Source organism: Fangia hongkongensis FSC776 = DSM 21703 (genome assembly GCF_000379445.1).
In the GTDB taxonomy this organism is placed as follows: domain Bacteria; phylum Pseudomonadota; class Gammaproteobacteria; order Francisellales; family Francisellaceae; genus Fangia; species Fangia hongkongensis.
The window spans coordinates 1-55,404 of record NZ_KB902243.1; the positions used below are offsets into that span (position 1 = coordinate 1).

Annotated in this window: 64 protein-coding genes and 1 tRNA gene; 53 read left to right on the plus strand and 12 right to left on the minus strand. The window is 39.6% G+C overall.

Translation table 11 applies throughout. The features are described 5' to 3' along the window. Positions 1 to 23 precede the first annotated feature (23 nt). On the minus strand, positions 24 to 305 hold the full coding sequence (locus tag A37Q_RS0103615) for a transposase (protein ID WP_018298910.1): 282 nt from the start codon (positions 303 to 305) through the stop codon (positions 24 to 26). Between the two features lie 135 nt (positions 306 to 440). Here A37Q_RS0103615 and A37Q_RS0103620 point away from each other — a divergent pair, with 135 nt between their 5' ends. Beyond that, complete coding sequence (locus tag A37Q_RS0103620) at positions 441 to 1,091, plus strand: hypothetical protein (RefSeq protein ID WP_018298911.1); 651 nt, start codon at positions 441 to 443, stop codon at positions 1,089 to 1,091. On the opposite strand, the gene A37Q_RS0103625 is transcribed toward A37Q_RS0103620, so the two are convergent. The 5 genes from A37Q_RS0103625 to A37Q_RS0103645 form a co-directional block, all read right to left on the minus strand. Beyond that, complete coding sequence (locus A37Q_RS0103625; RefSeq protein ID WP_018298912.1) at positions 1,088 to 1,885, minus strand: amidohydrolase; 798 nt, start codon at positions 1,883 to 1,885, stop codon at positions 1,088 to 1,090. The genes A37Q_RS0103620 and A37Q_RS0103625 overlap by 4 nt on opposite strands. 50 nt (positions 1,886 to 1,935) lie before the next feature. Next, on the minus strand, positions 1,936 to 3,099 hold the full coding sequence (locus tag A37Q_RS0103630) for an aminotransferase class I/II-fold pyridoxal phosphate-dependent enzyme (protein WP_018298913.1): 1,164 nt from the start codon (positions 3,097 to 3,099) through the stop codon (positions 1,936 to 1,938). Positions 3,100 to 3,215: 116 nt separating this feature from the next. Further along, positions 3,216 to 5,906, minus strand: coding sequence for an Rne/Rng family ribonuclease (locus tag A37Q_RS14550; RefSeq protein WP_018298914.1), 2,691 nt, complete (start codon positions 5,904 to 5,906; stop codon positions 3,216 to 3,218). Between the two features lie 491 nt (positions 5,907 to 6,397). Continuing rightward, a complete protein-coding gene (gene nhaA / locus A37Q_RS0103640; RefSeq protein WP_018298915.1) occupies positions 6,398 to 7,546 on the minus strand; it encodes a Na+/H+ antiporter NhaA in 1,149 nt (382 codons plus the stop codon). Between the two features lie 138 nt (positions 7,547 to 7,684). Then, entirely contained in the window at positions 7,685 to 8,293 is a 609-nt protein-coding gene (locus tag A37Q_RS0103645) for a TetR/AcrR family transcriptional regulator (protein ID WP_018298916.1), read from the minus strand. Between the two features lie 144 nt (positions 8,294 to 8,437). Between A37Q_RS0103645 and A37Q_RS0103650 the strand changes: the two genes are divergently transcribed. From A37Q_RS0103650 to A37Q_RS0103675, 6 genes are all read left to right on the plus strand, one after another. Beyond that, positions 8,438 to 9,682 (plus strand): multidrug effflux MFS transporter, encoded by a 1,245-nt coding sequence (locus tag A37Q_RS0103650; RefSeq protein ID WP_035404617.1) that lies wholly within the window; start codon positions 8,438 to 8,440, stop codon positions 9,680 to 9,682. Between the two features lie 82 nt (positions 9,683 to 9,764). Then, the gene (locus A37Q_RS0103655) at positions 9,765 to 12,761 is read left to right on the plus strand and encodes an FAD-binding and (Fe-S)-binding domain-containing protein (protein WP_018298918.1); all 2,997 of its coding nucleotides are present in this window, start codon (positions 9,765 to 9,767) and stop codon (positions 12,759 to 12,761) included. A 30-nt stretch (positions 12,762 to 12,791) separates the two neighbouring features. Continuing rightward, a tRNA-Lys gene (locus A37Q_RS0103660) sits at positions 12,792 to 12,867 on the plus strand. Between the two features lie 124 nt (positions 12,868 to 12,991). Beyond that, the gene (locus A37Q_RS15770; RefSeq protein WP_018298919.1) at positions 12,992 to 13,489 is read left to right on the plus strand and encodes an SEL1-like repeat protein; all 498 of its coding nucleotides are present in this window, start codon (positions 12,992 to 12,994) and stop codon (positions 13,487 to 13,489) included. Positions 13,490 to 13,493: 4 nt separating this feature from the next. Next, positions 13,494 to 14,177, plus strand: coding sequence for a uracil-DNA glycosylase (gene ung, locus A37Q_RS0103670; RefSeq protein ID WP_018298920.1), 684 nt, complete (start codon positions 13,494 to 13,496; stop codon positions 14,175 to 14,177). 17 nt (positions 14,178 to 14,194) lie between these two features. Then, positions 14,195 to 14,410 (plus strand): hypothetical protein, encoded by a 216-nt coding sequence (locus A37Q_RS0103675; RefSeq protein WP_018298921.1) that lies wholly within the window; start codon positions 14,195 to 14,197, stop codon positions 14,408 to 14,410. Here the strand turns inward: A37Q_RS0103675 and A37Q_RS0103680 are convergent. Next, positions 14,407 to 15,492 (minus strand): methyltransferase, encoded by a 1,086-nt coding sequence (locus A37Q_RS0103680; RefSeq protein ID WP_018298922.1) that lies wholly within the window; start codon positions 15,490 to 15,492, stop codon positions 14,407 to 14,409. The two genes, A37Q_RS0103675 and A37Q_RS0103680, sit on opposite strands and share 4 nt — an antisense overlap. Before the next feature lie 15 nt (positions 15,493 to 15,507). Beyond that, on the minus strand, positions 15,508 to 15,918 hold the full coding sequence (locus A37Q_RS0103685) for a hypothetical protein (protein ID WP_018298923.1): 411 nt from the start codon (positions 15,916 to 15,918) through the stop codon (positions 15,508 to 15,510). A gap of 161 nt (positions 15,919 to 16,079) precedes the next feature. Here A37Q_RS0103685 and A37Q_RS0103690 point away from each other — a divergent pair, with 161 nt between their 5' ends. Together A37Q_RS0103690 and A37Q_RS0103695 are read left to right on the plus strand one after the other, a co-directional pair. Continuing rightward, positions 16,080 to 17,399 (plus strand): UDP-glucose dehydrogenase family protein, encoded by a 1,320-nt coding sequence (locus A37Q_RS0103690; protein ID WP_018298924.1) that lies wholly within the window; start codon positions 16,080 to 16,082, stop codon positions 17,397 to 17,399. A gap of 194 nt (positions 17,400 to 17,593) precedes the next feature. Next, a complete protein-coding gene (locus A37Q_RS0103695) occupies positions 17,594 to 19,069 on the plus strand; it encodes a CoA transferase (protein WP_018298925.1) in 1,476 nt (491 codons plus the stop codon). Positions 19,070 to 19,072: 3 nt separating this feature from the next. On the opposite strand, the gene A37Q_RS0103700 is transcribed toward A37Q_RS0103695, so the two are convergent. Beyond that, on the minus strand, positions 19,073 to 19,600 hold the full coding sequence (locus tag A37Q_RS0103700; RefSeq protein ID WP_018298926.1) for a carboxymuconolactone decarboxylase family protein: 528 nt from the start codon (positions 19,598 to 19,600) through the stop codon (positions 19,073 to 19,075). A gap of 278 nt (positions 19,601 to 19,878) precedes the next feature. Further along, the gene (ndk, locus tag A37Q_RS0103705) at positions 19,879 to 20,304 is read right to left on the minus strand and encodes a nucleoside-diphosphate kinase (RefSeq protein ID WP_018298927.1); all 426 of its coding nucleotides are present in this window, start codon (positions 20,302 to 20,304) and stop codon (positions 19,879 to 19,881) included. A 274-nt stretch (positions 20,305 to 20,578) separates the two neighbouring features. On the opposite strand from ndk, the gene cyoA reads away from it, so the two are divergent. Genes cyoA through cyoE form a run of 5 tightly spaced genes read left to right on the plus strand, consistent with a single transcriptional unit; the run spans position 20,579 to position 25,427 of the window. Next, positions 20,579 to 21,586, plus strand: a complete 1,008-nt coding sequence (gene cyoA, locus A37Q_RS14560; RefSeq protein WP_018298928.1) for a ubiquinol oxidase subunit II — start codon at positions 20,579 to 20,581, stop codon at positions 21,584 to 21,586. 29 nt (positions 21,587 to 21,615) lie between these two features. Next, positions 21,616 to 23,649: a cytochrome o ubiquinol oxidase subunit I gene (gene cyoB, locus A37Q_RS0103715; protein ID WP_018298929.1), complete on the plus strand. Its 2,034-nt coding sequence runs from the start codon at positions 21,616 to 21,618 to the stop codon at positions 23,647 to 23,649. Beyond that, positions 23,646 to 24,251 (plus strand): cytochrome o ubiquinol oxidase subunit III, encoded by a 606-nt coding sequence (gene cyoC, locus A37Q_RS0103720; RefSeq protein WP_018298930.1) that lies wholly within the window; start codon positions 23,646 to 23,648, stop codon positions 24,249 to 24,251. The genes cyoB and cyoC overlap by 4 nt, the downstream gene beginning before the upstream one ends. A gap of 1 nt (position 24,252) precedes the next feature. Then, positions 24,253 to 24,582, plus strand: coding sequence for a cytochrome o ubiquinol oxidase subunit IV (gene cyoD, locus A37Q_RS0103725; protein WP_018298931.1), 330 nt, complete (start codon positions 24,253 to 24,255; stop codon positions 24,580 to 24,582). After that, positions 24,546 to 25,427, plus strand: a complete 882-nt coding sequence (gene cyoE, locus A37Q_RS0103730) for a heme o synthase (protein WP_018298932.1) — start codon at positions 24,546 to 24,548, stop codon at positions 25,425 to 25,427. The genes cyoD and cyoE overlap by 37 nt, the downstream gene beginning before the upstream one ends. Positions 25,428 to 25,568: 141 nt before the next feature. Here the strand turns inward: cyoE and A37Q_RS0103735 are convergent, their stop codons facing one another. After that, positions 25,569 to 26,771 carry an amino acid permease gene (locus A37Q_RS0103735; RefSeq protein ID WP_018298933.1) on the minus strand — a complete coding sequence of 401 codons (1,203 nt, stop codon included), beginning with the start codon at positions 26,769 to 26,771 and terminating at the stop codon, positions 25,569 to 25,571. Positions 26,772 to 26,921: 150 nt separating this feature from the next. On the opposite strand from A37Q_RS0103735, the gene A37Q_RS0103740 reads away from it, so the two are divergent. From A37Q_RS0103740 to A37Q_RS0103765, 6 genes are read left to right on the plus strand one after another with little or no spacing between them, the layout of a single operon-like run. Continuing rightward, a complete protein-coding gene (locus tag A37Q_RS0103740) occupies positions 26,922 to 28,097 on the plus strand; it encodes a beta-ketoacyl-ACP synthase (RefSeq protein ID WP_018298934.1) in 1,176 nt (391 codons plus the stop codon). Continuing rightward, the gene (locus A37Q_RS0103745) at positions 28,098 to 28,559 is read left to right on the plus strand and encodes an ApeP family dehydratase (RefSeq protein ID WP_018298935.1); all 462 of its coding nucleotides are present in this window, start codon (positions 28,098 to 28,100) and stop codon (positions 28,557 to 28,559) included. It begins immediately after the preceding gene. Then, complete coding sequence (gene fabG / locus A37Q_RS0103750) at positions 28,556 to 29,281, plus strand: 3-oxoacyl-ACP reductase FabG (RefSeq protein ID WP_018298936.1); 726 nt, start codon at positions 28,556 to 28,558, stop codon at positions 29,279 to 29,281. The genes A37Q_RS0103745 and fabG overlap by 4 nt, the downstream gene beginning before the upstream one ends. Beyond that, positions 29,278 to 30,510, plus strand: coding sequence for a beta-ketoacyl-ACP synthase (locus A37Q_RS0103755; RefSeq protein WP_018298937.1), 1,233 nt, complete (start codon positions 29,278 to 29,280; stop codon positions 30,508 to 30,510). Before fabG ends, A37Q_RS0103755 begins: the two co-directional genes overlap by 4 nt. A gap of 3 nt (positions 30,511 to 30,513) precedes the next feature. Further along, positions 30,514 to 31,209, plus strand: a complete 696-nt coding sequence (locus A37Q_RS15775; RefSeq protein ID WP_018298938.1) for a 4'-phosphopantetheinyl transferase family protein — start codon at positions 30,514 to 30,516, stop codon at positions 31,207 to 31,209. Positions 31,210 to 31,232: 23 nt separating this feature from the next. Continuing rightward, on the plus strand, positions 31,233 to 31,646 hold the full coding sequence (locus A37Q_RS0103765; protein WP_018298939.1) for a DUF423 domain-containing protein: 414 nt from the start codon (positions 31,233 to 31,235) through the stop codon (positions 31,644 to 31,646). 27 nt (positions 31,647 to 31,673) lie between these two features. On the opposite strand, the gene A37Q_RS16520 is transcribed toward A37Q_RS0103765, so the two are convergent. After that, positions 31,674 to 31,805, minus strand: coding sequence for a hypothetical protein (locus tag A37Q_RS16520; RefSeq protein ID WP_018298940.1), 132 nt, complete (start codon positions 31,803 to 31,805; stop codon positions 31,674 to 31,676). Positions 31,806 to 32,001: 196 nt separating this feature from the next. Here A37Q_RS16520 and carB point away from each other — a divergent pair, with 196 nt between their 5' ends. The 33 genes from carB (at position 32,002) to rpmJ (ending at position 55,403) form a co-directional block, all read left to right on the plus strand. Further along, complete coding sequence (gene carB / locus A37Q_RS0103775; RefSeq protein ID WP_018298941.1) at positions 32,002 to 35,232, plus strand: carbamoyl-phosphate synthase (glutamine-hydrolyzing) large subunit; 3,231 nt, start codon at positions 32,002 to 32,004, stop codon at positions 35,230 to 35,232. Beyond that, positions 35,229 to 37,127 carry an ATP-binding cassette domain-containing protein gene (locus A37Q_RS0103780; protein ID WP_018298942.1) on the plus strand — a complete coding sequence of 633 codons (1,899 nt, stop codon included), beginning with the start codon at positions 35,229 to 35,231 and terminating at the stop codon, positions 37,125 to 37,127. Before carB ends, A37Q_RS0103780 begins: the two co-directional genes overlap by 4 nt. A 29-nt stretch (positions 37,128 to 37,156) precedes the next feature. Then, the gene (locus A37Q_RS14570) at positions 37,157 to 38,017 is read left to right on the plus strand and encodes a class I SAM-dependent methyltransferase (protein WP_018298943.1); all 861 of its coding nucleotides are present in this window, start codon (positions 37,157 to 37,159) and stop codon (positions 38,015 to 38,017) included. A gap of 96 nt (positions 38,018 to 38,113) precedes the next feature. Continuing rightward, on the plus strand, positions 38,114 to 38,548 hold the full coding sequence (nusB, locus tag A37Q_RS0103790) for a transcription antitermination factor NusB (RefSeq protein WP_026196509.1): 435 nt from the start codon (positions 38,114 to 38,116) through the stop codon (positions 38,546 to 38,548). Positions 38,549 to 38,633: 85 nt separating this feature from the next. Beyond that, positions 38,634 to 39,446 (plus strand): nitrilase-related carbon-nitrogen hydrolase, encoded by an 813-nt coding sequence (locus tag A37Q_RS0103795; RefSeq protein WP_018298945.1) that lies wholly within the window; start codon positions 38,634 to 38,636, stop codon positions 39,444 to 39,446. Positions 39,447 to 39,462: 16 nt separating this feature from the next. Next, entirely contained in the window at positions 39,463 to 40,791 is a 1,329-nt protein-coding gene (rimO, locus tag A37Q_RS0103800) for a 30S ribosomal protein S12 methylthiotransferase RimO (protein ID WP_018298946.1), read from the plus strand. A gap of 152 nt (positions 40,792 to 40,943) precedes the next feature. Next, positions 40,944 to 41,318 (plus strand): 30S ribosomal protein S12, encoded by a 375-nt coding sequence (rpsL, locus tag A37Q_RS0103805; protein ID WP_018298947.1) that lies wholly within the window; start codon positions 40,944 to 40,946, stop codon positions 41,316 to 41,318. A 26-nt stretch (positions 41,319 to 41,344) separates the two neighbouring features. Continuing rightward, positions 41,345 to 41,818, plus strand: a complete 474-nt coding sequence (rpsG, locus tag A37Q_RS0103810) for a 30S ribosomal protein S7 (RefSeq protein ID WP_018298948.1) — start codon at positions 41,345 to 41,347, stop codon at positions 41,816 to 41,818. 14 nt (positions 41,819 to 41,832) lie between these two features. Then, positions 41,833 to 43,929, plus strand: a complete 2,097-nt coding sequence (gene fusA, locus A37Q_RS0103815; protein WP_018298949.1) for an elongation factor G — start codon at positions 41,833 to 41,835, stop codon at positions 43,927 to 43,929. A 15-nt stretch (positions 43,930 to 43,944) separates the two neighbouring features. Next, positions 43,945 to 44,268, plus strand: coding sequence for a 30S ribosomal protein S10 (rpsJ, locus tag A37Q_RS0103820; RefSeq protein ID WP_018298950.1), 324 nt, complete (start codon positions 43,945 to 43,947; stop codon positions 44,266 to 44,268). A 110-nt stretch (positions 44,269 to 44,378) separates the two neighbouring features. Then, positions 44,379 to 44,852: a hypothetical protein gene (locus A37Q_RS14575; RefSeq protein WP_018298951.1), complete on the plus strand. Its 474-nt coding sequence runs from the start codon at positions 44,379 to 44,381 to the stop codon at positions 44,850 to 44,852. Positions 44,853 to 45,114: 262 nt separating this feature from the next. After that, on the plus strand, positions 45,115 to 45,759 hold the full coding sequence (rplC, locus tag A37Q_RS0103830) for a 50S ribosomal protein L3 (protein ID WP_018298952.1): 645 nt from the start codon (positions 45,115 to 45,117) through the stop codon (positions 45,757 to 45,759). A gap of 14 nt (positions 45,760 to 45,773) precedes the next feature. Continuing rightward, a complete protein-coding gene (rplD, locus tag A37Q_RS0103835) occupies positions 45,774 to 46,397 on the plus strand; it encodes a 50S ribosomal protein L4 (protein WP_018298953.1) in 624 nt (207 codons plus the stop codon). Then, positions 46,394 to 46,690 carry a 50S ribosomal protein L23 gene (rplW, locus tag A37Q_RS0103840; RefSeq protein ID WP_018298954.1) on the plus strand — a complete coding sequence of 99 codons (297 nt, stop codon included), beginning with the start codon at positions 46,394 to 46,396 and terminating at the stop codon, positions 46,688 to 46,690. Before rplD ends, rplW begins: the two co-directional genes overlap by 4 nt. An 18-nt stretch (positions 46,691 to 46,708) precedes the next feature. Then, positions 46,709 to 47,530 (plus strand): 50S ribosomal protein L2, encoded by an 822-nt coding sequence (rplB, locus tag A37Q_RS0103845; protein ID WP_018298955.1) that lies wholly within the window; start codon positions 46,709 to 46,711, stop codon positions 47,528 to 47,530. Positions 47,531 to 47,546: 16 nt separating this feature from the next. Next, positions 47,547 to 47,825, plus strand: a complete 279-nt coding sequence (rpsS, locus tag A37Q_RS0103850; RefSeq protein WP_018298956.1) for a 30S ribosomal protein S19 — start codon at positions 47,547 to 47,549, stop codon at positions 47,823 to 47,825. A 13-nt stretch (positions 47,826 to 47,838) separates the two neighbouring features. After that, positions 47,839 to 48,174 carry a 50S ribosomal protein L22 gene (gene rplV / locus A37Q_RS0103855; protein WP_018298957.1) on the plus strand — a complete coding sequence of 112 codons (336 nt, stop codon included), beginning with the start codon at positions 47,839 to 47,841 and terminating at the stop codon, positions 48,172 to 48,174. An 11-nt stretch (positions 48,175 to 48,185) separates the two neighbouring features. Next, entirely contained in the window at positions 48,186 to 48,881 is a 696-nt protein-coding gene (gene rpsC, locus A37Q_RS0103860) for a 30S ribosomal protein S3 (protein WP_018298958.1), read from the plus strand. Then, positions 48,881 to 49,294, plus strand: a complete 414-nt coding sequence (gene rplP, locus A37Q_RS0103865; RefSeq protein ID WP_018298959.1) for a 50S ribosomal protein L16 — start codon at positions 48,881 to 48,883, stop codon at positions 49,292 to 49,294. The genes rpsC and rplP overlap by 1 nt, the downstream gene beginning before the upstream one ends. Further along, a complete protein-coding gene (gene rpmC / locus A37Q_RS0103870; RefSeq protein WP_018298960.1) occupies positions 49,294 to 49,503 on the plus strand; it encodes a 50S ribosomal protein L29 in 210 nt (69 codons plus the stop codon). Before rplP ends, rpmC begins: the two co-directional genes overlap by 1 nt. 3 nt (positions 49,504 to 49,506) lie before the next feature. Next, the gene (gene rpsQ / locus A37Q_RS0103875; RefSeq protein ID WP_018298961.1) at positions 49,507 to 49,758 is read left to right on the plus strand and encodes a 30S ribosomal protein S17; all 252 of its coding nucleotides are present in this window, start codon (positions 49,507 to 49,509) and stop codon (positions 49,756 to 49,758) included. 127 nt (positions 49,759 to 49,885) lie between these two features. Next, positions 49,886 to 50,254: a 50S ribosomal protein L14 gene (rplN, locus tag A37Q_RS0103880; RefSeq protein ID WP_018298962.1), complete on the plus strand. Its 369-nt coding sequence runs from the start codon at positions 49,886 to 49,888 to the stop codon at positions 50,252 to 50,254. 14 nt (positions 50,255 to 50,268) lie between these two features. Then, entirely contained in the window at positions 50,269 to 50,592 is a 324-nt protein-coding gene (rplX, locus tag A37Q_RS0103885; RefSeq protein WP_018298963.1) for a 50S ribosomal protein L24, read from the plus strand. Positions 50,593 to 50,602: 10 nt separating this feature from the next. Further along, the gene (gene rplE / locus A37Q_RS0103890; protein ID WP_018298964.1) at positions 50,603 to 51,142 is read left to right on the plus strand and encodes a 50S ribosomal protein L5; all 540 of its coding nucleotides are present in this window, start codon (positions 50,603 to 50,605) and stop codon (positions 51,140 to 51,142) included. 14 nt (positions 51,143 to 51,156) lie between these two features. Next, on the plus strand, positions 51,157 to 51,462 hold the full coding sequence (gene rpsN / locus A37Q_RS0103895) for a 30S ribosomal protein S14 (protein ID WP_018298965.1): 306 nt from the start codon (positions 51,157 to 51,159) through the stop codon (positions 51,460 to 51,462). Between the two features lie 15 nt (positions 51,463 to 51,477). Beyond that, complete coding sequence (gene rpsH, locus A37Q_RS0103900) at positions 51,478 to 51,870, plus strand: 30S ribosomal protein S8 (RefSeq protein ID WP_018298966.1); 393 nt, start codon at positions 51,478 to 51,480, stop codon at positions 51,868 to 51,870. Between the two features lie 13 nt (positions 51,871 to 51,883). Beyond that, entirely contained in the window at positions 51,884 to 52,420 is a 537-nt protein-coding gene (gene rplF, locus A37Q_RS0103905) for a 50S ribosomal protein L6 (protein ID WP_018298967.1), read from the plus strand. Between the two features lie 13 nt (positions 52,421 to 52,433). Next, the gene (gene rplR / locus A37Q_RS0103910) at positions 52,434 to 52,787 is read left to right on the plus strand and encodes a 50S ribosomal protein L18 (protein ID WP_018298968.1); all 354 of its coding nucleotides are present in this window, start codon (positions 52,434 to 52,436) and stop codon (positions 52,785 to 52,787) included. 16 nt (positions 52,788 to 52,803) lie between these two features. Beyond that, positions 52,804 to 53,304 (plus strand): 30S ribosomal protein S5, encoded by a 501-nt coding sequence (gene rpsE / locus A37Q_RS0103915; protein ID WP_018298969.1) that lies wholly within the window; start codon positions 52,804 to 52,806, stop codon positions 53,302 to 53,304. 5 nt (positions 53,305 to 53,309) lie between these two features. Further along, complete coding sequence (gene rpmD / locus A37Q_RS0103920; protein WP_018298970.1) at positions 53,310 to 53,492, plus strand: 50S ribosomal protein L30; 183 nt, start codon at positions 53,310 to 53,312, stop codon at positions 53,490 to 53,492. Positions 53,493 to 53,497: 5 nt separating this feature from the next. Then, positions 53,498 to 53,929: a 50S ribosomal protein L15 gene (gene rplO / locus A37Q_RS0103925; protein WP_018298971.1), complete on the plus strand. Its 432-nt coding sequence runs from the start codon at positions 53,498 to 53,500 to the stop codon at positions 53,927 to 53,929. A gap of 7 nt (positions 53,930 to 53,936) precedes the next feature. Further along, entirely contained in the window at positions 53,937 to 55,265 is a 1,329-nt protein-coding gene (secY, locus tag A37Q_RS0103930; protein ID WP_018298972.1) for a preprotein translocase subunit SecY, read from the plus strand. A 24-nt stretch (positions 55,266 to 55,289) separates the two neighbouring features. Further along, positions 55,290 to 55,403: a 50S ribosomal protein L36 gene (gene rpmJ, locus A37Q_RS16085; protein WP_083906973.1), complete on the plus strand. Its 114-nt coding sequence runs from the start codon at positions 55,290 to 55,292 to the stop codon at positions 55,401 to 55,403. The last annotated feature ends 1 nt before the right edge of the window (position 55,404 follow it).

Genomic DNA, 55,404 nt, shown 5'->3' on the forward strand with positions numbered 1-55,404 from the left:
GTGTCTTCGTATCCAAGCGTACTTTACTTTGTGTGTTTGGCAAAGTACGCTGCTGCTTTTTTTAATATGTCACGCTCCATCTTTAGCTTTGTGACTTCTTTGCGTAGCTTTTTAAGCTCGCCTTCCATATTATCTGAGCCGCCTTCTTTACTTGGTGAGTAACGCTCAATCCAGGTATAAAAAGTACTTGGCTTCACGCCCAACTCTCTGGCTGTTTGTGCATAAGGTTGATCATTCTCTAAGGCTAAATCAACTGATGATTTCTTAAACTCTTCTGTGTATGTGTCGTATGGTNGTTTGTTCATTGGACAGTCCTAACTTTTTTAACAGGTTACTACGTAATTAGCTGTCCGTAAAAGTGTAACCACTCCATTATTGGTATCACAAATTGTATTAACATCACAGCTGAAGATCCTAAAGGAACATTACAGTCATTTACTTTGCGTAAAAAGGAAGATCGCTACCAAGTATGTTATGGCAGTGGGTCAAATATTCCGCTGAACATACAAAGTGTGATGAGAGCTAAAAATATCCAACATATGCCGGTATGCGTACTTGTTAATCCGCAGAAAAACAAAAAAGCTATAGCCCAGTCATATTTAGATGCGGTTTGTGGTGATTATGATCTTTGGGGTATTTTCCCACATATCACTTCATCAATAACCGGTATTAATGATAGACCAATGCCACTGCGAGGAGTGTTAGGTCCAAATATTGCCGGTGGTATTAGACATCGTGCACAAAAAGCAGGGTTCATTTATGCAAGTAGGCAAGAAAAAAATGATGACTCTGCAAGGTTTGAGAATGCTGAGTTGGGTAACATTTCTCATGGTGTACATAAGGTGGTTAGGGAGCTAAACCAAAGACTTGGGCCTGACAACCCTGTAATTATGCACAGCGATTATTGTGGTAACCCCTATGGTGATATTGACTTTCCTTTAGCGTGTTTTATGCCAGATATAAGGGCTCAAGATGGTTGTGAGTTTAGTGTGTTAAATAATCAAAGTGAGCTCAAAAGCTATATTGAAAAACTTAAAAGAAATGGATTTAAAGTGAGCTTAAACCCAAGCTGGGGAATAAGAAATTTCTAATGCGCTTCGCAGTGCTTCATAGTCAATTCAAATTTATCTTGTGAATCAAGAACACGAAATTTTTGGCGATATTCATCTAGAGGTGCTTTTTCAAAGGTATGTAGTAAAATGCCAGGGGTATTTTTAGGAATATCTTGCTTAATATCTCCATCAAAATGAATGCATAAGCTGTCGCCTGAATACTCAAGATTATTGCCATCTTTACCAATTCGGTTACAGGTGACAACATATGACTGGTTTTCAATAGCGCGTGCTTTGGCAAGTGTGCGCCAATGATCAGCCCTTGAAGCTGGCCAGCTGGCAATGTTAACAAGTAAGTCATAGTCTTTTTGATTGCAGTTAAAAACAGGGAAGCGAAGATCAAAACAAATGCTTAGCAAAATACGAAAATCTTTATATTTTACAATTACTCGCTCATTACCAGCTGTTAAGCACTTTGCTTCATCTGATAACACAAATAAGTGGCGCTTATCATAGTAATGTATTTCACCATCTTCATTGACAAAATAGAGTCTATTAACAGGTTGGTTAGAGTCATTTAGCGTCATCACGCTGCCGATAATTGCCGCTTTTTTTTGTTTTGAAAGGGTTTGCATCCACTTGATGATCTCTTCTTTTTCAGTGAGTGCGGCTTTGATATTTGCGCTAAAACCAACATTAAACATCTCAGGTAAAACAATGAGATCAACGCTATCATCAACTGCCTTTATTTGCTCGGCAAAGTGTTGGTAGTTTTTCTCTTTATTTTCCCATGTGATATCAGATTGAATAACCGCTACAGTTAGGTTGGACATAATAAATGACCCTTTTATATGTTATCTTTTTGCTACTTGTTTAGAGTGGATTAACTTATTTCTATCGATTTTGTTGTTGGAATTGAGCATAATTTTTTGGCGCCGTCCAATAAAACATCATCATATTTAGCAAAGCAAACACGCACTAAGCCATGTTTAGCTGTTTCATATAGTGAAGAAATAGGCACAAGCCCAATGCCATACTCTTTGATCAGACGTGTGCAAAAGGTAAGATCATTCTCATCTGATAGGTGGCTGTAATCAAGCATTTGAAAAGGAGAGCCTTGCCATGGAAGCACTTTGAATTGAGAGTCTTTTAGCGTATCTACAAATTTTGTGCGCTGCTGCTGATATAATCTTGGCAGGTTTTTCTCATATTCTGGATGTTGATTAATACCATCAGCAAAGGCAAGTTGAATAGGATTGGGTGCGCAAAAACTGGTAAACTGCTTTACCGCCAACAGATGAGGCAAAATTGCCTTTGGTGCAATGCAAGTTCCAACACGCCAGCCGGTTGTGTTATAAGTTTTACCCAACGATTGAACAACAACCAGTTGATCTTTGAGTTCCTCTACTTCAAGTGCACTTGTAAAATGCTCGCCTTGATAAATATACTCATATACTTCATCACTCAAGACAAGAATATCTTTTCCTTTAACTAATTTTGCAATCTCTTGATACTCTTCTTTAGTGATCACACTGCCCATAGGGTTATGGGGGGAGTTGAGAATAATGACACGTGTCTTGTCATTAATTGCATTGGCAATTGCGGCGATATCAATTTGTCCATTATCTTTGAGATCTAATCTACGACTAATACCTTGAATCATATTGACGATACAAGGATAAGCATCAAATGCAGGGTCAAAGTAAATAACTTCTTCATTTTTTTGTACATACGCCATTAAAACTGAAAAAATGCCCTCTACAGCACCACAGGTGATCATGATGTTATCATCTGAGTCTAAAGATACATCATAGTTACGCTGAACCTGATGAGCGATGGCTTTTTTTAACTCGGTGGCCCCTGGAATAGGAGAGTATTGATTAAAGCCCTTTTTTGCATAATAGTTAAAGCGCTCAATCAGCCATTCAGGGGTTTTAAAGTCAGGAGCGCCTTGGGTAAGGTTAATGGCATTATGCTCTTTAGCAAGTGCTGACATATAGCCAAAAATAGAGGGGGAAGTGTCAAGATAAGATTTCGCCTGAATCATAGATAGAAATGGAATTGTATTTGCATCTAGATAGCATAAGTGAGCTTGCTAGTAAAAAGCAAGCTAAAGACAAGGATTATAAAAAGATTCCCGCTTTCACAGGAAACTAAGAAGTATTAAGCGCTGGTAGATTCTGACTTTTGTGATTTTTTAGGCGCCTCTTTAGTCACTTGAACGCTAACATAGCCCTGTGAGCTTGTATCCACTGCAGGTGAGTAAGTTACATGACTGCCTTTGCGCGGGCGCTTTTGACGCGGCTTTTTCGCTTCAGCTTGTATTTTTTCTTCTGCTTTGTTTTGCTCTGGGCTTTCAATCTCTACATTAAGCTCTATTTGAGTTTCCTCAACAACTACTTCAACTGCCTCAGTAGGATTTATTACGCCGTCTGCTTTTTTATCTGAACGTGAAGAAGCTTTAGGGGTGTTATTTTTTGCCTCTAATGACTTCTCTTTATCCAGCGTGACAACTTCAAAGTTTAAGTATTTAACTTTTTTGCCACTGGTTGCTGTTTCAACTTGTACAGCATTATCGCTTGCCAATGAAGGTGCTTGAGAGAGCACTTCTTTTACCATTACTGAAATTTTTTCCTCAGGCGTGGTAGAGATTGTTTTCATTAGCGCTTTTTCTTTTGCTGCTTTTACAGCTTCTGGCGAGCTTTGCTTTAAGTTATTGATATCAATAAGCTCTTCACTTTGGTGCACCTGCAAACGAGAACCAGAGTGTTGCTGACGTGAGCGATTATTTCTGTTATTACGAGAGTCATTGCGCGATGAATCTGAGCCATTTGCATTGTAGTTATTATCTCTACGTTGGTTACGGTTATTATTATCGCGGTTTTGATTCTTGTTGTTATCACGAGTTCGATTGTTTGAAACGTTCTCTTTTTTGGTATCTGGACGCTCTTGCCTATCAGGGCGATCTTGAGTACGTGATCTATTTTGTTGATTGGACTGATTTGGACGTTTTTGCTTTTGTTGCTGATTGCGATTAGCTTGTCCAGATTTATGTTGCTCAGGCTTTCTTTGATGGCTAGTTATTGTTTCCTTCTCAGATTCACTAAAGAAAAATGATTGAACCTTTGCCCAAAACCCTTTTTTCACAGGTTCTTGTTTTTTGCTCACAGGCTTTTGAGTGCGATTATTTTGAGAGGCATTTTTATTGCCTGTGTTTGGTTTTGCATTGTCAGTGCGCTGTGTGTTTCTATTTGCATTATTGTTGTTATGCTGCTGTGCAGATTTCAATGCTGGTTGCTTGGATTTATCAGCTTTTGGCGCCTTATAAATAGCAACGTCTTTTTCCTTTTCAATTAAATCAAAGCTTGTTCTATTGGCATTGTAAACATCGCCCCAGATGCGTTGGATATTGAAATGAGGGGATTGTAAATTGGCATTGGGGATCAAAAGCACTTTCACATTGGTGCTTTGCTCAATGTTATAGATTTCATCACGTTTTTCATTGAGAAGGAAAGTCGCAATATCAACAGGGAGTTGAACACGTATTTCGTTGGTTTTTTCTCTTAAAGCTTCAGCGCGAATGTTGCGAATAATCGATAATGCTAAAGACGGCACCGAGCGAATAAACCCATGACCCTGACAGCGAGGGCAGGCATGCATAACTGACTCACCAAGAGATGCTTGCAAACGTTGTCTTGAAATTTCAACAAGACCAAATTTTGAGATGCGCGTCATTTGAATTTTTGCGCGATCTTGTATCAAAGCTTCTGTCAATTGTTGCTCAACAGCCTTTTGGTTTGGAAAGAAAGACATATCAATAAAATCAACAACGACCAAGCCACCTAAATCACGTAAACGAAGTTGTCTTGCAATTTCAACTGCTGCTTCAAGGTTTGTAGCAAGCGCAGTTTCTTCAATATTGTCACCTTTAGTTGCACGTGCAGAGTTGATGTCAATAGCAGTGAGTGCTTCTGTGGTGTCAATAACAATTGAGCCACCTGATGGCAAATGCACTTCACGTTTAAATGCACTTTCAATTTGTTTTTCAATTTGATGTGCGTTAAATAATGGCAAATCTTTTGCATAAAGAGATAAACGCTCAGTAAAGTGTGGGCGAAGCATAGCCAATTGACGTTTTAGATCATCATGTGCTTCTTCAGCATCAATAACAATCTCTTCGATATCTTCTTTTAAATGGTCGCGAATAGCGCGAATGGTAATATCACTTTCTTTGTGAATTAAAAAAGGTGCTTTTCTTTGATAAGAAATACGCTTTATCGCTTCCCACAAGTTTACAAGTGTATCTAAATCGGCTTGTATTTCTTCTGCTGAGCGATCCACGCCTGCTGTACGGATAATCACACCCATCTCTTTTGGAATAGTTAAGGAATCAAATAGTGCTTTTAGTTTTCTTCTTTCATCCCCTTCAATACGGCGAGAAATACCACCAGCACTTGGGTTATTTGGCATAAGCACCATATAACAGCCAGCAAGTGTGATATAAGTTGTAAGCGCTGCACCCTTAGAGCCACGTTCTTCTTTTGCAATTTGGACAATAAGTTCTTGACCAACATCGAGAAGTTCATTCAGCGGTGTATTTTGATCTTTCTCAACATTTTTGAAGTACTCAGGTGAGATTTCTTTATAGGGCAAAAAGCCATTTTTATCTTCACCGTAGTTGACAAATACTGCATTTAAGCTTGGCTCAATGCGTGAGATTTTTGCTTTATAGATATTAGATTTTTTTTGTTCTCTATCAACACTCTCAATGTCTAAATCGATGAGTTGATTATCCTTAACTATGGCAATACGCGTCTCTTCTGCTTGACGCGCATTGATTAACATTTTCTTCATTGGATTTATTTCCTCTTAAATTGATATTTAAAAGGTGTTCGATGAACTTTTGAGGAAGATTATATGGACATTTTAATGATAAAAGCCAGCCTGTGCTAATTAAAACACCTAAAAGGCCGGCTATATTGTTATAGTTATTATTAAGCTTTATGTCATTCATATATTGTTTCTGTATAAAACTATGCTATTTGCATTACTAAGTTTGCAAAGAGCACAAAAAATTTTGTATCTCAAAAGCACATAACACCTTTAGTGTATAATTTTTATGTGCTGACTAGGTTGCAAGTGGGGTAAGGTTGAGTAATAGTTTCTCCTTTGCCTTGACCGCATGTGCTACATGCAAAACAACTTATCAAGTGTCGTGCTTTCCTAGTGCATATTTGTTCAGTATCTCTAACGAGCTTTTGTTACGCTTGTCAAAAACCTGTCTATTGTAGCAAAAAAGAACAATGAATAAAAGAAGGGGCGTAATAAACTTTTGAGAGAGGCTTTTAGGCTTTGGTAGCGGCAAAACGAAGGACAAAATAGCCAACAAGCCCCGAAAGAAGTGAGCCACCTAATACGCCAATTTTAACAAGGTTCATATACTCAGCTGAAGTACTAAAGGCAAGTGTGCCAATGAAAAGACTCATGGTAAAGCCAATTCCGCACACAAGTCCTATTCCATAGAGCTGTGCTGTGGATAAATTTTTCCCAATTGCAAAGAATTTTGTTTTGCTAAAGAGATAAAGTGAGAGGAAGATTCCCACTTGTTTACCAATAAAAAGTCCAAGGATAATACCAATTGAGATAGGGTGAAAAAGCATACTGATGCTCATTCCTTGGAAGCTGATTCCAGCATTAGAGAAGGCAAATAGTGGTAGTACAAAGAAAATAATCCACGGATTAAGTCCATGTTCCAGTTTTAAAAGCGGTGAGTTTTTTTCACTATGCGGAATACACATAGCAAGTGCAACACCAGCAAGCGTTGCATGAACGCCAGATTTTAATACACAAAACCACATGATAAAGCCAACGAGTATGTAAGGCGCAAGTTTCTTAATACCCAGTCGATTAAATATAATTAAAATAATAAGACAGATAAAAGCACTTAGAAGGGAGGCAAATGAAAGGCTGCTTGTGTAGAAAACAGCAATGATTAAAATTGCAGCGATATCATCAAAGATAGCAATGGTCGTCACTAAAATTTTAAGCGACGTTGGAACACGAGAGCCAAGGAGCGCTATAATGCCAAGGGTGAAAGCAATATCAGTTGCTGTTGGAATCGCCCAACCTTTCATAAAATCTGGGTGTGATGTGTTGAGTATGGCATAGATCGCAGCGGGAATAAGTAAGCCAAAAAGCGCAGCCACAGCCGGGATAATTACACTTGATTTATTAGACAGTGTCCCGCCGGCAAATTCACGCTTAATCTCAAGGCCAACCAATAAAAAATAAAGTGCCATAAAGCCATCATTCACCCAGTGAAGCAGCGTTTTTTGGAGTGCGAAATCACCAATTGTAATTCCTGCATAAGCGCTTTCAATTAAGCGATAATAACTGCTTAAACCCGAGTTGTTGACAATAATTGCAAGTACGGCAGCACTAAAAAGAATTATCCCGCCAATGACTTCAATATTTAATTTTTTTTGCTTACTCATCGATTCTCCCGCTCGTTATTTAAGCATATATTAAAGAAGTTATTAAATTATGCAATTGGCTTATACCATTGATAAGGCGTTATCAACCAATCACAAGCTACTTCTTAGTGTTTCTGTTTTACTTTAGTTTTGTGAAATTTACCTATATTTTTGAATGATGCTAAGCAGCATATAGTGGATGCTCTCGGCGTATTGCTTTTGCGCTTCATTATTAGCGAAATAAGCACTTCCTGTTTTAACAAATGGACCGATAAGAAGCCCAAATAACAGGCTCATCATATGATCATCGCTTAGACTCTCTGGAAGCTCTCCTTGGCCGCGGTAATATTGAATATAATCAATAATGCTTTTCCATTGCTCTGGTGAGTGTGGTGTATTAACGCCAACAAGTTCGGCTTGATTACTCTCCATTCGTTGCCAGTCAAAAATGCGCACAAGCTCTGGGTGATCAGACAAAACCTGTAAGCGTCCGTGAATAAATGTGCTTAAAAATTCCTCAAAATTTTTCCCTTTTTCCAAATCGGTATGCTGCTGCCATCCGCTTTCTTTTAAAAAAGCTAACTTAACAGCCTTCCATAGGTGCACTTTATTGTCAAAATAATGATAAATCAGCGACACTGGCACGTTAGCTTTGGTTGAAACATCTCTTAACGAGGTGCCACTAAAGCCATTTTTGACAAATAATTTTTTGGCCGCACGAATAATACGCTCATAACCATTTTTTGATTTCACAGTATCCTTTGCCATATGGGGGTCAGTAAAGGTAATCGAGTCTATAATTAATTACACTAGCAGAAAATCAACCAAATGACTATTTATGAATAACTAGATTGAACATTCGATCAATATGTGATAAATTATAGAACAATTGTTCAGTTTGTGTGGTGGGATATGACAATACAAGAAAAAATCATGAAAAACATCGAATCCAAAGGGCTTTGGGCTATTTGTGCCATTGGTATTCTGATTGCATTTAGCTATTTTTTGGCGGCAGATATGTATGTGCCAAGTATGCCAAGCATTGTGTCAGATTTTAACAGCTCAAATGCATTGGTGCGTTTAAGCATTCCTTTTTTTCTGGTGACATTGGCCATCTCTCAGCTGTTATACGGTCCAGCATCAGATAAATATGGACGAAAGCCTATTTTGCTTGTTGGGGCGACATTCTATTGTGTCGGTAGCTTAATTTGTTTGTTATCAATGGATATTGAATTTTTGCTTTTAGGGCGTATTTTCCAAGGCCTTGGGGCAGGGGCGCTTATGAGTTTATCAAGAACCATTATTCAAGACTCGGCCTCTAAAGAGAAATTTGTTGAAATTGTTGGTTGGCTAAGTTTGTTTTTTATGTTGGCGCCATCAACTGCACCACTATTAGGTGGTATTATTGAAACCTATACGAGCTGGCGTGTAACCTTTCTTGTCATGCTGATATTCATTGTGTGTCTGATATTGTTAATTATCTTTGTGCTGCCTGAGACGCACAGAAAAGATCGGCGAAATGAAGATGCACTTAAGTTGACACATCTTAGAAAGAATTATAAGGAAATACTGACACATATGGAATTTATTGTCTATACGCTTTGTATGGTTGCAGGCCTCTCAGGAATAGTCGTATTTTACACGATAGGACCATTTATTTTCATTCAAAAATTGGGCTTTTCTGCGCAAAGTTTTGGTCTGATATCACTTTTGATTATTGGTTGTGCGTTTGTTGCAAGGCTTTATATGTCTATTGTGTCATTACCGCGATTTGGTGCGAAAAAGACAATGATGACAGGGCTTGTGATGACAGTTTTTGCAAGTTTTCTATTGCTTTTTACTGTGCTGACAGGTGCTTCTAATGCCTATAATTTAATTATTTGCATTAGCTTATATTCAATGGGAAGCTCTTTAGTCAGCCCTGTTGCAGTTGGAACAGCGCTTAGCTTTTTTAAACACTTGGCAGGCTCTGCTGGTGCGATGTATGGGTTTTTACAAATGTTTAGTCTTTTTCTGATTAGTATGATTGCATCTTTGGTTGCAGCAACAGTGATGAGTCTTGCTATTATTCTTGTATGTTGCTCTGTCAGTGCGCTTTTATTATTCTATTATACTGTCTTTTCAAAAAGAGACGTCTTGGCAGCTTCAAAAGCTTGAGGCTATAAAGAACTCTGAGAAGCTTTGTAAAATACTTTAGGGAAGTTATACTGTTTTTGCGGTTAAATAATAAGGTATTTTAATGCTGCCCAGGTTATCTCAATTAGGAAAGCTCGATCATATCTATGAGCAATTTATTTTAGAATTAAAAGGAAATGGCTTTCGCGGCGACATTCAACAGGATTATGCCTCAAGAATGGCAGGAGCCGTTGATAATAGTATTTATCAAGTTGTTCCAGCATTAATGCTGTTTCCAAAAACCACAGATGATATTAAATGTATTTTTGCATTGGCTGGAGAAAAAGCATTTTCAGAGATACGCTTTAGTGCAAGAGGTGCTGGGACTGGGACAAATGGACAGTCTTTGTGCTCAGGTGTGCTAGTTGATAGTACACGTTATTTAAATAATATTCTTGAGATTAATGAAAAAGAGCGCTACGCGATTGTTGAGCCGGGTGTCGTGCTAGATCAATTAAATGACAAACTTAAAGAAAAGGGTCTTTTTTTTGCACCAAGTTTATCACCGAGTAATCGGGCGACCATCGGTGGCATGGCAAGCACAGATGCCTGTGGGAAAGGCTCTCGTATTTACGGTAGGACAAGTGAGCACCTTCTAGAGCTTGAATGTATTTTAAGTAATGGGCAGTCCATAACAACAAAACCATTGCCACTAGATCATTTAAGTGAGCAAATTGAAGATGGGCAGTTTATCCAACATATTTACGATACAGTTCAAAGGGAGGTTGTTGAGCAGTATGATTTAATTGAAGCGCAGTTTCCAAAGCTTGATCGCTTTATGACAGGCTATAACCTTGCAAAATGCTATGATAAAGACAAAAAAATACTTAATTTAAGTTATCTGATCTCAGGATCAGAGGGTACGCTTGTATATATTTCAGCGTTAAAGCTAAAACTGACTGAATTACCAAAGAAAAAACGCCTTTTTGCCATTAGTTACACAAGTTTTGAGCGTGCACTGTTGGATGCAAAAAAGCTTTTATCCTATGATCCTGCTGCAATTGAAACGGTGGATGATAATATTTTGATGTTGGCAAAAAAAGATGAGATTTATCCAAGCATAGCGCATATGATTGAGATTGATTCTGCTGTTGATGTCAAAGCAATTAATCTTGTTGAGTTTATCGCGGGTTCTGATTCTCTTTTAAATGAGCAAACAGATGCTTTGAAGGTGGCGCTTAAAAACACACAAGAGGCATTTTATATTGCTGATACAGAAAGTGAAATTGAAAAACTATGGGATTTGCGCAAAAAAGGGGTAGGGCTTTTAGGGGCAATGGCAGGGCATAGAAAGCCTGTTCCTTTTATGGAAGATACCGCGGTTCCTCCTGAGAATTTAGCTGAATATATTGTTGAGCTAAGAGCACTTCTTGATAGTTATAATCTGAAATATGGTATGTTTGGTCATGTTGATGTTGGTTGTTTGCATATGAGGCCAGCGCTAGATATGAATTCACAAACAGATCGAAAACTGGTTGTTGAGCTGACCTATAAAGTAAATGAACTTGTCAGAAAATATGGCGGTGTATATTGGTCGGAACATGGAAAGGGCTTTCGAAGTGAATATGTTAAAGAGTATTTTGGTGAGCGATTAAATGACTCGTTAAGCAAGATTAAAAAGGCATTTGATCCTTATAATCAACTAAACCCCGGCAAGATTGTAACGCCTTTTCAAAGTGTAGAGGAGCTGGTTAAGGTAGATGGGCCTTTTCGAGGTATTCAAGATGATAAAGTTAAACAAGATCTGCGTGATGCTTACTCTGGCGCATTTAACTGTAATGGTAATGCTGCGTGCTTAAATTATGATGTCAATCATGTTATGTGTCCCTCAGCAAAGGCATCAAGGGATTGGGTTAACTCACCAAAAGGCAGAAGTATTCTTTTAAGAGAGTGGTTAAGACAGTTATCTGAAAATAATATGATGTTTTCAGCAGAGAGAGGATCGAAAGGAAGGGAAATATCAGGGACAGAAAAAAGTAATTTCTCCTCTGAAGTGTATCAATCTTTAAATAAATGTTTAGGCTGTAAAGCCTGTGCAACAGCCTGTCCGATTAAGGTAGATATTCCTACAATGAAAGCAAAATTTCTCTCACGGTATCATGCGCACTATAAAAGGCCATTTAAGGACTATGCGGTTAAAAACAGTGAAAAAATTGCTAAGCTGACAAGTTATATGCCAAGATTTGTTAATAAAGTACAAAGCTTGTCGCTGGCAAAGCACCTTATTAGAAAAAAGATGCATATGGTTGATATGCCAAAGTTGTCTTCTCCTACTTTAAAGGCAAAACTTAAAGGGGAAAGTGCGTTTGTTTCTAATGTGGCATCTCTTGGTTCAGCTAAAGGAGAAAAGCGTGTTTGTATTGTGCAAGATGCATTTAGTAGCTTTTATGATGCAAGTGTGGTTCACAGCGTCTACCAGCTCTTAAAAGCCTTAGGCTATAAAGTTGCAATCTTGCCATTTCATGAAAATGGCAAGCCACAACATGTGAAGGGTTTTTTAACAGCATTTGAAAATCAGGCAAAAAGAAATATTTCATGGCTCACAAAGGTTGCCGATTCTGGCATCCCAATGATTGGCATTGATCCGAGTATGACATTAACCTATCGAGATGAATATAAACCATACACCAAAGGCAAAGATGCCTTTAAAGTTCAGCTATTCCAAGAGTGGTTTGTCACAGAGCTCGCAAATATTGATCTGTCACACTATGATCTTCCAGTGAATGAAGTTTTTCTAATGGCGCACTGCTCTGAGCGTGCGCTTGCAGCAGTATCAATGGTTGCTTGGCAAAAAATATTTAAGGTCTTTAATCAAAACCTTAGCATTGAAAAAGTTGGTTGTTGTGGCATGGCTGGGACATTTGGACATGAAGTTGAAAATTATGATATGTCAAAAATAATTTATGGACAAAGCTGGCAACCACATCTAAAGGCAGCTAAAGGCAAGGTGTTTTTGGCAACTGGTTTTTCCTGTCGTTCACAAGTAAAGCGTTTTGATGGTATAAGGATTGATCATCCATTTGAGTACCTGTATAAATTAATCAAAAATAGCTTGCAATGAGAATGTGAGCCGTTATAATTTCTTCTCGTTGGGTCGTTAGCTCAGTTGGTAGAGCAGCTGGCTTTTAACCAGTTGGTCGCAGGTTCGAATCCTGCACGACCCACCACTTTTCCAATTTTTAGTTTTAAATATTTTTCCAGTAATTCTTTATTGTTTCATTCGGTATTTCTTTTTATTTTATGCCTCATCAAGTATGATATAGCTTATGCATAGTGTTGTAGGGTTGCGTTTTGCAAAAAAAGAAAAAAAGTCCTTTTTTATGGGTGATTTTAGTTATTTTGATTTTTATTTTTGCAGGCATTATGGTTGAAAACCATCATTTCAATGAAGAAAGGATTGCAAAATTAGATACATCCCAAAGTGAGCTCCACAAAGACTCTCAACAAATGCTGCTTAAGGCGCGCGCTGAGAAAGTGGTTCATATTCCATATGATTTAGCCTACCAAGCGTTCACTAAAGAGAATTACCTTCAAAGTTATAAAGCACTTTTACCATTTGCATTAAGTGGGGATTTAAAAGCAATCTTGGTGATTGGCTATTTGTATGAGTTTGGAAAAGGTGTTAAAAAAGATCTCAGAACCGCAGCGCTTTGGTACTATCTAGGCTTGCAGCAAAATAGTTATAATAAGCAGGCAATACAAAGAGGCACGCATGCTTATAATACAGGTGATTATAAAATGGCGGCTGAATGGTTTAGGATGGCTGATGAGTTGAGAGACAGGAGATAGTTGGATGGCAAAATCCCCTGATTGGTCAGCACTTCTTCAGGCAGAAAAAACAAAAGATTACTTTTTAAAAGTGATCGAATGCATTAATCTTCAGCGTGCTAAAGGCAAAGTTATTTACCCTCAAAAGGAGGATGTATTTAACGCTTTTAAATATTGTCCGCTGTCAGAGCTTAAGGTTGTTATTTTGGGGCAGGATCCTTATCATAATGTTAATCAGGCGCATGGCCTTGCTTTTTCTGTACAAAAGAATGTTGCAGTTCCGCCCTCTTTATTGAATATCTATAAAGAGCTTGAGGGTGATCTTAATATTAAAAAAGCACCTCATGGCTGTTTAACTAGTTGGGCAAAACAAGGCGTTTTTCTATTAAATACAGTATTAACGGTTGAGGCGCATAAAGCACATTCTCATGCGAATATTGGTTGGGAGATATTTACTGATACAGTGATTCAAAAAATAAGTGACACAAAGGAAAGTGTTGTCTTTATGCTGTGGGGCGCACATGCTCAGAAGAAGGCGAAATTAATTGATGCAGCGAAGCATTTGATTTTGAAAGCGCCGCACCCTTCGCCATTGTCAGCGCATAGGGGCTTTTTAGGGTGTGGTCATTTCTCAAAAGCAAATAATTATTTGCAAGCGAAGGGGCTCTCAGTCATTAATTGGCAGATTGAAGAAGAGATAACGGCTTAATGTTCAAGGAGTGTCATATGATAAAGCGTGTAAGTTTACTTTTAGTTGTTGTAATGGTTTTAGCAGGGTGTTCCTCTCATCCTCCACCACCGCGTGCATATCATTATTGTCCAAATGGTGGAGAGTGTATGAGAATGCATGATCGAGGTGCTTGTGAGCAACAAGTGGCGGCATGTCAAAACTCGCCAAATCAAGTAAAGCCTTGGCTTTGTGGGCGTTGTGCCCCTGCTTAAGCTTTTTGGCAGATAAGAAGTGTGTGTCCAGGGCCAATCATATCTTGTTGCTCCGTGACGACCAGATTTGCTTGGTGAATGAGTTTGATAAATTCCTCTGAGTGATACATGCGACTATTGCCATTGGCAATAGCGGTAAAATATAGCGATGTGCAGTTAATTGAAAATGCAGCAGGCTCAAAGGCTTGGCGATCCCAGAAAAGCTCGAGAATATAGAGCTTTGTATTTGAACGCATTGCTTGATGTGCTTTTTTAAGAATCTGGATAATTTGTTGTTCATTAAAGCAATCAAGAAACTGGCTCATCCAGATAATATCATGATTATCTGGTAGGGAGCTTTCTTCAGTTAATAAGTCTACTTCATGACTGTGAAAACGATCAGCAAAGCCAGCTTTGTTAATGTTTTCATGGGCAGCTTTAGTTTGTCCCGGTAAATCAGCAATGGTGATTTCAACATTAGGATCATACTGAAGGCATTGAAGTGCCCATTTTCCTGTGTTTCCACCAACATCCAAGAGCCTGTTAACAGGTATATCATCAAAGACAAGATTGAGCAGTGTTTTAAACGACTTATCAGAATAGTAGTGATCGAAGTCAAACCAGCTTTTTTTGGCTTTCTCAGGCAATGTGGAAAGTGCAGGGTAAATCGTTGACCACTCTCCAAAGACTTTTAAACCCTCAGGCTTGCCATTTATAATGGATTCTTGCAGTGAAAAAAGCCCTTGATAGCAGACATCGTGCATGAAATTTAAATTTACCTGTACCATTTTGTCAGAAAGTAGCATCAGACCAATTTTATCTAGGATATAGCGTTGGTCTTTTTGCCAAACTAAATGTGCACTTAAAGCCGCATCAAGTAGAACCTTGATGCCGTATACACTGATATCTATGTCTTTGGCAATCTCTTGTGCGCTGAGGCCTTCATCGCCAGCTTCATTTAGTTTTGCAAGGATGCCAAGGCGTAAAAGTGAAACGGTGCTTTGAAAGATAACAGGTGAAAAGGCAATTTTTAATGCTTCAAACTTTGCCTCAAAGGCGGTGATATCATGGGGTGTATTATAGAAGGATGTATGGTTTGTCATTGATTGGCGAGCAGTTTAGGATTTTTTGAAAGCGGTTTTGCTGAGCTCTCTTTGAATATCAGCGTTTAAGTTATTCACCCAACGGTTATAGTTATAATGTATCATATCACCTTCAGCAAGCATGTTGTGTGAAGATTTGTAGTGTATAGAGTAACTGCTGATTGAGTAATCAATTTCAACTTTGATCATATGCTTTCCAGAGGTATAAGTTCCGTCAATCACACCATCTGAAACCGGACTCATGCTAAACTCGCGATACTTGCCAGCAGCTAAGATGCTATCTTTTACCTCAGATTGTGTTAGACCATTTGGCACAGGTTGATTTTGAATATTGTTAATAGGGGCAAGTCTTGAGCAGGCAGTCATAAAGATTGTTCCTGCAAGAATGATAAATAGCGATAAAATTCTTTTGTGTAATGCTGACATCGATTTCCTCACTGTAGTATTTTGTTTTTCAGTGTTTGATTGTAGCTAATTTAATATTAATGGCAATAAGGAGTATACAAATTCCTCGGATGCAAATAATGTCGTAGGCGTATTTTTCTGATATGATTGGACAAGTTTGTAGGATAAAAAACGTAGGTTATATGAAGATTGCAATTTTTGGCACAGGCTATGTTGGGCTTGTAACAGGAACCTGCTTTGCAGCGATGGGGAATCATGTTTGTTGTGTTGATGTTGATCATACAAAGGTGGATAATTTAAATAAAGGAATCTCTCCGATTTATGAACCAGGACTAGATGCCTTGATTAAAAGGAATGTTGAGAAAAACCGTCTTCAATTTACCACAGATCCCAAGCAAGCAATCTTAGATGCAGAAGTTATATTTATTGCAGTTGGAACGCCACCAGATGAAGATGGTTCGGCGGATTTACAGTATGTGCTTCAAGTGGCAACAACGGTTGCAGAGCATATGAATGAATATAAGGTTGTGGTCAATAAATCCACCGTGCCAGTTGGAACTGAGTATAAGGTAAGTGAAAAAATTAATGAAGTTTTAAAGAAGCATGGTAAATCTATTTCTTTTGATGTTGTTTCTAATCCTGAATTTCTAAAAGAAGGGGATGCGATTTCAGATTGTATGCACCCAGATAGAATTATTGTTGGCGCAAATTCAGAAAAGGCAGCCAATGTCATGAAGCTCCTTTATGCGCCATTTGATCCAAATAAAAATAGATTGATGATTATGGATGTGCGCTCAGCGGAAATGACAAAATATGTCGCTAATGCAATGCTGGCAACAAAAATTAGTTTTATGAATGAAATGAGCCAGATTGCTGAGAGAGTGGGTGCTGATATTGAAAAAGTACGCCTTGGCATTGGCGCTGATAGACGTATAGGATATCATTTTATTTATGCGGGCTGTGGCTATGGCGGCTCTTGTTTTCCAAAAGATGTTCGAGCGCTCAGTCAAACTTCACTAGAGAATGACTATCAGGCGCGCGTACTCCAGGCGGTTCATGATGTTAATGACGACCAAAAAGAAGTGCTTTTTAATAAATTCTACCAGTATTTTAATGGCGACATTAAAGGCAAGACGGTTGCTGTTTGGGGGCTTTCATTTAAGCCAAATACCGATGATATTAGAGAGGCGCCTGCGCGTGTTTTGATAGAAAAACTGTGGCAGCACGGAGTTACAGTCAAAGCTTATGATCCAGAGGCGATGGCAAGTTTTGCAAATACTTATCAGGGAAATAATAATTATACTTTAACAGAAGATGCCTATGATGCGTTGGATGGAAGTGAAGCATTATTTATTGTCACAGAGTGGCAAAGCTTTCGCAGTCCGGATTTCGAAGCGATTAAAAAAAGGCTGAGTGCGCCACTTATTTTTGATGGGAGGAATTTGTTTGATAAGGAGCAGCTCGCTAATTTAGACATTGAATATATTTCTATTGGTCGTTAAGGACTGCAACACAAACATTTAACTTATCCTGCAATGATTTGCTAGGATTTAGTTCTTTGAATTTATCTTTTTATAGGGCGTTATCTGTTCTTGATATATGTCTTTTGTGCTCTATGCTTTAAGTGTCAATATTTTTAGTTGATATGTATCGCTTTTGTCTAAGCAGCTATTGCAGAGATTTTCAGGAGATGATAATGAATCAAATTCAAAAAAGTACCTATGATGCAATTTTGAAAGGTGTGGGTTTGGGTGAGCCAGTTGGTAACTCAATTTCTATTGATAATACAAGAGCTCCAGCGATTTGTTCTGCATTCGCTGTTGATGATGTTGCTGCTGGGTCATGTGCTGCATTAGCGCACCTAGCAAACATATACGGTCAGGCAATTGGACATCCAGAGCAAACTGCATTTATAGATCGACGCCATGCAGGAAATTCATTAAATAGCGTAGCTTGGCATTTTCAAAATGATTGGCAGCTTGATATCCGCGTAGTACATACTGATATTAATGGTTTTTTTGAAACAAAAGACAGCAGAAGAATTATCTATAACGGGGCTTATCCACATTTACGGAAAATTGTACTAGATTATTTAGGTGTTCCTAATGATCATAACAGAATTGCTAAAGCGACCAAACAGTATAATGCGCTTGATCTGGAGCATGAATTGTCTCAGTTGGGTGCATGTGTTGCGATGGTTAGGAGTAAAGCAGAGTGGCTGGAACATGATCAAGGGAAGCTGCTAAGTGCGTTACCTGTGATCACACTGAACAAAATTCATGACTCAGAAGTTATTTCTATTAAAAAAGCATCAAGGTTATTAGAAGGTATTAAAGTACTTGATTTAAGTAAAGTGGTGGCCGGACCTACTGTGGCAAGAATGTTGGCAGACCATGGGGCAAGTGTGATACATTTGCGTCACCCTTATCAGGATCTGATTTATCCATTTGACATTGAAACAAGTTACGGCAAAGTGAATAGCTATATGGATTTTACACGTGCGGGATGTAACGAGCGGTTTGAAGAGCTTATAAGTGAATGCAATGTGTTTTCTACAGGCTATCGTTTTGGTGGACTTAAACACTTGGGATTTGATATTGAAAGAGTGTTGAAACTGAATCCAAATTTAATTCATGTGCATATGAATGCATATGGCTTTAGTGGACCATGGGCTGAAAAAAGAGGATTTGAACAGCTTGCCCAATCTGTTACAGGTGCAGCAGCATTTCAAGGAGGAGGGATAGACAGTCCACAATTAGTCCCGGCCTATATGAATGATTACCTAACAGGATATCTAGGTACGATTGGTGTGTTGGCAGCCCTTTATAAGCAGCTCTCAGAGGGAGGTGCTTGGCAGGTGGATGTTTCACTTGCAAGGACATGTATGTTTGTTATGGAGCAGGGGCATGTTAGCTATGATGAGCAAAAAGATAGCTCATTAGGTGAGATGAGGGATTGGTTGGTGGATCAGGTTGGACCATTAGGAACTTTGACTAGACTAAAACCTGTAATTGACTATTCTCATATGCCTTGTTATTCCTCTATAACAGGAACGGCTCCTGGAACGCATATGGCTGTTTGGAATGGAGTTGCCGACCCAGGTTATCCGCCTCATTACCCAACCAAGCGCTTTGAACATCTAAAACTAATAGGCGATATGACATTGCGTTAGCTTTCATTTATCTGTTTGCATATTAAAAGCATTAAGCGTAAATGCAACCAATGAATAATAGCCAATAATGGCAATGATCTCAACAAGCGTTTTTTCACCAAAAATCTCAGCCGATTGAGCATAAAGCATATCACTTATGCCTGTTTTATCTAAAGTGGATTTGGCTATTTTATATAAAAGCAATTGGCGATCATTAGCAAAATCAGGTGTTAGGCCGTCTTTAAGAGCCTTGCATACAGTGTTTGATAGTCCACTTTGTAGAGCAATGGGATGATGGATTTGCCATTCCCCTTTACATTGCCAGAAACTGGCCGTAATTAAGATAAGTAACTCAGACTCCTCAGGGTTTAAACTTGTATGATAGCGGCATACCTCTCCTAAGGCTTGTGCTTTCTCGCCAAGCTTGGGGCTTAGTAACCACGCAGAAAATGGACCATCCAAATTTCCTCGGCTTTTTAAGATACTGTCACGTAGCTGTTTTTGTTGCGCAGTAAGATTATCCTCTAAAATGCTTTTAAGTCGTGATTGCATACTCTTCTCCACTTTTCATTAAAAACTATAGTGTTTGCTGTCACTATTTCAAGTATTGTGCAGGGCGGAAGAGATGCCCCAAGGCAAATAGTGGTTGATAACTAAAAAAAGTAATTAAATGCAAACGGCCGAATACGATGGCAATGTTTACGTATCAAATTTGATTTTGGAGGAAAGTGTGGCAGTAATCTCAGCGGTGCTTAGCACCATTTTTTTTTGGGAATTGCTTTGCCATTTTTAAAGTAATGTGGGGACTATAATGAAGTTTTTGCTCTTAACTAACGAGGGCAAAGCTCTGCGCCACTGAAGAAAAATGCAATTTCTTCTTTTGCAGTTTCTTCTGCATCAGAGCCGTGAACAGCATTTGCATCAATGCTGTCAGCGAAATCTGCGCGAATTGTGCCAGGTTCTGCTTCTTTTGGATTGGTTGCGCCCATAAGCTCACGGTTTTTGCTAATGGCGTTATCACCTTCTAGAACCTGAATCATGACAGGGCCTGAGATCATGAACTTCACTAAATCAGCATAGAAAGGACGCTCTTTGTGCACAGCATAAAATTCACCGGCTTCTTTTTCAGAAAGGTGCTTCATTTTAGCAGCAACAATTTCTAAGCCTGCTTTTTCAAAGCGTGCATAAATGTCACCAATAACGTTTTTAGCAACAGCGTCTGGTTTGATGATTGATAGGGTTCTTTGCTTGCTCATATTATTTCTCCTAATTTATTTAATATGGTGGAAAGTTTTAATTGCTCGAGATTATACAAATGAGCGCTAAAATTGCAAAGTTTTTATTCTGATGGAAAATGGTTGTTTTTATGATAAGTTTTTGCTTCACACTTTTTCTCTCATCCGTTAGAATGGCAGCACTTTTTGTGCGCGTAGCTGTTTTTATTCTGAGAAAAACGTATATACTGTAGGATACGTTATTGCGCAGAGCAGCTGTGTACTAATATATGAGAAGAAAAAGGAAAGCAAAAATATGAATAAATATTTATATTTTTTCGTATCTAAAGCTAGGTCACTGTTGGGCTTGTCCAGATCTAGTGAACGTCACTCAAATAGCGTTGTTACAGAAAATGTCAACAAGAGAAAACGCCTCAATATTAAATCACTAATATTGGCGTTTTTTTTATTGCCTGCGACAGTGCTTTTAGCTGGGTGTGATTCGGGAATGATAGATCCACAGGGGCCAGTTGCTTCTTATGAGCTTAAACTGTTAATTTTTGCAACAGTGCTAATGCTTATTGTTGTAATCCCTGTCATATTCCTAACGCTCTGGTTCGCTTGGCGTTATCGCGCTTCTGCGACAGACTCAAAATACAAACCTGAATGGTCACATAGTACCAAGCTTGAGATAATCTGGTGGGCAATCCCGTGCGTGATTATTTTGATTCTTGCGATTGTGACTTGGGTGACAACGCATAAGCTGAATCCGTATAAGCCGCTTGATTCAGATAAAAAGCCAGTTGAAATTCAAGTGATTGCACTTGACTGGAAGTGGTTGTTTATCTATCCAGAGTATAAAATTGCGACAGTGAATTATATTGAAATCCCAACGCATAGACCAATTAATTTCAAAATTAGTTCTGCGGCGCCAATGAACTCATTTCTCATTCCGCAACTAGGTGGTCAAATCTATGCTATGACTGGCATGACAACACAGCTTCATTTGTTAGCAAGCAATGAAGGCAAGTACCGTGGTTTCTCTGCAAACTATACGGGAACTGGGTTTGCGCATATGGAGTTCTATGCTAAAGCAACTTCTGAGGAAGGCTTTAACAAATGGGTAAAACAGGTGAAAGCAAGTCAAAAAGATTTAACTTGGAATTATTTCTGGGATCACCTTGTTAAGCGTTCAATAGATAATCCTGTTACTTACTACGGTACTGTAGATAAAAATTTGTTCCAGGATGTCGTTATGAGCTATATGATGCCGGATTATAAACCGGGCATGATGATGCACCATCATATGCATATGAGTCATTAAGTCGATTTGATAAGTAATAGGAAAAGAAAATGTTAGAAACATTAATTGGAAGGCTAAGTAATCCGCACGAGGTGTTTCCATACCTCTATGAGCCGGTTAGTCAACAGTTGATTATCTTAGGGATGTTTGTCTTTATTGTGATCGCTGGAATTGTGTTGGTAGGTGGTATTACCTATTTTAAAAAATGGGGTATGCTATGGCGTGATTGGATCACGACAGTCGACCATAAGAAAATTGGGATTATGTATATAATCGTTGCACTTGTGATGCTCTTTAGAGGGTTTGTTGATGCAGCGATGATGAGAACACAGCAGGCATTGGCCTCGGGCTCTTCGCATGGTTATTTGATTCCAGAGCATTTCGATCAGATTTTCACTGCTCACGGTGTAATTATGATCTTCTTTGTGGCGATGCCACTGATGTTCGGTTTGATCAATATTGCCGTGCCGCTTCAAATTGGCGCACGCGATGTTGCCTTTCCTTATTTGAACGCACTTAGCTTTTGGCTGTTTGTTGTTGGGGTGATCTTGGCAAATATGTCACTGTTAATTGGTGATTTTGCGCATACTGGTTGGTTGGCGTATCCACCATTTTCGGAGACCGCTTACAGCCCCGGGGTAGGTGTCGATTATTATATATGGGCCGTACAGATATCGGGTATTGGCTCATTAATGTCAGGGATTAACTTTTTTGTGACCATCATTAAAATGCGTTGCAAAGGCATGGGCCTAATGAAAATGCCTGTTTTCACATGGACAGCACTTTGTGCAATGATCCTTGTGATCGCGGCTTTCCCTGTGTTGACCGTTACTTTGGCATTATTAACATTAGATAGATATCTTGATTTCCATTTCTTCACCACAAGCTTTGGTGGTGATCAGATGATGTATGTTAATTTGATCTGGATTTGGGGTCACCCAGAAGTATATATCCTTATCTTGCCAGCATTTGGTATATTCTCAGAAGTTGCAGCGACATTCTCGCAAAAACGACTCTTTGGTTATGCGACTATGGTCTGGGCGACGATTGCTATTACAATTCTTTCATTTACCGTTTGGCTGCATCACTTCTTTACAATGGGTGCGGGGGCCAACGTCAATGCGTTCTTTGGTGTGATGACAATGATTATTGCGATCCCAACTGGGGTGAAAATCTTTAACTGGCTTTTCACAATGTTCAGAGGGCGCATTATCTTTAAAACACCAATGTACTGGTTGATTGGTTTTATTATCACATTCTCTATCGGTGGCATGACAGGTGTATTATTGTCTGTTCCGGGTGTTGACTTCCAAATGCACAACAGTGTGTTTCTTATCGCTCACTTCCATAATGTTATTATTGGTGGGGTGGTATTTGGTTATTTCGCAGGGCTTATCTATTGGTTCCCGAAAATGTTTGGCTTCACTTTGAATGAGCGCTTAGGTAAGTATTCTTTCTGGTGTTGGATTATTGGCTTTTTCGTTGCCTTTATGCCGCTTTACTACCTTGGTGCAAAAGGCATGACAAGACGCTTATATCACTATGATGCCTCTACTGGTTTCCAACCGTGGTTAATTGTTGCTTGGTGTGGTGCAATGCTGATTGCTTTGGGTATTTTCTTCCAAGTGCTACAGATCATTGTCAGTATCAAAGATAGACATAAAAACCGCGATGTAACAGGTGATCCGTGGAATGGGCGTACATTGGAGTGGTCAACAGCGTCTCCTGCTCAGTTCTATAACTTCCCGCATGATCCTGTGGCCAATGAGCGCGATTCTTTCTGGGAACAGAAGCAAAAAGGTCTTAATACACAAGATGAACCAATTGATACACCGCAAACCTATCAAGATATTCATATGCCAAGAAATACCAGTATTTCATTCTTTATCGGCTTTTTCTCCTTGGTATTTGGATTTGCAGCTATCTGGCATATCTGGTGGTTAGCTATTGTAGGGTTGGCTGGAATTTTAGTTTCAGTACTGATTCGCTCTTTTGACTATGATATTGACTATTTTGTGAAAGCAAAAGAAGTACAAGAGGTCGAAGAGGAACGCGAAAAATTAAAAGAAAAGGTGATAGCATGAGCGCAGCTGTAGCAGATAATCATCACGGGGAGCATGAGCACCACTTTGATGGCTCAAACCGCGTGTTTGGTTTTTGGGTGTACATTATGAGTGACTGTGTGTTATTCGCAACGTTGTTTGCCGTATACGCAGTTTTCCATACACATACATTTGGTGGACCAAGTGGCAAAGAATTATTTGATCTGCCATTTGTTTTTATTGAAACATTATTTCTTCTTTTCAGTAGCTTCACCTTTGGTTTAGCAATGCTTTCCAGAAACTCAGGTAGTGTCGCACGTGTCACAGGCTGGCTTTGGGTGACTGCTATTTTGGGTATTTGCTTTATTGCAATGGAGATTTATGAGTTTCACCATCTATACGTAGAAGGACATTACTGGGCATCGAGCGCGTTTCTTTCGTCATTCTTTGCTTTGGTAGGAACGCATGGTCTTCATGTGACTTTAGGTATTGTTTGGATTATCAGCATGATTTTCCAATTGAAAAAGCATGGTATGACGCCTTTAACAAAAACGAAACTAACTTATTTAGGTTTGTTCTGGCATTTCTTGGATATCGTGTGGATTTTTGTTTTCTCCGTTGTTTATTTAATGGGAGCAATATAGTATGAGCGAGCATTTATACGATAAAGACACCGGTGCAGCTTATGGGACATATAAGTCCTATATCACAGGGTTTCTTCTCTCAATCATCATTACGGTAGTGGCTTTTGCGTTAGTGGGCTTTAAGGTATTTCCCCCAGTAGGTTTATACATTTCAGTCGCTGTGTTGGCATTATTGCAGTTCTATGTGCAGCTGGTTTTCTTTTTGCACTTGAGCACAGATTCAAAAGCACGCTGGAATATGATTAGCTTTATATTCACGCTTGTTGTGGTAATTATTCTTCTTGTTGGTACGTTATGGATCATGTTCAATCTTTACACCATGATGATGTGAGCCGGGTAAAGCAATTGATATCCCTGACTAAACCAGGGATAATATTTGGTAATGTCGTCACTTTGTGTGGTGGCTATTTCTTAGAGGCCGATGGCCTTTTTTCTTGGTTATCATTTCTTTCAGTGCTATTTGGTATGGCATTTGTGATTGCTTGTGGCTGTGTGCTGAATAACTATATTGATCGAGATATCGATAAGCTGATGAGTCGTACACAAAAAAGGCCTTCTGCTTGTGGTTTGATTTCTTTAAAGTTTGCATTGAGCTATGCCTTTATACTCGGCGTTCTTGGCTTTTTATTTTTGTATATTGGTACAAACCTTCTGACCATGTTGGTGGCGGCTATAGGTTTGTTTACTTATGTCGTAGCTTATACACTTTGGTTTAAAAGAAGCTCTACTTTTGGCACAATTGTCGGGGCAATCTCTGGTGCTGTGCCGCCTGTCATTGGCTACACGGCGGTGGTGAATCAGTTCAATGAAGTCGCTGTTGTTTTGTTTTTGATATTGTTCTGCTGGCAAATGCCACACTTTTTTGCCATTGCGATTTATCGTAAGGGCGATTACAAGGCTGCAAATATTCCTGTATTGCCATTGAAGCGAAGCATGCGCTATACAAAAATGAATATGATGGTGTTTATTGTTTTGTATGTGGCGGCGACACTCGCGCTAAGCGCTGTAGCAAATACCCATTTATTATATCTTGCCTCAGCATTAATTATGGGGTTAGTCTGGCTGATCCTGGGTGTGCAGGGCTTTTATACGGAAGATACGGTCAAATGGGCGCGGAAAGTTTTTATCTATTCAATTATTAATATTACTATTCTCTCTATCATGATGATGGTGTAGCCTCTAGTCTTGGTTGTCTTCTTGGGCAATTGAAAGTGCAATTGCTTCGTTAATAGAGAAATTGCACTGCATAATAAGGATGATCTTGTTGTTAAGATAAGTTACTCTCACCATGTGGTAAGAGAAGTATTGCGTAAGATGTTATAAACTCGGCAAGGTATTTGTTAGAGTGGCAACCTCTAAAAGAATCATGATTACAGCAATAATCAGAATAATAAGTAAATGGAGTTTACTGAGTCCTTTATGATTATTTTCTCTCGTTCTAATAACCCAAGCCATTGCAGCGGGTAAACCAATCAGTAGAATTGCAACGAATATGCTCGCGTATCCGAGGGCTGTTTTAAAGCCATTTGGGTAGAAAACCGCAAATAAAAGTGGTGGTAAAAAGGTAATAATAAAGGCAATTATTCGGGTGATATGGTTTTGTCTTTGTAGCTTATAAGTATCACGATTAAAGTCAAATAGTCCAAGTGTTACACCTAAAAACGAGGTGGTGACAGCGATGGCTTCAAATGCATAAGCAAACTTGCCGACAAAAGAGCTATGATAGCTTGAAACAATACCAGCGGTAATATTATTGGAGGTGATAATATCATGAAAGCCACCTTCTCCAAAAAGTGGAATAGAGCCTAAAGTTGTCGCACACCATAAGATATAAATAATAAGTGGAATAAAACTGCCGAAGATAATGGCGCGTCTTAGCACTTGTCTATCTGAGTCTACATAGGTTCTAAGTGTTGGAATAATATGATGGAAACCAAAGGAAGTAATCAAAATAGGAAAAGTGATCCAGATATAGTTGAAATTAGGTGTTTGCGTATTGATGTAACTTGCTTTAACTGCTGGCAATATAGCAATGATAAAGGCAAAAAAGGCGATAAATTTAAGGAGCATTAGAACTTTATTCGCATGGTCAACAGCCGTTGTGCCTAAATAAACAAATAGCCCAAGAATCATAATAAATAGTAGGCTGTTCAGCCAGTCAGGTCCGTGGATGTTGAGCATATTAAGACCGCTTGCAACCAAATTTCCCCCGCCTGCTGAATAGGCAGCAGTAAGAGAATAAAGAAGAAGTAAGTAACAGACCCAAGTGATGCTTTGCCCTGCTTTCCCAAGCGTTAAATAAGCCATGCGGCTAAAGTTGGTGCCGTTGTCCATCGTAAGGTTAACATCAGCCAATAAAAGTGCGCTTTGCATCATAATAAACCATGTCACAATAAGCAAAATACTGGCAAGCCAAAAGCCGCTTCCAGCAACCGTGGCTGGGATAGCAAGCATGCCGGCGCCAATACTTGTTCCAGTAATAATCATGGCCGACCCAAAGCCTTTAGATGATAAAATCATGAAGAACCCTCGTAAGATGTTTGGGGTATTTTAGCGCTCAGTATTATCAGATGCAATCGCAGCAGTATCAAAGCTGTTAAGAGGCTCTGCAAAATGCCTTGTCAGTGATATACTAATAAAATCATCATTGAGACTATTAGCTTACATTTAGTGAAACCTATTTTTATAAATGACTATAGTGTGTTGTGCGCTTTGGGTGGCGATAAGGCGGAAATTGCGAATAATCTTTTTCAGGCAAAAAGTCCGCTTGTTCCATATGATGAATTGCTCACATCGCGTCCTGCCTGTGTGGGTAAAGTATCCTCAAAGCTTGAGAATTTCACGAAATACCCTGAGCATTACTGTCGCAATAATCGTTTGTTATTCACTGCGTATTTACAGGTTCAGAAAACCATTGAGCAGATGAAAGTCAGATATGGAACACATCGAATCGGCATTATTCTTGGCACCAGCACCTCAGGAATTCTTGAAGGTGAGCATGCATACCAGTACTTTAAAGAGAAGCATGTTATGCCAGATGCGTTTGATTACCATCAGCAGGAGCTGGGTCAAATTTCAGTCTTTCTGTCAAAAATCTCAGGGGTGCTTGGGCCTTCAATGACAGTTTCTACAGCATGCTCATCAAGTGCAAAAGCGCTGATATGTGCAAAAAGATGGATTCAAGCAGGATTGTGTGATGTGGTTATTACAGGTGGTTGTGATACTTTATCAGCATTTCCGCTAAATGGGTTTGATGCGTTAGATTCAATCTCAGCAGGAATTTGTCAGCCTTTTAAACAAGATAGAGACGGTATTAATATTGGCGAAGGTGTTGGGCTTTTTGTGTTATCACAGGAAGAAGGTGAAATTGAGTTTGCAGGCGGTGGTGAGAGCTCTGATGCTTATCATATAACCTCTCCTGACCCAGCTGGCTCTGGCGCTGTAAGGGCAATGGAGTTGGCGCTTAAAGATGCAAAGCTTGATATAAGTGATGTGGGTTATATGAATGCGCATGGTACGGCAACGTTGAAAAATGATCAAATGGAGGCAAAAGCTATTTCACAGGTGCTTGGCGCAGAGGTGCCTTGTAGCTCAACAAAGCCTTTAACTGGCCACACGCTTGGCGCGGCAAGTGCTGTTGAGTTTGCTCTATGTGCATTATCATTATCAAATGAGTATAATCCCAAAAGATACTTACCATTTCAGTTAGATAATGGGAACTACGACCCTGATATAGAGCGTATTTATTTAGCAGAGCAAGGGGTAAGCTGGGATAAGCCTGTGTTTATGAGTAACTCTTTTGCCTTTGGTGGTAGTAATGCAACTTTGATTATGAGAAGAAGGTAAATGTATAATTTAGATGATATCTTGCCACAGCAGTATCCTATGCGTCTTATTGACAGGGTAATTAGTGCTGATAAAGAGAGGGTGGTTTGTGAAGCTGTGATTACAGAGGAGCATCTTTTTTATGATCAAGCAATCAATGGTGTCTACCACTGGGTTGGAATTGAAATGATGGCTCAAGCATCTGCGGTGTTGGCTTATTTTCAAGCAGAGGGCGCACTTAGAAGAAAAAGAAATGGCTTTTTAATGAGTGTGAGAAGTTGCACAAGTAAAAAACAACAATTTGATTGTGATCAAATACTAACAGTCATCAGTCAAAAGGTGATGATAGAGAATCCTGTGGGTGTATTTAGTGGGCAAATTTTAGATACTACAGGGCAGCTATTAAGTAGCGGGCGCTTTAGTGCGTATCAACCCTCAGAGGATGAATTTGAGAGAATATTACAAGGTCAAAAGACAATATGAAAAAAGTATTAGTAACAGGCGCAAGTAAGGGCATTGGGCAAGCTTCGGCTATTTTGCTGGCAAAATCAGGCTTTGAGGTCGTGGTTCATTACAATAAAGACATTGAAGGTGCAAATAACACGCTTGATATGATCAAAAAAGCAAATGGCGCTGGCAGCATTATGTGTTTTGATGTATCTGATCGTGTGCAAACAAAAGAAGCGTTAGAGACGTATATGGAAGCAAATGGTGCTTTTTATGGTGTTGTTAATAGCGCTGGGATTGTGGATGATGTTGTTTTCCCTTCGATGACAGAAACGAGCTGGGATCGAGTTATCCATACCAATTTAGATAGCTTTTATAATGTGATTCAGCCCTGTGTTCTGCCGATGATTCAACTTAGACAAGGGGGCAGGATCGTGACTTTATCTTCTGTCTCTGGTGTGATGGGGAATCAAGGGCAAGTTAATTATAGTGCAGCAAAAGCCGGGATCATAGGTGCAACAAAGGCTTTGGCGCTTGAGCTTGCGAAAAGAAAAATCACCGTGAATTGCATAGCGCCTGGGTTAATTGATACTGATATGACTCAAAAATTAGAGCACAGAGGTGAAATTGAGCGTCATATTCCAATGAGGCGAGCAGGGACAGTGCTAGAGGTGGCTTCATTGGTTAATTATTTGTTTTCTCCCGAGGCTTCATACATTACTCGCCAAGTGATTTCAGTAAATGGAGGGCTGGTATGACAAGACGTGTTGTGATTACAGGGTTTGGTGGTGTGACGGCACTTGGAGATAACTGGCAAAGCATTAAGCAAAATATGTTGACAGCTCAAACAGCCATCCGTTCGATTGAAAAGTGGAAAGAGATAAAGGGGCTTCATACATCGCTTGGTGCGCCAATTGAAAATTTTAATATGCCTGAGCATTATACAAGAAAAGCGCTAAGAGGCATGGGAAGAGTGGCAAGGCTTGCAACCTTAAGTGCAGAAAAAGCGCTTATGGACGCTGAGGTGCTTTCAAATCAGTCATTACTGGAGAATGGCAGAGTTGGTATTGCTTATGGCTCTTGCTCGGGAAGTACCGATGCACTTTGTGATTTGATTAAGATAAGCACTGAAAAAACACTTGCGAATGTCAGCGCAACCACCTATGTCAAATCCATGAGTCATACCTGTGCGGTGAATATTGCATTATATTTTGGCTTAACAGGACGTGTTATTCCAACTTCAAGTGCCTGCACTTCTAGCTCTCAGGCGATTGGATATGCCTATGAAAGTATTAAATTTGGTCTGCAAGATATGATGCTGGCAGGTGGTGCAGAGGAGCTTTGCCCAAGTCAGGTATCTATATTTGATACGTTATTTGCAACAAGTCAGAAAAATGATACCCCAGAGCTAACACCAAGAGCTTTTGATCGAGATAGAGATGGTCTTGTTATTGGAGAGGGCGGTGTGACTTTAATTCTAGAAGAGTATGAACATGCGCTTAAACGTGGGGCAAAAATGTATGCTGAGGTTGTTGGATTTGGAACCAACTGTGATGCACGTCATATTACACAGCCGACGGCAGATCAGATGGCAAAAGCATTAAAGATTGCTTTACAGGATGCTTATATCTCAGCAGAAAAAATTGAGTATATTTCAGCGCATGGAACAGCTACAGATCGCGGTGATGTTGCTGAATCTCATGCAACGATGCAAGTGATGGGAACAAAAACACCGTTAAGCTCATTAAAAGGATACTTTGGGCACACATTGGGTGCTTGTGGTGCGCTTGAGCTCTGGCTAAGCACAATGATGATGAGGGAGGGTTGCCTTATACCAACTGCAAATCTGGAAAATATTGATCCTGAATGTGCAGCGCTTGATTACATCATTGATCAGCCAAGAGAGAAAAGCTGTCAATATATGATGAGTAATAATTTTGCCTTTGGTGGAATTAATACGTCGATTATTTTAAAAAATATCGCATAAACTATGATCGCTGTTTATATTGTCCCTGTCGCTGATATAGATTTGACAGTGCTGTCACTGCCAGATGAGATACATTTAAATGCACAAAAGTTTAAACATCCTAAGAAACGATCTGAATACCTTGTTTCACAGTGGATTCGCCGAGATGTTTTGTTGAAATATTATAATGTAGAGTTAAATCAACAGTCTTTTTATTACAGCGAAAAAGGGCGCCCTTATCTTGAAAATAGCGTTATTGATTTTAATATCAGTCATACGGATCAATATGTATTAATGGCTGTTTCAGCTCAGCAAATGGTTGGCATTGATGTGCAGTCAGTGAAAGAAAAAACAGATGTATTGTCGATTGCGAAACACTATTTTTCACCGAGTGAATACAAGATGCTAAGCTCGCTTAGTGAAAAGGTACAAAAAGAAAGGTTCTATCAAATATGGACGCTCAAAGAGGCAAGTTTAAAGCTGACAGGGGAAGGCATTGCTAATGGGCTTGTGAGCTATAGTTTCTTTGTGGAAAATCATACCCTTGTTAGTGATAAAACCTCTAAAAGTAAAGATATTTATTATTATAGTGGCAAGCTGAGTGAGAATATATTGCTGTCTTTGGCAAGTAATAAACCTATTAAGCAGCTTGAAATATATTGCTTTAGCGATAAGGGTTGGCAAAGGAGTCAATTAAGTGTTTTTAACGCAGTGAAATAGGCGGATAGATACAAGGGTAAATGATGAAAAAAAGAGGGTGTTTGTTTTATTTACATGTCATGATGCTGCTGATATCAGCGGTGCTTGGCTTGCTGTCAGTAATACTGGGGGCGTATATTGCCCATGGCGTGTTGGGCGCAAGTCAAAAGCTAATGCATAACCTTACAACTGCGCTTAACTATCATCAGCTCTACGCTATGATGAGTTTTTTGATATTGCTTTACTCGATAAGTTTAAAGCAGCGCTCGTGTTTGCTGCTCTTTGCAAGTGCCTGTTTTATTGTTGGTATTGTTTTATTTTCATTTGGGATATATGGTGCAAATTTATGGCATATTGATTCTGCGCTTCATTTTACCCCGATCGGTGGCAGCTTATTTATGCTTGGTTGGCTTATATTATGCCTTTATATAGTTAGACTTTTAAAGATAAAGCCTTGAGTATTTGGACTTAAACAAAAGGTCTTTTTACATATGCAGATCTTGATGTAAGTGGTATTTTTCAGCTTGGTCTTTTAGATGCTGAGTTGAAATATTATAAGTGTATACACTGCCAGCTGCTCCAAGCGCTTTAATTGCAAATCGCATAACTTTTTTCATGTTATCCTCACATTTTGATTAACTATTGTACACACTGTCCATCGTAATAGAGTTTATACGCTTTGTCTGTTTCAAGTGTGTATTGGTGTGTATATGTTTTGTTACAATCCAAAGGTCAGTAAAAATACACCCAGCCAATTGCGTTTCTAAAAAAACACTTTAAAATAGGGTAAACTCAGCAAGGTGAAAATTCTCAATGCGTGAAAGCAGTCAAAAAACCCCTCAAATGCTCAAAAGTATCAAGAAAGTTTTATTATTAGGATCAGGTGGAATTCGTATCTCACAGGCAGGTGAGTTTGACTACTCCGGTTCGCAAGCAATTAAAGCATTAAAAGAAGAAGGTATTAAGGTTGTTCTGGTTAACCCTAATATCGCAACGATACAAACAGACCCTGAAATGGCAGATGAAGTCTATTTTGAACCTTTAGATTTGCCGCATGTTACTAAGATTATTGAGAAAGAGAAGCCTGATGCCATTTTGCTTAGCTTCGGTGGGCAAACGGCGCTAAACCTTGGGCTTAAACTTGAAGAAAAAGGTATTTTGGCGCTTCATGGTGTTAAGGTGCTTGGAAGTTCTGTCCAGACGATTAAAGAGGCAGAAGACAGAGGCTTATTTAAAGCAAAACTTGATGAAATTGGCGTTAAAACTGCCAAGAGCTTTGTTGCGACAACTTTGGCAGAGGCAATAGATGCAGCAAAGGAAATTGGTTTTCCATTAATGATGCGATCGGGCTTTTCCTTGGGCGGACTAGGTTCAGGCATTGTTCAGGATGAAAAAGAGCTAACACATCGAGTGACTGAAGTTCTCAATGCAACTTCTCAAGTGTTGATTGAGGAGTGCTTGCTTGGTTGGAATGAGTTTGAATATGAAATTGTCCGTGATATGGCGGGCAATGTGCTGACTGTGTGTAACATGGAGAACTTTGATCCAATGGGGATACACACAGGTGAGAGTATTGTGGTGTCTCCCTCTCAGTCGTTGAATAATGAGGAGTATCATCGTCTTCGTGAAATTGCGATAGAGGTTGCTAATCACTTTAAAATTATTGGTGAGTGTAATATTCAGTATGCCTTTAACCTTGAGACTTCTGATTATCGTGTGATTGAAATTAATCCGCGTTTATCAAGGTCTTCCGCGCTTGCCTCCAAAGCAACAGGGTACCCTTTGGCGTTTATTGCTGCCAAATTGGTGCTTGGTTATAAATTGCATGAGCTTCAAAATGCAGTGACGAAAAAAACCTGTGCATATTTTGAGCCGGCGCTTGACTATATCGTGGTGAAAATTCCGCGTTGGGATACGCATAAACTGAAAAAGGCAGAGCGCTTTATCGGTACGGAGATGAAATCTGTTGGTGAAGTGATGGCGATTGGTCGCTCATTCCCTGAAGGATTGCAAAAGGCAGTTGGCATGCTCAATATCGGTGCGACGGATTTATCTGATTATCCTTATGATATCCCTGATCTTGAGCTTGAAATTGAAAAGGCGACAGACAGACGTCTTTTTGCGCTGCATAAATTTTTTGTGAATGGCGGAAGTATTGAAAAAGCCTATACATTATCAAAAATTGATAAATGGTTTTTAAATCATATGTATACCATTGCCAAGATGGAAAATACGCTTAAAGATAATACGCTTTCTTTGACAAAGGACTTGCTGCTTCAGGCAAAAAAACTTGGATTTTCTGATAAAAGCATTGCAAGGTTCCGTGATATGAAGCCAGAAGCGTTAAGGGCGTGGCGGATATCACAAGGCATTACACCTTTTGTTAAGCAAATTGATACTTTAGCCGGAGAGTTTGAGGCAGAAACAAACTATCTTTATATGACTTATCATGGAACAGAGCATGATATTGCCCCTTCTGAAGCGCCGGCAAGTTTGATTATTGGCTCAGGTCCTTATAGTATTGGTTCTTCTGTTGAGTTTGACTGGTGTGGCGTAACCACTGCTCATACACTTAAAAAGCTTGGCGAGTCGCCAATTATTATTAACTCGAATCCAGAGACTGTATCAACTGATTATGATGAGTCAGATAGGTTGTACTTTGAGCAGTTAACGCTTGAGCGTGTAGAAGATATTGCGGATTTTGAAAATTTAAAAGGCATCGTTGTTTCAGTGGGTGGGCAAATTGCCAATAACCTGGTTTTACCGTTATCAAAAGCTGGCTATCCGATTTTGGGAACCTCACCAGAGGATATCAACCGTGCTGAAAATCGGGCGATCTTCTCGCAGATGCTAAATGATTTGAAGGTTGATCAACCAGGGTGGCAGTCGGTCACAACATTAAAAAATGCAAAGAAATTTGCTAATAAAGTCGGCTATCCTATTCTTGTTCGACCATCTTATGTGCTCTCAGGTGCTGCAATGAATGTCATCTATTCAGAAGATGCGCTTGAGAAGTACTTGGCTGAGGCAACCTTGGTTTCCCCCGAGCATCCCGTTGTGATTTCAGATTTTATTAATAATGCAAAAGAGCTTGAAATGGATGGTGTGGCTGAAAATGGCGAGATTGTAATCTATGCTATTTCTGAGCATGTTGAAAATGCAGGAGTGCATTCAGGCGATGCGACTATTGTTCTGCCGCCACAAAATCTCTATTTAGAGACCATCAGAAGAGCAAAGCGAGTCACCAAAAAAATTGTTAAGGCGCTCAATATTTCAGGGCCATTTAATATTCAATTTATCGCCAAGGATAATAACCTGAAAGTAATAGAGTGTAACTTGCGCGCCTCTCGCTCATTCCCATTTGTCTCCAAGGTCACTGGGCATAACTTTATTGAAATTGCCACCGAGGTGATTGTTGAGAAGTACGAGAAAAAGCGCTATAACACGTTGGATTTAGACTATGTCGGTGTGAAAACATCTCAGTTTTCATATAACCGTTTAAAAGGAGCAAATCCAGTCGCGCACGTTGAGATGTCCTCAACAGGCGAGGTCGGCTGTATTGGTTATGATCTTTTGGATGCTTTTTATAAGTCTTGGCAGGCAACGGAGATGTTTGTGAAAAGGAAAAAGGTCTTTTTATCTATTGGTGGTGATAAAAAGAGTAAGCTTTTATCAGAGATCAAAGAGCTTTCTAGATTGGGTTGGGATATCTATACGACAACAGGAACGCATGAATATTTAAAAGCCCTTGAAGTTGAGACCAAACTGGTACATAAGATTAGCGAAAATAAAGATCCTAATGTTGAAAGTTTGATTTCAGAACACCAAGTAGATTTAATTATTAATATCCCAAGGCGCCAGCAGCATGTGAGTGATGATAATTTATCTGATGGGTTTAAAATAAGACGTTTAGCGGTGGACCATCACATCCCGCTTATTACGAATTTACAGATTGCAGAGTTGACACTTCGCTCCCTTGCTGAGCTGCATGGTGCGCCTGTGGATGTTCGCTCATGGCGTGAATTTATGGAGCTTAAAGCTTGATTACACTTGATAATGTTGCGCTTCAGAGAGGTGTTAAGGCGCTTTTCTCTGAGGTGAATCTGTCTCTTTTTAAGGGTCAAAAAACTGCCCTTGTTGGTAAAAATGGAACAGGAAAAAGCTCACTTTTGTCGCTTATTTCAGGTGAGATGCAGAGTGACTATGGTGAGATGAAGGCGGTGAAAGGAATTGATATTGTCACTGTAAAACAAGAAGTTGATGATCTTGAGTCTTCTATTTTAAGTTATGTGGTTAAAGGGCTAAAAGCGCTTGATGAGACTAAAGAGAAAATGCAAGCGGCGCTTGAGCGTGAAGATTATGAACAGCATGCACTTTATCATGGTGATTTTGAAGCGCTTGGCGGTTATCAGGTTGAAGCAAGGGCGGCAGAGCTTTTAAACGGACTTGGCTTTCAAAGTGATATTATCCATCAAAAGGTAAGCGTGTTATCAGGTGGTTGGCGTATACGTTTAAATTTAGCACAAGCGCTCTTGCAAGATGCGGATCTTTTGCTGTTAGATGAGCCAACAAACCACTTGGATTTGGATGCGGTGCTATGGCTTGAGCGCTATTTAAACCAATATGCAGGTGCTATTTTGTTAATATCGCATGATCGAATTTTTCTCGATAATGTTGTTAAAAATGTGTGGCATATTGAAAAAAACACCATTACTTCCTATAGCGGAAATTATACCAGTTTTGAAAAGCAGTATTTTGAAAAGCGTGAGCTTTTAGAAAAGTCCTATCAAAAGCAGCAAGCTAAAATCGCCCATCTGGAGAGTTTTGTTAATCGCTTCAAGGCGAAAGCATCAAAGGCAAAGCAGGCGCAATCTCGTGTTAAAATGCTTGAGAAAATGCAGCGGATTGAAAAGCTGCATGATGAAGCAACTTTTCAATTCTCATTTGCAGGGCATGATAGACTGCCAACAGGTGCACTGATTTCTTTGGAAGATGCCGCTTTAGGTTATGACAATGCTGCCCCGATTATCAATAATGCATCGATGATGGTATTGGCTGAAATGCGCGTTGGCCTTTTGGGTAAAAATGGCGCAGGTAAATCCACTTTGGTAAAATCACTTGTCGGTGATTTAGCGCTTCTCTCTGGCAGTGTGCAAAAACATCCGGATTTAAAGGTGGGGTATTTTGCTCAGCATTCTTTGGACTCGCTTGATTTGGAGGCTTCTGCGCTTGTGCACTTAATGCGTCTTGATGAAAAAATAACACAAGAAAAAGCGCGTAAATTTTTGGGGAGATTTAATTTTTCCAATGACATGGCATTAAATGCAGTAAAGCATTTTTCAGGTGGAGAGAAAGCAAGGCTTGCCTTGGCGCTTATTGTGTATGAAGAGCCCAACTTTCTTCTTTTGGATGAGCCAACAAACCATTTGGATATTTCGGTCCGTGAGGCTTTAGCTTTGGCGCTTCAAAGCTTCTCAGGCGCGCTTATTTTGATTTCACATGATCGCTATTTACTTGAAAGCACGGTGGATGAATATTGGCTAGTGGATAACAAGAAAATAACGAGCTTTGATGGTGATCTAAGTGATTATTATCAATATATGATTGCAAGCACACGTGTTGCCAATAAAAAGGAAAAAGAGGATTTTATTGCCGCTGAGTCCGCCAGTAAAGCAAAAAAAGATGAGCGAAAAGATAGAGCAAAAAAGCGAGAAGCATTAAAGCCATTAACCAATGAAGCTAAATCATTGGAAAAGAAAATTGAGCGTTTGCAGGAAGGGGAAACTAAGCTTAGTATTCAGCTTCAATCTCAAGAGTTATATCAAGATAAAGCAAGGTTAGATGAAGTATTAAGCAATCATGCGGCTATTAAAAAAGAGCTTGAACAGCTGGAAAGCAGATGGTTTAGTCTTCTTCAGAAAATTGAAGATTTAAGCTAGCTTGTTTTGATGTAAAGAGAGTGGCAGGTATGTCTAAAGCGAGCTATCAAGATCCAGTGCCGTTAAATGCTTCTGAATACTCATTACCGCAGAGTTGGAGTGATCAGTTTTGCCTGAAAAACCCTTGGCATATTATTCGGGTGTTAAAAAGTATTTTTGAAACAAAGCGCAATCGAGTGATTTTGCCGGATGATTTAATGGGTAAAGAGATTATTCCTAAATACGCCCAGCAGGAGTTTCATAACTTACCCAATGGGAATTACTCAAATATACTGGCAAATGGCTATGTTCGTGGTTTTGATGTTGTGATGCTGGGGGAGATGAAAAAGATACGGCATTATGCGGCAAGAAAGCTTTGTTTTGCAAAGAGTGTGCTTGATCTTGGTACCGGTGGTGGCGCTATGGCGGCGTCAGTTTATAAAGAAGGGGTAGAAGATGTATGGGGTGTGGATGTGAGCCCTTATTTGCTTCAAGCTGCAATTAAAAGGCATCCTGATGTTTCTTTTGTGCACGCAAAAGCAGAATCATTGCCTTTTGATAATGGGCGTTTTGATGCGCTAAGCAGTTGTTACTTACTGCATGAAGTGCCACCAAAGTATATTTATCAAATACTCGATGAAATCAAACGTGTATTAAAACCAGATGGTGAGTGTGTTTTTATTGAGCCGTCGAAACTGCATTATCAGGTAGGATTGTTTGAAGCTTTAAGAAAATATGGCTTTAAAGGGTTGTATTTTCGCTGGCTATCTCACTTTGTCTATGAGCCTTTTGTGAAAAGTTGGCATAAGCTTGATTTTAAGACGCTCCTTCTTAGTAGAGGGTTTGAAGTGATAGAAGAAATGATAGGCGTGCCAAATACACTCTGGCATGCGCGGAAGGTTAAGGAATAATTTTAATAAAAACTAAAAATTTTGCTGTTACATTAGAGGTGGATTGGCTATAATTTCCGGTCATGTTTTATGCTAGTGCCAATTGGGCTTAATGTTATGTCTATTAAAATTAAAGAGCGTCGCCGCGCGCGTTTTCACGCTATTCAAGCCCTTTATCAAGAGGCGATGGCAGGTACAAGTATTTCCGAATTAAAAGCACAGTTTTATAGTGATAATGTTGATCGTCATCCTGTTGATTGGAGTTTTTTTAACAGAATTATTGAAGGCGCAATACATAATAAAACGCTTATCGATGAAAAAATAGAGCAGTATGCTGTCAATAATATGGATTCGATTAATGCGATTGATTTGGCTATTTTACGTTTAGGCGCGTATGAGCTTTATGATTGCTTAGATGTGCCTTATCAAGTGGTCTTGAATGAGTATGTTGAGCAGACAAAAGCCTTGGGAACAGGTGAGGGTCATGGGTTTGTAAATGGCCTTTTGGATAAGATTGCTAGGGACTTTAGGCAAGAGGCTGTAACGAAGTAAGGTATTATTTTCTCTGTAATAACATTCTGAAAATAGCTAGGCGGTGATATAATCAGAAGAATAAGCAGGGATTAGGAAGTTCTTTATGCCACATATTGCCGCTATTCAGATGAGTTCATCATCAGCATTGGGAATGAATCTGATTGCGCTTAGAAAGCATGTTGCTAATGCGGCATCTCAAGGTGCAAAACTCATTGTGCTTCCAGATCGATTTGCACTTTTCTCTCCAGAGAGTAATGATTATGCAGCCAATAAAGAGATACTTACTGAAGGGCGTATTCAGCTTTATTTGCAGAAGCTTTGCCTAAGTTATAATGTTTGGATTATTGCAAGTGGCGTTCCTTTATACTGTGAGTATGATGCGAAGCGCTTTTATCTGGCTACGTTGGTGTTTGATAATAAATCTGAGCTTATTGATGTATATTATCATTTAAAACCACAGATTCCGCTTACTGGGCATGCCCGCTCCTTAGTGTTTGAAGATCAAAGCTTTGGCAGCAAGGTTGTGATTATCCAAACGCCGTTTGGTAAAGTTGGGTTGGCAAGCAACTATGATCTTTTAGTGCCAGAGTATTTTCGCTATATGAGCGCGCAAGGCGCACAAATTTTTGCAGTTTCTGCAGCGATTTCAAGTGACTTTGCAGATTATTGGATGATGGTGCTCAAAACAAGAGCATTGGAAAATAGTGCTTATATGGTGGTGGCAAATCAATGTGGTTATCATGAAGATATGGCGCGGTTGAACCATGGGAATTCAATGATTCTGGATGCTGGTGCTAATTTGCTCTCGCATTGTGATGTTGGAGAGAGCGTGCTAATGTCTCATATTGATTGTGAGTTGCGCACAAAAATGAGTTTTGATTATAATCCATTCCAGTTACAATATCGCCGAAAATAGATAATATTGAGGCAATATGAATATAAAATCACCTAAAGTTGGCTTTGTCAGTCTTGGTTGTCCTAAGAATCTGGTTGATTCAGAGAGGATTATTACGAAGCTAAAATCAGACGGTTATGAGATTTCGCCTGAATACAACGCTTCTGATTTGGTGGTGGTGAACACTTGCGGATTTTTGAACTCTGCAATTGAAGAGTCTTTGGAGGTGATTGGCGAGGCGCTTGATGAAAATGGCAAAGTGCTGGTGACAGGTTGTTTGGGTAAAAAATCAGAGATGATCTTAGAGAAATATCCTAATGTCTTAGGAATATCTGGTCCGCAGGATTATGAAAATTTAATTGGTGCAGTTCATGAAAATCTGCCCATTGAGCATCATGCATTTACATCACTTGTGCCAAAAGAGGGCATTAAGCTAACGCCAAGACATTATGCGTATTTAAAAATTTCAGAGGGCTGCAATAATAGTTGCACCTTTTGTATTATCCCAGATATTCGTGGCAAGCTGAAATCTAGAGCGTTAGATGATGTTATGCTTGAGGCCAAGCGTTTAGTAAACGCTGGAGTGAAAGAGCTTTTGGTTATTTCACAAGATACAAGTGCTTATGGTGTGGATATAAAATATAAAGAGGTTTCCTGGCAGGATAAGCAATATCAAAGCCGTTTTTTAGATTTGGCAAAGGCGTTATCAACTTTAAATGTGTGGGTGAGAATGCATTATGTCTATCCATATCCACATGTTGATAAGGTCATTCCTTTAATGGCGGATGGGCATGTTATTCCTTATTTAGATATTCCGCTTCAGCATGCAGCGCCAAGGATTTTAAAGCTTATGAAACGTCCGGCAAATGCAGAGAATACGCTCTCAAGAATCAAAGTGTGGCGAGCAATATGCCCTGATTTAACGATAAGAAGCACTTTTATTGTCGGATTCCCGGGAGAAACAGAAGAGGAGTTCGAGCTCCTTCTTGGTTTTCTACGTGAAGCTAAGTTTGATAGGGTTGGGTGTTTCACCTATTCAGAGGTGGATGGTGCTAAGGCGAATGATTTGCCTGATTTGGTTCCTTGTGAAGTGAAAGAGGCAAGATTAAAACGTTTGATGGACGTGCAATCTCAAATCAGTCAGCAAAGACTCAAACGTCACATTGGGAAAGAAGAAATTGTGATTGTTGATGAAGTGCATCTCGATGAGAATATCGCCATTGCGAGAACTAAATATGATGCCCCAGAGGTTGATGGTGTAGTGATTATTCGCAACATTAATGATACCAATATTGTGAAAGGATTGTTTGTTAAGGTGAAAATCACACAGGCCTTGGATCATGATTTGGAAGCTGAATTAATATAATTTCATGCTTTTGTCAGCATTTTATCTGCCGCTATTCCTAGCGATAAAATCTTGTAATATTTTCTTGCCATTTTGACATGAAGGTGTATATAATTTGGCGTCTTTTTATATTTATGCAAAGATTTAGATGTTTAAAAACTACGGAGTAAATAATGGCAACTATTAACCAGTTGGTGCGCAATCCGCGCAAGAAAAAGGTTGTAAAAACGAATGTGCCAGCGCTTAAAGCATGTCCTCAAAGACGTGGTGTGTGCACGCGTGTTTATACAACTACACCGAAAAAACCAAACTCAGCGTTAAGAAAAGTAGCGCGTGTGAGATTAACCAGTGGTTTTGAAGTGACAACTTATATTGGTGGTGAAGGTCATAACCTTCAAGAGCATAGCGTAATTTTGATTCGCGGTGGTCGTGTGAAAGATTTGCCAGGTGTGCGTTATCATACAGTGCGTGGTGCACTTGATACATCTGGTGTTAAAGATCGTAAGCAAGGTCGTTCTAAGTACGGTACTAAGCGTCCTAAGTCATAAGTTTAATCGAAATTTAAGGTATTATAATGTCTAGAAGAAACCGAGCCCCAAAACGCGATGTGTTGCCAGATCCGAAGTTTAAAAGCGAGATCGTTGCTAAATTTATCAATCACATTATGTTATCAGGTAAGAAATCAGTTGCTGAAAAGATTGTCTATGGTGCTTTCGATAGAATCGAAGCAACAAAATCTGGCGAAAAAGCAGTTGATGTATTTGAAAAAGCTTTAGAAAATGTTGCGCCTATGGTTGAGGTAAAATCTCGCCGTGTGGGTGGTGCTACTTATCAAGTTCCAGTTGAAGTGCGTCCAGAGCGTCAAATGACTTTGGCAATGCGTTGGATTATTGAAGCTTCACGTAAGCGTAAAGAAAAGAGCATGGGTAACCGTGTTGCAGCTGAGCTTTTAGAAGCGATTGATGGTCGTGGTTCTGCTGTTAAAAAACGTGAAGATACACATAAAATGGCTGAAGCAAACAAAGCATTTGCTCACTTCCGTTGGTAAGATAGGGGTTTATCATGTCACGTACAACTGAGTTAAATAAATATAGAAATATTGGGATTTGTGCGCACGTTGATGCTGGTAAAACCACAACAACTGAGCGTGTGTTATTCTATACGGGTGTTTCTCACAAAATTGGTGAGGTGCATGACGGTGCGGCAACGATGGACTGGATGGAGCAAGAGCAAGAGCGTGGTATTACTATTACCTCTGCTGCGACAACTGTCTTCTGGCAGGGTATGGATCAGCAATTTGATAAGCATCGTATTAACATTATTGATACCCCGGGACACGTGGACTTCACGATTGAAGTTGAGCGTTCTTTGCGTGTATTAGATGGTGCGGTTGTTGTTTTTTGTGGTTCATCTGGTGTTGAGCCTCAGTCTGAAACTGTATGGCGTCAAGCAAATAAATATGGTGTTCCGCGTATTGTCTTTGTTAATAAGATGGATAGGGCAGGCGCTGATTTTGAGCGTGTTGTTGATCAGATTAAAACACGTCTAAAAGCCACTGTTGTACCAATGCAGTTGAATATTGGTGCAGAAGATGAATTCAAGGGTGTAATTGACCTTGTTCGCATGAAAGCGATTATGTGGAATGAAGATGATAAGGGTTTAACTTACTCTTTAGAAGATATTCCAGCTGAATTGCAAGATCGTGCTGAAGAGCTTCGCCAAGAAATGGTTGAAGCAGCAGCAGAAGCGAATGAAGATTTGATGAATAAATACCTTGAAGGTGAAGAGCTTTCAGAAGAAGAAATTCATTCAGCGCTTCGTGAGCGTGTGATCAATAACGAAATCGTATTGGCATTTTGTGGTTCTGCATTTAAGAACAAAGGTGTTCAAGCTGTCCTTGATGGTGTTATTCGTTATTTACCAGCGCCAAATGAAGTGCCGGCAATTAAAGGTGAGTTAGAAGATGGTTCTGAAAGCTCAAGAAAATCTTCAGATGATGAGCCTTTCTCTGCGCTTGCATTTAAACTAGCAACAGATCCGTTTATTGGAAACTTAACGTTCGTTCGTGTTTACTCGGGTGTATTAAAATCAGGTGATTCTGTATATAACCCAGTTAAAGGCAAAAAAGAGCGTATTGGTCGTATCGTGCAGATGCATGCTAATAAGCGTGAAGAGTTAAAAGAAGTCCGCGCTGGTGATATCGCTGCTTGTATCGGTTTGAAACAGGTCACAACTGGGGACACATTGTGTGATGAGAAAAACATCATTACGCTTGAGCGTATGGAGTTCCCTGAGCCTGTGATTTCGGTTGCAGTTGAGCCTAAATCAAAAGCAGATCAAGAAAAAATGTCAATCGCACTGGGTAAGCTTGCTGCGGAAGATCCGTCATTCAGAGTGAAGACAGATGAAGAATCTGGTCAGACAATTATCTCTGGTATGGGCGAGCTTCACTTGGATATTATCGTTGATCGTATGAGGCGTGAATTCAAGGTTGAAGCAAACGTTGGTAGTCCGCAAGTGGCTTATCGTGAAACAATTAAGCAGTCAATTGACGCGGAAGGTAAGTTTGTTCGCCAGTCAGGTGGTCGTGGTCAATACGGTCATGTGTGGGTGAAGCTTGAGCCGCAAGAAATGGGTAAAGGTTTTGAGTTTGTTGATCAAATCGTTGGCGGTGTAGTACCAAGAGAATATATTGGTGCAGTTGCTAAAGGTATTGAAGAGCAGCTTATAAATGGTGTAATCGCCGGTTACCCAATGATTGATGTAAAAGCAACATTATATGATGGTTCTTACCATGATGTTGACTCATCTGAGATGGCATTTAAAATCGCAGGCTCTATGGCTGTGAAGCAAGGTGCTTCTAAAGCGAATCCTGTTATGCTTGAGCCGATGATGAAAGTTGAAGTGGTTACCCCTGAAGAGTACATGGGTGATGTAATCGGAGATTTGAATCGTCGTCGTGGGATGATTTCAGGTATGGATGAAAATCCAAGTGGTAAAGTTGTTAATGCGTTGGTGCCATTGGCTGAGATGTTCGGTTATGCAACAAATGTACGTTCTATTTCTCAAGGGCGTGCTTCATTCTCTATGGAGTTTGAAAAATATGCAGAAGTACCAAACAACATCGCAGAAGAAATCATGAAAAAACGCAATTCATAATTAAGGGTTTTGAAAATGGCTAATAATATAAGCAACCAACGTATACGTATCAGATTGAAAGCTTTCGATCATAAATTAATTGACAACTCAACAAAAGAAATCGTAGAAACAGCTAAGCGCACTGGCGCACAGGTAAAAGGTCCTATTCCTTTACCAGTGAGAAAAGAGCGTTACACTGTTTTGATTTCTCCGCATGTGAACAAAAAAGCGCGTGATCAATATGAGATCAGAACGCACAAGCGTTTGATTGATATTGTTGAGCCAACTGAAAAGACAGTTGATGCTTTGATGAAGCTTGATCTTGCAGCAGGTGTTGATGTTCAAATTAGTTTGAGCTAATCATCTTCTGCGCTTAGCGATCAAGCTAAGTTGATATGAGCAATTAAAAAAGCGGCGAAAGCCGCTTTTTTTGTTTAAAGTAAATGATGTTTTATATTTTGGAGGATTGCATGAAAAGGATGATTGTGGGATTGTCGGTTTTAATGTTATTGCAGATGGGTGTGGCGGCAGAAATAAACTCTGCAGGTATGGTTCAAAAAGAAATTAGAGAGACTGTTTGGACGCCAACTTTTTATGCAATTAAGCCTAGGGGGGATATTGCAAAGCCCGTATCAATGAGTTTTTGTTTAACTCATATTCCAAATACACTGAGAACAACCATTTCTGAGATTAAGAAAGGTGTTCGCGCTGAAAATGGTGTATATATCAAGTATTTATCCTATACTACTGAGCATAAATATGGTCTTGGTTTTAATGTTGTTCATGCTGAAGTATGGACTGTTGATAATTCTGGGAAAATTACTTGGAGTTCTCCTATGTGGGAATATCAGCAAAATCTTTCCGATGATGGTGTAACAAATGTTGTTTGGGCTACAAATGAGTGTAAAGGAAAGTTTATTGGTGTTCCAGATGTGACGGGTTAGTGTGCGCCAAATTTGGATTGCTTCTTTTTCAAGCTTAAATGACCTGTTTATTCCTAATATTCTCTATCACGCATGTTGATGTTTTAAACGCTTTACGTTAAAATACGCTACCATTTTAAGGTGTTAAGCAGGTTGTTTTGAGTATGAATAATGCTCTTAAGCCTGTTTTTTGTTGCTTTGAAGCCAGTGGTTTCAAGGAAAATAAGCATTCTGTGGTCAATTGTAATCGCAGGATTAAATAATAATAAAGTGAGGATAAAAGATGTCTTTAGGTATCGTAGGTCGCAAATGCGGCATGACACGTGTCTTTGCTGAAGATGGAACGTCAACGCCAGTAACAGTTATCCATGTGGAGCCAAATACGGTAACACAGGTTAAGTCTGCTGATAAAGATGGTTACACTTCAATTCAAGTCACAACAGGTGTCAAAAAACGCTCTCGTGTTAATAAAGCGGAAGCTGGGCATTATGCAAAAGCAAGTGTAGAGCCGGGCCGTGGTTTATGGGAGTTTTGTTTAGATGCAGAGAAAACTGCAGAATTTGAAGCCGGCAAAACTTTAGATGTTTCTTTGTTTGAAGCAGGTCAAAAAGTTGATGTTACTGGTACTTCAAAAGGTAAAGGTTTCCAAGGTGGTGTTAAGCGTCATAACTTTAAGACGCAAGATGCAACACATGGTAACTCTCTTTCTCACCGTGCACATGGTTCCACAGGTCAAAACCAAACACCAGGTCGTGTTTTCAAAAACAAAAAGATGGCTGGTCACATGGGTGATGTTAGAACCACAGTTCAAACTTTAGAAGTTGTTAAAGTAGATGCTGACAATGGTTTGTTGCTGCTTAAAGGCGGTATTCCTGGGGCAAAAGGCGGTGATGTTATTGTAACACCTGCTATTAAGGTTAAAGGCTAATAGGGAGAGATACCGTGGATTTGAATATTAAAACATTAGCTGGTGAAGCGCATTCAGTATTGAGTGTTGCTGACAGCGTATTCTCTAAAGATTATAACGAAGCGCTTGTGCATCAAGTTGTTGTTGCTTATATGGCAGGTGCGCGTCAAGGTTCAAAAGCGCAAAAGACACGTTCTGAAGTTTCTGGTGGCGGTGCTAAGCCATGGAGACAAAAAGGAACAGGTCGTGCACGTGCAGGAACTATCCGCTCTCCAATCTTTAGAAAAGGTGGGGTAACATTTGCAGCGAAGCCTAGAAGCTATGCGCAAAAAGTAAACCGTAAGATGTATCGTGCAGCGATTCAATCAATTCTTTCTGAACTTGTTAGAAATGAGCGTTTGGTTGCTTTGGATGCAATTAATCTTGAAACACCAAAAACAAAAGAGTTTGTTGCTAAGTTAAAGCAGCATGATATTAAAGATGCACTGATTGTTGTGGCGCCTGAAGAATTTACAGAAGAGCTTTATCTTGCTTCTCGTAATGTTAAGAATGTTGCTGTTTGTGATGCGCAAGAAATCAATCCAGTTGCGTTAATGTGCTTTGATAAAGTGATTATGACTCAAAGTGCGCTTAAGCAAGTTGAGGAGCGTTTAGCATGAATCAAGAAAGACTATTACAGGTAATATTAAGTCCTCACGTAACAAACAAAGCATATGAAGCGGCAGAGAAAACATCATATGTTGTTTTTAAAGTAGCAACTGATGCGACAAAGCTTGAGATTAAAAAAGCAGTAGAGCTTTTGTTCGAAGTGAAAGTTGATACAGTGAAAACAGTTAATGTGAAAGGAAAGTCACGTCGTTTTGGACGTATTGAAGGTAGAACCAAAGACTGGAAAAAAGCTTATGTTAAGCTTCAAGAAGGTCACGACATCAATTTCATTGGTGCGGAATAATAAGGGCGAGGAAATAAAATGAAGATTGTTAAAGCAAAACCAACCTCTCCTGGTCGTCGTTTCGTAGTGCAGGTTAAAGATTCTGAGCTTTATAAAGGTAGACCATTTGCTGGTTTACTAGCAAAAAAATCTAAGACAGCTGGACGCAACAACGATGGTCGCATTACTGTTCGTCATCATGGTGGTGGTCATAAGCAGCACTACCGTATTGTTGACTTTAAGCGTAACAAGGACGGTGTTCCTGCAAAGGTAGAGCGTATTGAATACGATCCTAACCGTACTGCACATATTGCGCTTTTGTTATATAAAGATGGTGAAAGAAGATACATTATTGCGCCAAAAGGTTTAACTAAAGGTATGGAAGTTTCTTCAGGTGAGCATGTTTCTATCAAGCCTGGTAACTGCATGCCAATTAGAAACATTCCTTTAGGTACAGTAGTGCATAACGTTGAGCTTAAGCCTGGTAAAGGTGCGCAAATGGCGCGTTCTGCAGGGACTTCAGTTCAGATCGTTGGTAAAGATAATGCTTATGCAATTTTACGCTTGCGTTCAGGCGAAATGCGCAAAGTATTGTTGAACTGCCGTGCTGTGATCGGCGTTGTCTCTAATTCAGAGCATAACTTAAGATCAATTGGTAAGGCTGGTGCAAATCGTTGGCGTGGTATTCGTCCGACAGTTCGCGGTGTTGCGATGAACCCGGTTGATCACCCGCATGGTGGTGGTGAAGGCCGTACTTCTGGTGGTCGTCATCCTGTTTCACCTTGGGGGCTGCAGACTAAAGGTAAGAAGACTCGCAGCAATAAGCGTTCGAATAAACTTATTGTCCAAAGACGTAAATAATAGATAGGAGAATATTGTGCCTCGTTCATTAAAGAAAGGACCTTTCGTTGATCATCACTTACTAAAAAAAGTGTTTGATGCGCAAGAGTCAAATTCAAAAAGACCAATTAAGACTTGGTCAAGAAGATCAATGATTGTGCCAGATATGATCGGTTTAACCATCGCTGTACACAATGGTCGCCAACATGTTCCAGTGCTTGTCTCTGAAAATATGATTGGTCATAAACTCGGCGAGTTTGCGGTAACACGCAACTACCGTGGCCATGCAGCTGATAAAAAAGCTAAGAAAAAATAATTGAGGTTTTATAATGGAAGTTCAAGCTAAATTAAAACATGCACGAATTTCAGCGCAAAAGGCACGTTTGGTTGCAGACCAAATTCGCGGCTTGCCTGTTGAAAATGCATTAAACCTTCTTTCTTTTAGCAATAAAAAAGCTGCTGATTTGATTAAAGGTGTACTCACTTCTGCCATTGCTAATGCTGAGCATAATGATGGTCTTGATATCGATGAGTTGTTTGTGTCAACTATACATATCGATGAAGGTCCAACTATGAAGCGTTTTGAAGCACGTGCGAAAGGTCGTGGTAATCGAATTTTAAAGAGAACTTCACACATTGTTGTGAAAGTTGCTGAAAAGAATTAAGGGGCAATCTAATGGGTCAAAAGGTACATCCTACCGGTATACGCCTAGGTTTTATTAAAGACTGGCGTTCAGTATGGTATGCAGATGCAAGAGACTATGCAGATAAGTTAAATACAGATATTGAAGTACGTAATTATTTGCACAAGAAATTAGCAAATGCTTCAGTCAGCCGTATTAAGATCGAAAGACCAGCGCAAAACGCTAAAGTGACTATTTACACTGCGCGCCCTGGTATCGTGATCGGTAAAAAAGGCGAAGATGTTGAAGTATTGCGTAATGAGCTTGCTAAGAAGATGGATATTCCAGTTCAGATTAATATCGAAGAAATTCGTAAGCCTGAATTGGATGCGCAACTTGTTGCTGACAGTATTGCGCAGCAGCTTGAAAAGCGTGTTATGTTCCGTCGCGCAATGAAGCGTGCTATTCAAACAGCAATGAAAATGGGTGCTGAGGGAATTAAGGTTTCTATCGCAGGTCGTTTAGGTGGTGCTGAGATTGCACGTACTGAATGGGCGAAAGAAGGTCGTATTCCACTTCATACTTTCCGTGCTGATATTGATTATGCAACATCAGAAGCTTTAACAACCTATGGTATTTTAGGAATTAAAGTTTGGATCTTTAAAGGCGAAGTTCTTCCTGGCCAAGAGCGTGCTGAAGAAAAAGAAGCAAAAGCGCCAAGAAAAGCAAAAAGAAGAGGGGCTAAATAATGTTACAGCCTAAGCGTACAAAATTCCGTAAACAGCAAAAATTGCGTAACCGTGGTCTTGCTTTGCGTGGTAATAAAGTGAGCTTTGGAGAGTTTGGTTTGCAATCAACTTCTCGTGGCCGCTTAACTGCGCGTCAAATTGAAGCGGGACGTCGTGCAATTAACCGTCATGTTAAGCGTGGTGGTAAAGTTTGGATTCGTGTTTTCCCTGACAAACCAATTACTGAGAAGCCATTAGAGGTTCGTATGGGTAAAGGTAAGGGTAATGTAGAGTACTGGGTTGCGCAAATCAAACCTGGTAAGATGCTTTATGAAATCCAAGGTGTAAGTGAAGAGTTAGCGCGTTCAGCATTTGCTCGTGCTGCTGCCAAGCTTCCTGTATCAACTACATTTGTAGAAAAGACGGTGATGTAATGAAAGCGAGTGAAAAAATTAAAGAGCTAAAAGCAAAGTCAGCTGACGAGCTTAAAGCGCAAAAGATTGATCTTTTAAAAGAGCAGTTCAATTTGCGTATGCAAAAAGGTACGGGTCAATTAACACAGAATCATATGTTTAAAAACATTCGTCGTGATATTGCGCGTATTAACACAATTTTGTCTGAAAAACAAAAAGCAGGTGCTTAGAAGATGAGTGATAAAATTAGAACGTTGCAAGGTAAGGTTACCAGCGACAAAATGGATAAAACCATTACTGTACTTGTTGAGCGTAAAGTGAAGCATCCGTTGTATGGTAAGTTTGTTACTAAGTCAACTAAGTATCATGCGCATGATGAAACAAATGACTGTAATGAAGGCGATACAGTAACGATTACTGAGACAAAACCTTACTCAAAAACTAAAAAGTGGCGTTTGGTCTCAATTGTTGAGCGTGCAAAATAATAGATGCATTGTCGCCTTTTAGGAGGCGGTGTTAGCAAACAGGAAACGGAATTGCTTTTTCCGTTTTTATTGTTATAATGGTGCGTCTTTTGACGCCACTTTATAGAAATTAAATGAGGTAAGAACAATGATTCAGATGCAAACTGAACTTCAAGTTGCTGATAATAGTGGCGCTCGTAGGGTAGAATGTATCAAGGTGTTGGGTGGTTCTCACCGTCGCTATGCTGCGATTGGTGATGTTATTAAGGTAACAGTAAAAGAAGCAAACCCACGCGGTAAAGTTAAAAAAGGTAGCGTGCATAATGCAGTTGTGGTGAGAACAGCGAAAGGTGTTCGTCGTCGTGATGGCTCTGTGCTTCGCTTTGATGGCAATGCAGTCGTCCTTTTGAATAACAATAACCAGCCGATTGGTACACGTATATTCGGTCCTGTGACACGCGAGCTTCGTAGTGAACAATTTATGAAGATTGTTTCACTTGCCCCAGAAGTGTTATAAGTTGGAGTATAACAATGAATAGACTGAAAAAAGGTGACGACGTTATTGTTGTTGCTGGTAAAGAAAAAGGTCGTAGAGGAACAATAGTATCTGTGCTTTCTGATAAAGATCGCGTAGTTGTGGAAGGTGTAAACCTCGTTAAGAAACATGTAAAGCCTAACCCAAATAAAGGGGTTGAGGGTGGCATCGTTGAAAAAGAGGCATCAATCCACGCATCTAATGTTGCTTTATATAACCCGGCTACAGAAAAAGCTGACCGTGTTGGCTTTAAATTTGTAGAAGATGGTAGTAAAAAAGTTCGTTATTTCAAGTCAAATGGCGAATTAGTAGATCTATAGGTAGTAGAATATGGCAAGGCTAAAAGCTTTCTATCAAGAAAAAGTAATTCCACAACTACAAAAAGAGCTTGAGCTTGAAAATGTGATGCAAGTGCCTCGCGTTGAAAAGATTACGCTTAACATGGGTGTTGGGGAAGCTGCAAAAGATAAAAAAGCGATGGAATCTGCATTAAAAGATTTAGAGGCGATTGCAGGTCAAAAACCTGTGGTAACAATGTCTCGCAAATCAATTGCAGGATTTAAAATTCGTGATGGTTGGCCAATTGGGTGTAAAGTTACCCTTCGTGGTGAGCGCATGTATGAGTTTTTAGATCGTTTGATTTCTATTGCGATTCCTCGTGTTCGTGATTTCCGTGGTTTGTCTCAAAAGTCATTTGATGGTCGTGGTAATTACAGCATGGGTATGCGTGAGCAAATTGCTTTCCCTGAAATCGATTATGATAAAGTTGATAAGATTCGTGGTTTAGATATCACTATCACAACAACTGCATCTAGCGATGAGCATGGTAAAGCGCTCTTAGGCGCCTTTAACTTCCCATTAAAATCGTAAGGAGTGATCTCACAATGGCTAAAGTTGGAATGATCCAAAGAGAATTGAAAAGACAGAAGTTAGTTGCAAAACACGCTGAAAAAAGAGCTCAGCTTAAAGCAATTATCGTAAGTCCGAATGCCACTGAAGATGAAAAGTGGGATGCGCAAATTCAATTACAAAAACTTCCAGTAAACTCTTCACGCTCACGTTTGCAAAAGCGTTGTCGTGTTACAGGTAGACCACACGCTGTTTACAAAAAGTTCGGCCTTTGCCGTAACAAGTTACGTGAGCATGCAATGCAAGGTGATGTCCCTGGTTTGAAAAAAGCTAGCTGGTAATTGAGGATATAAATTATGAGTATGCAAGATCCAATTGCAGATATGCTAACAAGAATCAGAAACGGCCTTTCTTCAGGTAAGAAAGCAGTTTCTATGCCATTATCTAAGCAAAAGAAAGCGATTGCAGCACTTCTTTTGCAAGAAGGCTACATTAAAGGTTTTGATGTAGACTCAGAGAACAATGGTACATTAAAAGTTGAGCTTAAATATCACGAAGGCCAGCCGGTTATCGAGATGTTAAAGCGTGTCAGTCGACCTGGTTTACGTATTTACAAAATGGCAACTGATTTGCCTAAAGTATACGGTGGCTATGGTGTTGCAGTAGTTTCAACTTCCAAAGGCTTGATGAGCGATAGAGAAGCGCGTAATCAAGGTATTGGCGGTGAAATTGTTTGCTATGTAGCTTAACGAGGAGATGTAAATGTCTAGAATTGGTAAGCAGCCGATCAATGTTCCAAGTGGTGTTACAGTTAGTGTTGCTGAAAGCAACCTTGTAACTGTCAAAGGTTCTAAAGGCGAATTAACTAAGCAAATTAACGATGCCGTTAGCATTAATATTGCGGATAAAGAAGTTACTATTAAGCCAAATGATGCAAGCAAAAATGCGAATATGCAATCAGGTACGGCAAGAGCTTTAATCAATAACATGGTTGTTGGTGTAAGCCAAGGTTTTGAAAAGAAGCTACAACTTGTTGGTGTTGGTTACCGTGCTAAAGCACAGGGCAATAAATTGAATTTAACATTAGGGTTTTCACATCCTGTTAATCATGAGTTGCCAAAGGGTGTAACTGCTGAGACACCTTCTCAAACAGAAGTTGTATTAAAAAGTGCTAACAAAGAGCTACTTGGTAAAGTTGCTGCTGATATCCGCGCTTATCGTGTTCCTGAAGCTTATAAAGGTAAAGGTGTACGTTATGCTGATGAAAGAGTCGTTACCAAAGAAGCTAAGAAAAAATAAGTGAGTTAGGGCTATGGATAAGAAAGAAGCTCGTTTACGCCGTGCAAAGCGTACACGTATTAAAATGAGAGAGCTTAACAAGGTGCGTTTGTGTGTTAATAAAACACCTCAGCATACTTATGCTCAAATTATCTCTGGCGATGGTTCTCAAGTGCTAGTTACTGCCTCTACAGTTGAAAAGTCAATTAAAGAGAATGTAAAACACGGCGGGAACGTCTCAGCAGCAGAAGTGATTGGAACAGAAATCGCTAAACGTGCTGTAGATAAAGGTATTACAGAGGTTGCATTTGATCGTTCTGGGTTTAAGTACCATGGGCGTGTAAAGGCCTTGGCTGATGCAGCAAGAAAACATGGTTTAAATTTTTAATTAAAGGCGACTATAAATGGCTAATGATATACAAAAAACTGACGGCTTAATCGAAAAGCTAGTTAGTGTAAAAAGACATGCCAAAACAGTAAAAGGCGGCAGAATCATGAGCTTTGCTGCCCTTGTCGTTGTTGGCGATGGTAAAGGTCGTGTTGGTATCGGTCGTGGTAAATCCCGTGAAGTGCCTGTTGCTATTCAAAAAGCAATGGAAAACGCACGTCGTAACATGGTTGAAGTAAGCCTAAACGGTGATACTTTATGGTACCCGACAACAGCAAACCATGGTGCCTCTAAAGTGTTTATGCAACCTGCTTCTGAAGGTACTGGTGTGATCGCCGGTGGTGCGATGCGTGCTGTTTTTGAAGTGGTTGGAATTCATAACGTTTTAGCGAAAACATATGGTTCAACAAACCCTGTGAATGTTGTACGTGCAACGATCAATGGCATGGCTAAGATCAAATCTCCAGAAGAAATTGCAGAGAAGCGTGGCTTGTCTGTTGAAGCAATTGAAGGGTGATTGATATGAGTAAAGCAACATTTAAAGTAACATTGACAAAGAGCCTGATTGGGCGCCAAGCTTCACATAAAGCCTGTGCGCATGGTCTTGGCCTTCGTAAGATTCGTCAAACAGTAGAGATCATTGACACACCAGCTAACCGTGGTATGGCAAATAAAATCTACTACATGGTGAACATAGAGGGGTAATTGACATGAGATTAAATGAACTTTCTCCAGCTCCAGGTTCTAAGCCAGCTGCTAAACGCGTAGGTCGCGGTATTGGTAGTGGTTCAGGCAAAACTTGTGGACGTGGACACAAAGGTCAAAAAGCACGTTCAGGCGGCTACCATAAAGTTGGTTTTGAAGGCGGACAAATGCCACTTCAAAGAAGACTACCAAAATTTGGTTTTACTTCTAAAAAATCACTTTATGTTGCTGAAATTCGTCTTAATGAGCTAAATAACATTGAAGCAGATGTAATTACTTTGGATACATTAAAAGACCAAGGTCTCGTCCGTAAAGATATGTTAAGAGCACGTATTATTGCAAGTGGTAAAGTTGAAAAAGCAGTCACAATCAATGGCTTACATTGCACAAAAGGTGCTAAAGCTGCGATTGAAGAAGCAGGTGGCAAGGTAGAGTAACTCTCAAATGGCTAAAACAAATCTAAACAAAGGAGGCGGCCTTAAGGAATTAAGAGCACGCCTTCTTTTTGTTCTCATCGGTATCATTGTTTTTAGATTAGGTGTGTATATTCCTATTCCTTATATTGATGCAGAGCAATTAAGTAAGTTGATGTCCTCTCAGTTAGGCGGAAATGGCCTGTTGAATATGTTTAACATGTTCTCGGGTGGTGCCTTAACTAAGCTGAGTATTTTTGCGCTGGGTGTGATGCCTTATATTTCAGCTTCAATTATATTTCAGATGATGACGGCTGTCTCACCGAAATTAATGGAGCTTAAGAAAGAGGGTGAATCTGGTCAGAAGAAGATTACTCAGTATACGCGATATGCAACATTAGGTTTGGCGATTATTCAGTCATTTGGTATTGCTGTGTACACATTTAACCAGCCGGGGCTTGTAGACATTGATTCTAGATTGATGTTCTATTTTGCAGCAATGGTTTCAATGACAACAGGAAGTATGTTCCTGATGTGGTTAGGTGAGCAAATGACAGAGCGTGGTATTGGTAATGGTATTTCCTTGCTGATATTCTCTGGTATTGTTGCGAACTTACCATTTGAAGTGAGCACAACGATATCACAAGCAAATCAAGGGGCTATCTCATATTTATCTGTATGGGTGCTATTGATTATTTTGCTTGCGGTTGTTGCTTTTGTTGTTTTTGTTGAGCGTGCGCAAAGACGTATTACAGTCAACTATGCAAAACGTCAGCAAGGTCGCAAAATGTATGCGGCGCAAACAAGCCATCTTCCTTTGAAACTAAATATGGCAGGAGTGATTCCGCCTATTTTTGCTTCTTCGATTTTGATGGTGCCTGGTATGCTATCAAGCTGGTTTGCATCATCACCATCATTAGGTTGGTTGGCTGAAATTGGCGAAGCGCTACAGCCGGGTAGTTTGTTGTATACTATTATCTTTGCGGCAGCGATTATATTTTTCTGCTTTTTTTACACAGCATTGGTATTTAATCCAAAAGAGACAGCAGATAATTTGAAAAAATCTGGTGCGTTTATCTCGGGTGTAAGGCCTGGTGAGCAAACAGCAAAATATATTGATTCAGTAATGAGTAAATTGACGTTGGTTGGTTCAATTTATATCACTGCAATTTGTTTACTGCCAATATTTGTAATGAACTTTTTTGGTCATGGCTTATCTTTCACATTTGGTGGAACATCACTTTTAATTGTGGTGGTGGTAATCATGGACTTTATGGCGCAAATTCAGTCGCATATGATGTCAACACAGTATGACTCATTGTTGAAAAAAGCAAATTTGAGCAATTACGGTAAATTATAATTTTAACAAAAATGAGGTAGACTAATGAAAGTTAGAGCGTCCGTAAAGAAAATCTGCAGAAACTGCAAGGTGATTAAACGTAACGGCGTTGTACGTGTTATCTGTACAGACCCACGTCATAAACAGCGTCAAGGTTAGA

What these genes read in the sequence shown, in the direction of transcription:
- A37Q_RS0103685 (WP_018298923.1), bottom strand. Translation starts at nt 15,918, where the DNA reads ATGTCAGCATTACACAAAAGAATTTTATCGCTATTTATCATTCTTGCA.
- A37Q_RS0103645 (WP_018298916.1), bottom strand. Translation starts at nt 8,293, where the DNA reads ATGGCAAAGGATACTGTGAAATCAAAAAATGGTTATGAGCGTATTATT.
- rplB (WP_018298955.1), top strand. Translation starts at nt 46,709, where the DNA reads ATGAAGATTGTTAAAGCAAAACCAACCTCTCCTGGTCGTCGTTTCGTA.
- ndk (WP_018298927.1), bottom strand. Translation starts at nt 20,304, where the DNA reads ATGAGCAAGCAAAGAACCCTATCAATCATCAAACCAGACGCTGTTGCT.
- A37Q_RS15775 (WP_018298938.1), top strand. Translation starts at nt 30,514, where the DNA reads ATGATCGCTGTTTATATTGTCCCTGTCGCTGATATAGATTTGACAGTG.
- rimO (WP_018298946.1), top strand. Translation starts at nt 39,463, where the DNA reads ATGAATATAAAATCACCTAAAGTTGGCTTTGTCAGTCTTGGTTGTCCT.
- rplN (WP_018298962.1), top strand. Translation starts at nt 49,886, where the DNA reads ATGATTCAGATGCAAACTGAACTTCAAGTTGCTGATAATAGTGGCGCT.
- rplO (WP_018298971.1), top strand. Translation starts at nt 53,498, where the DNA reads ATGAGATTAAATGAACTTTCTCCAGCTCCAGGTTCTAAGCCAGCTGCT.
- fusA (WP_018298949.1), top strand. Translation starts at nt 41,833, where the DNA reads ATGTCACGTACAACTGAGTTAAATAAATATAGAAATATTGGGATTTGT.
- rplP (WP_018298959.1), top strand. Translation starts at nt 48,881, where the DNA reads ATGTTACAGCCTAAGCGTACAAAATTCCGTAAACAGCAAAAATTGCGT.
- carB (WP_018298941.1), top strand. Translation starts at nt 32,002, where the DNA reads ATGCGTGAAAGCAGTCAAAAAACCCCTCAAATGCTCAAAAGTATCAAG.
- A37Q_RS0103675 (WP_018298921.1), top strand. Translation starts at nt 14,195, where the DNA reads ATGATAAAGCGTGTAAGTTTACTTTTAGTTGTTGTAATGGTTTTAGCA.
- rpsC (WP_018298958.1), top strand. Translation starts at nt 48,186, where the DNA reads ATGGGTCAAAAGGTACATCCTACCGGTATACGCCTAGGTTTTATTAAA.
- rpmJ (WP_083906973.1), top strand. Translation starts at nt 55,290, where the DNA reads ATGAAAGTTAGAGCGTCCGTAAAGAAAATCTGCAGAAACTGCAAGGTG.
- A37Q_RS16520 (WP_018298940.1), bottom strand. Translation starts at nt 31,805, where the DNA reads ATGAAAAAAGTTATGCGATTTGCAATTAAAGCGCTTGGAGCAGCTGGC.
- A37Q_RS0103700 (WP_018298926.1), bottom strand. Translation starts at nt 19,600, where the DNA reads ATGCAATCACGACTTAAAAGCATTTTAGAGGATAATCTTACTGCGCAA.
- rpsG (WP_018298948.1), top strand. Translation starts at nt 41,345, where the DNA reads ATGTCTAGAAGAAACCGAGCCCCAAAACGCGATGTGTTGCCAGATCCG.
- rpsQ (WP_018298961.1), top strand. Translation starts at nt 49,507, where the DNA reads ATGAGTGATAAAATTAGAACGTTGCAAGGTAAGGTTACCAGCGACAAA.
- rpsE (WP_018298969.1), top strand. Translation starts at nt 52,804, where the DNA reads ATGGCTAATGATATACAAAAAACTGACGGCTTAATCGAAAAGCTAGTT.
- rplW (WP_018298954.1), top strand. Translation starts at nt 46,394, where the DNA reads ATGAATCAAGAAAGACTATTACAGGTAATATTAAGTCCTCACGTAACA.
- cyoA (WP_018298928.1), top strand. Translation starts at nt 20,579, where the DNA reads ATGAATAAATATTTATATTTTTTCGTATCTAAAGCTAGGTCACTGTTG.
- rpmC (WP_018298960.1), top strand. Translation starts at nt 49,294, where the DNA reads ATGAAAGCGAGTGAAAAAATTAAAGAGCTAAAAGCAAAGTCAGCTGAC.
- rpsH (WP_018298966.1), top strand. Translation starts at nt 51,478, where the DNA reads ATGAGTATGCAAGATCCAATTGCAGATATGCTAACAAGAATCAGAAAC.
- A37Q_RS0103680 (WP_018298922.1), bottom strand. Translation starts at nt 15,492, where the DNA reads ATGACAAACCATACATCCTTCTATAATACACCCCATGATATCACCGCC.
- rplR (WP_018298968.1), top strand. Translation starts at nt 52,434, where the DNA reads ATGGATAAGAAAGAAGCTCGTTTACGCCGTGCAAAGCGTACACGTATT.
- cyoC (WP_018298930.1), top strand. Translation starts at nt 23,646, where the DNA reads ATGAGCGCAGCTGTAGCAGATAATCATCACGGGGAGCATGAGCACCAC.
- rplX (WP_018298963.1), top strand. Translation starts at nt 50,269, where the DNA reads ATGAATAGACTGAAAAAAGGTGACGACGTTATTGTTGTTGCTGGTAAA.
- A37Q_RS0103755 (WP_018298937.1), top strand. Translation starts at nt 29,278, where the DNA reads ATGACAAGACGTGTTGTGATTACAGGGTTTGGTGGTGTGACGGCACTT.
- rpsJ (WP_018298950.1), top strand. Translation starts at nt 43,945, where the DNA reads ATGGCTAATAATATAAGCAACCAACGTATACGTATCAGATTGAAAGCT.
- rpsL (WP_018298947.1), top strand. Translation starts at nt 40,944, where the DNA reads ATGGCAACTATTAACCAGTTGGTGCGCAATCCGCGCAAGAAAAAGGTT.
- A37Q_RS0103655 (WP_018298918.1), top strand. Translation starts at nt 9,765, where the DNA reads ATGCTGCCCAGGTTATCTCAATTAGGAAAGCTCGATCATATCTATGAG.
- rplF (WP_018298967.1), top strand. Translation starts at nt 51,884, where the DNA reads ATGTCTAGAATTGGTAAGCAGCCGATCAATGTTCCAAGTGGTGTTACA.
- fabG (WP_018298936.1), top strand. Translation starts at nt 28,556, where the DNA reads ATGAAAAAAGTATTAGTAACAGGCGCAAGTAAGGGCATTGGGCAAGCT.
- A37Q_RS0103630 (WP_018298913.1), bottom strand. Translation starts at nt 3,099, where the DNA reads ATGATTCAGGCGAAATCTTATCTTGACACTTCCCCCTCTATTTTTGGC.
- secY (WP_018298972.1), top strand. Translation starts at nt 53,937, where the DNA reads ATGGCTAAAACAAATCTAAACAAAGGAGGCGGCCTTAAGGAATTAAGA.
- A37Q_RS0103695 (WP_018298925.1), top strand. Translation starts at nt 17,594, where the DNA reads ATGAATCAAATTCAAAAAAGTACCTATGATGCAATTTTGAAAGGTGTG.
- A37Q_RS0103690 (WP_018298924.1), top strand. Translation starts at nt 16,080, where the DNA reads ATGAAGATTGCAATTTTTGGCACAGGCTATGTTGGGCTTGTAACAGGA.
- A37Q_RS0103765 (WP_018298939.1), top strand. Translation starts at nt 31,233, where the DNA reads ATGAAAAAAAGAGGGTGTTTGTTTTATTTACATGTCATGATGCTGCTG.
- A37Q_RS14550 (WP_018298914.1), bottom strand. Translation starts at nt 5,906, where the DNA reads ATGAAGAAAATGTTAATCAATGCGCGTCAAGCAGAAGAGACGCGTATT.
- cyoE (WP_018298932.1), top strand. Translation starts at nt 24,546, where the DNA reads ATGGATCATGTTCAATCTTTACACCATGATGATGTGAGCCGGGTAAAG.
- rpsN (WP_018298965.1), top strand. Translation starts at nt 51,157, where the DNA reads ATGGCTAAAGTTGGAATGATCCAAAGAGAATTGAAAAGACAGAAGTTA.
- A37Q_RS0103745 (WP_018298935.1), top strand. Translation starts at nt 28,098, where the DNA reads ATGTATAATTTAGATGATATCTTGCCACAGCAGTATCCTATGCGTCTT.
- rplC (WP_018298952.1), top strand. Translation starts at nt 45,115, where the DNA reads ATGTCTTTAGGTATCGTAGGTCGCAAATGCGGCATGACACGTGTCTTT.
- A37Q_RS0103650 (WP_035404617.1), top strand. Translation starts at nt 8,438, where the DNA reads ATGACAATACAAGAAAAAATCATGAAAAACATCGAATCCAAAGGGCTT.
- rplE (WP_018298964.1), top strand. Translation starts at nt 50,603, where the DNA reads ATGGCAAGGCTAAAAGCTTTCTATCAAGAAAAAGTAATTCCACAACTA.
- nusB (WP_026196509.1), top strand. Translation starts at nt 38,114, where the DNA reads ATGTCTATTAAAATTAAAGAGCGTCGCCGCGCGCGTTTTCACGCTATT.
- A37Q_RS14575 (WP_018298951.1), top strand. Translation starts at nt 44,379, where the DNA reads ATGAAAAGGATGATTGTGGGATTGTCGGTTTTAATGTTATTGCAGATG.
- cyoB (WP_018298929.1), top strand. Translation starts at nt 21,616, where the DNA reads ATGTTAGAAACATTAATTGGAAGGCTAAGTAATCCGCACGAGGTGTTT.
- A37Q_RS0103625 (WP_018298912.1), bottom strand. Translation starts at nt 1,885, where the DNA reads ATGTCCAACCTAACTGTAGCGGTTATTCAATCTGATATCACATGGGAA.
- ung (WP_018298920.1), top strand. Translation starts at nt 13,494, where the DNA reads ATGGCAAAATCCCCTGATTGGTCAGCACTTCTTCAGGCAGAAAAAACA.
- nhaA (WP_018298915.1), bottom strand. Translation starts at nt 7,546, where the DNA reads ATGAGTAAGCAAAAAAAATTAAATATTGAAGTCATTGGCGGGATAATT.
- rplV (WP_018298957.1), top strand. Translation starts at nt 47,839, where the DNA reads ATGGAAGTTCAAGCTAAATTAAAACATGCACGAATTTCAGCGCAAAAG.
- A37Q_RS14570 (WP_018298943.1), top strand. Translation starts at nt 37,157, where the DNA reads ATGTCTAAAGCGAGCTATCAAGATCCAGTGCCGTTAAATGCTTCTGAA.
- cyoD (WP_018298931.1), top strand. Translation starts at nt 24,253, where the DNA reads ATGAGCGAGCATTTATACGATAAAGACACCGGTGCAGCTTATGGGACA.
- A37Q_RS0103795 (WP_018298945.1), top strand. Translation starts at nt 38,634, where the DNA reads ATGCCACATATTGCCGCTATTCAGATGAGTTCATCATCAGCATTGGGA.
- rpmD (WP_018298970.1), top strand. Translation starts at nt 53,310, where the DNA reads ATGAGTAAAGCAACATTTAAAGTAACATTGACAAAGAGCCTGATTGGG.
- A37Q_RS0103735 (WP_018298933.1), bottom strand. Translation starts at nt 26,771, where the DNA reads ATGATTTTATCATCTAAAGGCTTTGGGTCGGCCATGATTATTACTGGA.